45 protein-coding genes and 8 tRNA genes (2 of these 53 running past the window's edge) are annotated in these 57,671 nt (G+C 42.1%); 27 read left to right on the top strand and 26 right to left on the bottom strand.

What is annotated here, in order from left to right; all coding sequences use genetic code 11:
• From SWP_RS10770 to dmeF, 3 genes are all read right to left on the bottom strand, one after another.
• Positions 1-1,538, bottom strand: partial view of a phosphoethanolamine transferase gene (locus SWP_RS10770; protein WP_020912501.1) — the 5' portion only. Its footprint begins 88 nt before the window's first position; 1,538 of the gene's 1,626 nt are visible here — the first part of the coding sequence; it begins with the start codon at positions 1,536-1,538; its stop codon lies beyond the left edge, outside the window.
• An 839-nt stretch (positions 1,539-2,377) separates the two neighbouring features.
• Positions 2,378-2,797, bottom strand: a complete 420-nt coding sequence (locus SWP_RS10765; RefSeq protein ID WP_020912500.1) for a MarR family winged helix-turn-helix transcriptional regulator — start codon at positions 2,795-2,797, stop codon at positions 2,378-2,380.
• Between the two features lie 29 nt (positions 2,798-2,826).
• Positions 2,827-3,795, bottom strand: a complete 969-nt coding sequence (gene dmeF / locus SWP_RS10760; protein ID WP_020912498.1) for a CDF family Co(II)/Ni(II) efflux transporter DmeF — start codon at positions 3,793-3,795, stop codon at positions 2,827-2,829.
• Positions 3,796-4,288: 493 nt separating this feature from the next.
• Here dmeF and eco point away from each other — a divergent pair, with 493 nt between their 5' ends.
• On the top strand, positions 4,289-4,870 hold the full coding sequence (gene eco, locus SWP_RS10755) for a serine protease inhibitor ecotin (protein ID WP_020912497.1): 582 nt from the start codon (positions 4,289-4,291) through the stop codon (positions 4,868-4,870).
• A 91-nt stretch (positions 4,871-4,961) separates the two neighbouring features.
• Here eco and SWP_RS10750 read toward each other — a convergent pair whose 3' ends face one another.
• From SWP_RS10750 to zwf, 4 genes are read right to left on the bottom strand one after another with little or no spacing between them, the layout of a single operon-like run.
• Positions 4,962-5,603 carry a bifunctional 4-hydroxy-2-oxoglutarate aldolase/2-dehydro-3-deoxy-phosphogluconate aldolase gene (locus tag SWP_RS10750; RefSeq protein WP_020912496.1) on the bottom strand — a complete coding sequence of 214 codons (642 nt, stop codon included), beginning with the start codon at positions 5,601-5,603 and terminating at the stop codon, positions 4,962-4,964.
• A gap of 21 nt (positions 5,604-5,624) precedes the next feature.
• Positions 5,625-7,451 carry a phosphogluconate dehydratase gene (edd, locus tag SWP_RS10745; protein WP_020912495.1) on the bottom strand — a complete coding sequence of 609 codons (1,827 nt, stop codon included), beginning with the start codon at positions 7,449-7,451 and terminating at the stop codon, positions 5,625-5,627.
• Positions 7,452-7,460: 9 nt separating this feature from the next.
• Positions 7,461-8,165, bottom strand: coding sequence for a 6-phosphogluconolactonase (gene pgl, locus SWP_RS10740; protein WP_020912494.1), 705 nt, complete (start codon positions 8,163-8,165; stop codon positions 7,461-7,463).
• A 9-nt stretch (positions 8,166-8,174) separates the two neighbouring features.
• Positions 8,175-9,647 carry a glucose-6-phosphate dehydrogenase gene (gene zwf / locus SWP_RS10735; protein ID WP_020912493.1) on the bottom strand — a complete coding sequence of 491 codons (1,473 nt, stop codon included), beginning with the start codon at positions 9,645-9,647 and terminating at the stop codon, positions 8,175-8,177.
• 313 nt (positions 9,648-9,960) lie between these two features.
• Between zwf and SWP_RS10730 the strand changes: the two genes are divergently transcribed.
• Together SWP_RS10730 and pyk are read left to right on the top strand one after the other, a co-directional pair.
• The gene (locus tag SWP_RS10730) at positions 9,961-10,815 is read left to right on the top strand and encodes a MurR/RpiR family transcriptional regulator (protein WP_020912492.1); all 855 of its coding nucleotides are present in this window, start codon (positions 9,961-9,963) and stop codon (positions 10,813-10,815) included.
• A 184-nt stretch (positions 10,816-10,999) separates the two neighbouring features.
• Entirely contained in the window at positions 11,000-12,439 is a 1,440-nt protein-coding gene (gene pyk / locus SWP_RS10725; protein ID WP_020912491.1) for a pyruvate kinase, read from the top strand.
• A gap of 679 nt (positions 12,440-13,118) precedes the next feature.
• On the opposite strand, the gene SWP_RS10720 is transcribed toward pyk, so the two are convergent.
• Positions 13,119-15,401 carry an acyl-CoA dehydrogenase gene (locus tag SWP_RS10720; protein ID WP_020912489.1) on the bottom strand — a complete coding sequence of 761 codons (2,283 nt, stop codon included), beginning with the start codon at positions 15,399-15,401 and terminating at the stop codon, positions 13,119-13,121.
• 5 nt (positions 15,402-15,406) lie between these two features.
• Positions 15,407-16,054: a TetR family transcriptional repressor PsrA gene (gene psrA, locus SWP_RS10715; protein ID WP_020912488.1), complete on the bottom strand. Its 648-nt coding sequence runs from the start codon at positions 16,052-16,054 to the stop codon at positions 15,407-15,409.
• 185 nt (positions 16,055-16,239) lie between these two features.
• Between psrA and SWP_RS10710 the strand changes: the two genes are divergently transcribed.
• Positions 16,240-18,075 carry a M2 family metallopeptidase gene (locus tag SWP_RS10710; RefSeq protein ID WP_020912487.1) on the top strand — a complete coding sequence of 612 codons (1,836 nt, stop codon included), beginning with the start codon at positions 16,240-16,242 and terminating at the stop codon, positions 18,073-18,075.
• 133 nt (positions 18,076-18,208) lie between these two features.
• Here the strand turns inward: SWP_RS10710 and smrA are convergent, their stop codons facing one another.
• Positions 18,209-18,802 (bottom strand): DNA endonuclease SmrA, encoded by a 594-nt coding sequence (smrA, locus tag SWP_RS10705; protein ID WP_020912486.1) that lies wholly within the window; start codon positions 18,800-18,802, stop codon positions 18,209-18,211.
• 301 nt (positions 18,803-19,103) lie between these two features.
• On the opposite strand from smrA, the gene SWP_RS10700 reads away from it, so the two are divergent.
• On the top strand, positions 19,104-19,691 hold the full coding sequence (locus tag SWP_RS10700) for a YybH family protein (RefSeq protein WP_044555848.1): 588 nt from the start codon (positions 19,104-19,106) through the stop codon (positions 19,689-19,691).
• Positions 19,675-20,151, top strand: a complete 477-nt coding sequence (locus SWP_RS10695; RefSeq protein ID WP_044555847.1) for a YchJ family protein — start codon at positions 19,675-19,677, stop codon at positions 20,149-20,151. The genes SWP_RS10700 and SWP_RS10695 overlap by 17 nt, the downstream gene beginning before the upstream one ends.
• Positions 20,152-20,162: 11 nt before the next feature.
• Here SWP_RS10695 and SWP_RS10690 read toward each other — a convergent pair whose 3' ends face one another.
• From SWP_RS10690 to SWP_RS10680, 3 genes are all read right to left on the bottom strand, one after another.
• The gene (locus SWP_RS10690; protein ID WP_020912484.1) at positions 20,163-22,337 is read right to left on the bottom strand and encodes a putative bifunctional diguanylate cyclase/phosphodiesterase; all 2,175 of its coding nucleotides are present in this window, start codon (positions 22,335-22,337) and stop codon (positions 20,163-20,165) included.
• A 134-nt stretch (positions 22,338-22,471) separates the two neighbouring features.
• Positions 22,472-22,759, bottom strand: coding sequence for a DUF406 family protein (locus SWP_RS10685; protein ID WP_020912483.1), 288 nt, complete (start codon positions 22,757-22,759; stop codon positions 22,472-22,474).
• Between the two features lie 74 nt (positions 22,760-22,833).
• Positions 22,834-23,316: a VC2046/SO_2500 family protein gene (locus SWP_RS10680; protein WP_020912482.1), complete on the bottom strand. Its 483-nt coding sequence runs from the start codon at positions 23,314-23,316 to the stop codon at positions 22,834-22,836.
• A 141-nt stretch (positions 23,317-23,457) separates the two neighbouring features.
• Here SWP_RS10680 and SWP_RS10675 point away from each other — a divergent pair.
• The 4 genes from SWP_RS10675 (at position 23,458) to SWP_RS10660 (ending at position 25,112) form a co-directional block, all read left to right on the top strand.
• Positions 23,458-23,542, top strand: a tRNA-Tyr gene (locus SWP_RS10675).
• Between the two features lie 30 nt (positions 23,543-23,572).
• Positions 23,573-23,657: transfer RNA gene (locus tag SWP_RS10670), tRNA-Tyr, on the top strand.
• Positions 23,658-23,727: 70 nt separating this feature from the next.
• Positions 23,728-23,812: transfer RNA gene (locus SWP_RS10665), tRNA-Tyr, on the top strand.
• A 223-nt stretch (positions 23,813-24,035) separates the two neighbouring features.
• Entirely contained in the window at positions 24,036-25,112 is a 1,077-nt protein-coding gene (locus tag SWP_RS10660) for a PLP-dependent cysteine synthase family protein (RefSeq protein ID WP_020912481.1), read from the top strand.
• A 106-nt stretch (positions 25,113-25,218) separates the two neighbouring features.
• Here SWP_RS10660 and queE read toward each other — a convergent pair whose 3' ends face one another.
• Positions 25,219-25,887: a 7-carboxy-7-deazaguanine synthase QueE gene (queE, locus tag SWP_RS10655; RefSeq protein WP_020912480.1), complete on the bottom strand. Its 669-nt coding sequence runs from the start codon at positions 25,885-25,887 to the stop codon at positions 25,219-25,221.
• A 131-nt stretch (positions 25,888-26,018) separates the two neighbouring features.
• On the opposite strand from queE, the gene queC reads away from it, so the two are divergent.
• Together queC and rrtA are read left to right on the top strand one after the other, a co-directional pair.
• Positions 26,019-26,705 carry a 7-cyano-7-deazaguanine synthase QueC gene (gene queC / locus SWP_RS10650; protein WP_020912479.1) on the top strand — a complete coding sequence of 229 codons (687 nt, stop codon included), beginning with the start codon at positions 26,019-26,021 and terminating at the stop codon, positions 26,703-26,705.
• 5 nt (positions 26,706-26,710) lie between these two features.
• Positions 26,711-27,283 (top strand): rhombosortase, encoded by a 573-nt coding sequence (gene rrtA, locus SWP_RS10645; RefSeq protein ID WP_044555845.1) that lies wholly within the window; start codon positions 26,711-26,713, stop codon positions 27,281-27,283.
• A 52-nt stretch (positions 27,284-27,335) separates the two neighbouring features.
• On the opposite strand, the gene uvrB is transcribed toward rrtA, so the two are convergent.
• Positions 27,336-29,339, bottom strand: coding sequence for an excinuclease ABC subunit UvrB (gene uvrB, locus SWP_RS10640; RefSeq protein WP_020912477.1), 2,004 nt, complete (start codon positions 29,337-29,339; stop codon positions 27,336-27,338).
• Positions 29,340-30,254: 915 nt separating this feature from the next.
• Between uvrB and SWP_RS10635 the strand changes: the two genes are divergently transcribed.
• From SWP_RS10635 to gloA, 14 genes are all read left to right on the top strand, one after another.
• Positions 30,255-30,330, top strand: a tRNA-Asn gene (locus tag SWP_RS10635).
• Positions 30,331-30,369: 39 nt separating this feature from the next.
• Positions 30,370-30,445, top strand: a tRNA-Asn gene (locus tag SWP_RS10630).
• Between the two features lie 34 nt (positions 30,446-30,479).
• Positions 30,480-30,555, top strand: a tRNA-Asn gene (locus tag SWP_RS10625).
• A gap of 27 nt (positions 30,556-30,582) precedes the next feature.
• Positions 30,583-30,658, top strand: a tRNA-Asn gene (locus tag SWP_RS10620).
• Between the two features lie 34 nt (positions 30,659-30,692).
• A tRNA-Asn gene (locus SWP_RS10615) sits at positions 30,693-30,768 on the top strand.
• A gap of 226 nt (positions 30,769-30,994) precedes the next feature.
• Positions 30,995-32,920 carry an EAL domain-containing protein gene (locus tag SWP_RS10610; protein ID WP_044555844.1) on the top strand — a complete coding sequence of 642 codons (1,926 nt, stop codon included), beginning with the start codon at positions 30,995-30,997 and terminating at the stop codon, positions 32,918-32,920.
• 106 nt (positions 32,921-33,026) lie between these two features.
• Positions 33,027-33,605 (top strand): electron transport complex subunit RsxA, encoded by a 579-nt coding sequence (rsxA, locus tag SWP_RS10605; RefSeq protein WP_020912475.1) that lies wholly within the window; start codon positions 33,027-33,029, stop codon positions 33,603-33,605.
• Positions 33,606-33,607: 2 nt separating this feature from the next.
• The gene (rsxB, locus tag SWP_RS10600) at positions 33,608-34,177 is read left to right on the top strand and encodes an electron transport complex subunit RsxB (RefSeq protein ID WP_020912474.1); all 570 of its coding nucleotides are present in this window, start codon (positions 33,608-33,610) and stop codon (positions 34,175-34,177) included.
• A complete protein-coding gene (gene rsxC / locus SWP_RS10595; protein WP_020912473.1) occupies positions 34,171-36,924 on the top strand; it encodes an electron transport complex subunit RsxC in 2,754 nt (917 codons plus the stop codon). The genes rsxB and rsxC overlap by 7 nt, the downstream gene beginning before the upstream one ends.
• Positions 36,925-36,927: 3 nt before the next feature.
• The gene (rsxD, locus tag SWP_RS10590; protein WP_020912472.1) at positions 36,928-37,980 is read left to right on the top strand and encodes an electron transport complex subunit RsxD; all 1,053 of its coding nucleotides are present in this window, start codon (positions 36,928-36,930) and stop codon (positions 37,978-37,980) included.
• A 92-nt stretch (positions 37,981-38,072) separates the two neighbouring features.
• A complete protein-coding gene (gene rsxG / locus SWP_RS10585) occupies positions 38,073-38,699 on the top strand; it encodes an electron transport complex subunit RsxG (protein WP_044555843.1) in 627 nt (208 codons plus the stop codon).
• A complete protein-coding gene (locus tag SWP_RS10580; protein ID WP_020912470.1) occupies positions 38,692-39,387 on the top strand; it encodes an electron transport complex subunit E in 696 nt (231 codons plus the stop codon). Before rsxG ends, SWP_RS10580 begins: the two co-directional genes overlap by 8 nt.
• Before the next feature lie 63 nt (positions 39,388-39,450).
• Entirely contained in the window at positions 39,451-40,092 is a 642-nt protein-coding gene (nth, locus tag SWP_RS10575; protein ID WP_020912469.1) for an endonuclease III, read from the top strand.
• A gap of 347 nt (positions 40,093-40,439) precedes the next feature.
• On the top strand, positions 40,440-40,850 hold the full coding sequence (gene gloA / locus SWP_RS10570; protein ID WP_020912468.1) for a lactoylglutathione lyase: 411 nt from the start codon (positions 40,440-40,442) through the stop codon (positions 40,848-40,850).
• A 109-nt stretch (positions 40,851-40,959) separates the two neighbouring features.
• On the opposite strand, the gene SWP_RS10565 is transcribed toward gloA, so the two are convergent.
• The 5 genes from SWP_RS10565 to SWP_RS10545 form a co-directional block, all read right to left on the bottom strand.
• Entirely contained in the window at positions 40,960-43,473 is a 2,514-nt protein-coding gene (locus tag SWP_RS10565) for a TonB-dependent receptor plug domain-containing protein (RefSeq protein ID WP_020912467.1), read from the bottom strand.
• Positions 43,474-44,090: 617 nt separating this feature from the next.
• Complete coding sequence (locus SWP_RS10560; RefSeq protein WP_020912466.1) at positions 44,091-44,507, bottom strand: hypothetical protein; 417 nt, start codon at positions 44,505-44,507, stop codon at positions 44,091-44,093.
• 86 nt (positions 44,508-44,593) lie between these two features.
• On the bottom strand, positions 44,594-47,518 hold the full coding sequence (locus SWP_RS10555; RefSeq protein ID WP_020912465.1) for a hypothetical protein: 2,925 nt from the start codon (positions 47,516-47,518) through the stop codon (positions 44,594-44,596).
• A 62-nt stretch (positions 47,519-47,580) separates the two neighbouring features.
• The gene (locus SWP_RS10550; RefSeq protein ID WP_020912464.1) at positions 47,581-48,363 is read right to left on the bottom strand and encodes a fimbrial biogenesis chaperone; all 783 of its coding nucleotides are present in this window, start codon (positions 48,361-48,363) and stop codon (positions 47,581-47,583) included.
• A gap of 188 nt (positions 48,364-48,551) precedes the next feature.
• Entirely contained in the window at positions 48,552-49,013 is a 462-nt protein-coding gene (locus tag SWP_RS10545) for a VCBS domain-containing protein (RefSeq protein ID WP_020912463.1), read from the bottom strand.
• Between the two features lie 510 nt (positions 49,014-49,523).
• On the opposite strand from SWP_RS10545, the gene SWP_RS10540 reads away from it, so the two are divergent.
• Positions 49,524-50,012, top strand: a complete 489-nt coding sequence (locus SWP_RS10540) for a hypothetical protein (protein ID WP_020912461.1) — start codon at positions 49,524-49,526, stop codon at positions 50,010-50,012.
• Between the two features lie 29 nt (positions 50,013-50,041).
• Here the strand turns inward: SWP_RS10540 and ruvB are convergent, their stop codons facing one another.
• The 6 genes from ruvB to SWP_RS10510 all read right to left on the bottom strand — a co-directional run.
• A complete protein-coding gene (gene ruvB / locus SWP_RS10535; protein ID WP_020912460.1) occupies positions 50,042-51,052 on the bottom strand; it encodes a Holliday junction branch migration DNA helicase RuvB in 1,011 nt (336 codons plus the stop codon).
• Between the two features lie 9 nt (positions 51,053-51,061).
• Complete coding sequence (ruvA, locus tag SWP_RS10530; protein WP_020912459.1) at positions 51,062-51,679, bottom strand: Holliday junction branch migration protein RuvA; 618 nt, start codon at positions 51,677-51,679, stop codon at positions 51,062-51,064.
• On the bottom strand, positions 51,676-52,197 hold the full coding sequence (gene ruvC, locus SWP_RS10525; protein ID WP_020912458.1) for a crossover junction endodeoxyribonuclease RuvC: 522 nt from the start codon (positions 52,195-52,197) through the stop codon (positions 51,676-51,678). Before ruvC ends, ruvA begins: the two co-directional genes overlap by 4 nt.
• A 5-nt stretch (positions 52,198-52,202) precedes the next feature.
• Complete coding sequence (locus tag SWP_RS10520) at positions 52,203-52,946, bottom strand: YebC/PmpR family DNA-binding transcriptional regulator (RefSeq protein ID WP_020912457.1); 744 nt, start codon at positions 52,944-52,946, stop codon at positions 52,203-52,205.
• A gap of 107 nt (positions 52,947-53,053) precedes the next feature.
• Positions 53,054-54,835, bottom strand: coding sequence for an aspartate--tRNA ligase (aspS, locus tag SWP_RS10515; protein ID WP_020912456.1), 1,782 nt, complete (start codon positions 54,833-54,835; stop codon positions 53,054-53,056).
• A gap of 292 nt (positions 54,836-55,127) precedes the next feature.
• Positions 55,128-57,671: the 3' portion of a diguanylate cyclase domain-containing protein gene (locus tag SWP_RS10510; RefSeq protein WP_020912455.1), read on the bottom strand. The gene runs 279 nt beyond the window's last position; the window shows 2,544 of its 2,823 coding nt (coding positions 280-2,823); its start codon lies off the right edge, out of view; it ends in the stop codon at positions 55,128-55,130.

The raw sequence follows: 57,671 nt of genomic DNA, 5'->3' as shown, positions 1-57,671 counted from the left end.
TTATCGTGAGAGTAATCACCTTGCTCTGCTTCCTTGGCTAGACAACTCAGATCAAGTTTATTTTGTTTGGCAAAACCTGCAGAGAACCAACCTAAGAAAGGCACTTTTGTTTGCTCCTCAGGTGCAAACGCATAGGGGGCACCATGCAAATACATACCACTTTCACCTAACGACTCACCATGGTCGCTGATATAGAGCATTGCAGTATCAAACTCTTCACTTTTTGCCTGAAGCTTTTTAACCACCTGCGACACAATGTAATCTGTATATAGAATGGTATTGTCATAGGTGTTCATCAACTCTTCATCACTGCAGTTCTGAATATCACTGCGCTGGCAATCTGGGGTAAAAAAGCGATGTTCATCTGGGTAGCGCAGGTAGTAAGTCGGGCCATGTGAGCCAATAATATGGAGCACAATAAGGCTATCTTTACTGCTTATAGTACTTAGCCGATCATCAAGTGTATTGAGTAGAACCTGATCATAACAGTATTGTCCATTACATAAATCAGGGTCACTGTCGTGTTCAATAAGTATATTATCGATATTACGACAAACACCTTTACAGCCACTGTCATTGTCAAGCCAATCTAGTCCTATTCCTGCATGATTTAGCACATCGATTGCATTGTCTTGTGCCTTTGCCTGCCTAGACTGGTAATCTTCTCTGTCCATTCTGGAGAACATGCAAGGTAATGACACCGCAGTTGCAGTGCCGCATGAATGCGTATCCTTAAACGTTAATAGACCTTGTCCTTTTGTATGTGCATTCGTCGGCTTGCCATAGCCATAGTATTCATAATTCATCTCGCGCGCGGTTTCACCCACAACCAGTACCACTAAGTTGGGCTTATCATTTTGTTTATTAGTGATGTTTTTTGCATCTAAACCGAGCGGCTTGTATTTAATAGGCTCTTGCAGGTAATTGATATTAATATACTTTGCAGTGGACCCTATAAAGTATGTAGGAATAATATGACGTTTAATAATGTCATTATTACGGCCAAACGATACGTAGTTTTGATAATAGAATATTGCAATAATTCCGATACCAATAAGCATTGTTGCCATAAGGGCCAGTTTATACAACAACTCTTTAGCTAATGGCTTAAATTCAATATTAGCCTTATAAATAAGCAACGCAGGAACAACACCGGTCGCAACAAAATTAAGTACAGAAGCCCAATTTAAATAGGTCATAGCCTCTGCAGAGTTTGTTTCAAAGGTGTTTTCAATCATGCCGTAATCGAAAACAACGCCGTACTGCAACGCAGCAAAAAACACACTTGATGACATTAGCGTTAGCAGGATGAAAAACGGTTTCGCAAGGTACTTAAATGAAAAAATGCTAAATATAAAACTGAGAGCAAAGATTAGAAAGAGCGGGATAGTCGCGATGAACACTAGGTTTACATCCGCTTGCTTTTCTACTCCCTGTTTAACGATTTGAAAAAATGGGATATTAAAAACACAGACATAATAAAGCGCTAGTATGACTGTAAACTGATTACTGCTAAGGCTTTTTAAACGAGATAACACAGTGAGGCACTCTCTTATTATTTGACTAGGATAACAACTATTTGTTTCGGTATTTCGTGCGTGCTAATTGATAATGTCATTATTTCCTTTTAGCACTACTGTCACTCACCATTGACGGTGCAACAATAAAGCAAACATATTAACACCAGCTCAATACATGTTGAATTATTTTACGCATTTCTTTACCTAATACCGCTAATTTGCAGACTAATAGCAATCAGTATAAATATTTGCTCGCTCAGCGAGAGTTTAGCGAGGTTGAGGTAAGGCTATTCAATGCTCTTAGGTTACTCTTCCCGCGTTACTCTTGATAACCACTCCTGCATTATTCTAGCTTCGAGCGTACTTGCTCTTGTACCTCCTTTATCAAACATCCAAGAGGGAGCGAATGCCTTAAGCGTTTCAGGAGCATACTTGGCCATGTGGTTTCCAATGAAGGCAATAGTTAAACTAAGTTCAAGTTCACTAAAAGCATCAAAGCCGCTAAAACTCGCCTTTAACGAACGGTTTTGGCTTGTTACTTCTACGTTGAATACCCCACAGGCGAATAACCAGTGTGTTTGAGTAGATCAAGTTCTTCTACAGACTGGTATAGCTAAAAAACCCATAAAAATATCAAAATGGACCCAGTTATAGGCACCAAAAAAACTAAAAGGTTCAAGCGTTTCTTGAAGAATATACGTTCGAAAGGTACTTTACTTAATAACCTATGAATTTGTCTTCGGGAGTATTTGACGTGAATTGAAGACAAAATGAAGCAAAAATTTGATTACGCCGTGGGCGGCCTATTTAGTTAAGTTGCGGCTTATGTCCGGCACTATACGTTTTGTGCTGAACGATTAAAACTCTTTATTGATACGCTTAAAGAAATCTAACATTTGGCTGCGCTCTTCATCGTTAAAATTGACTGTAAGATCTGCGGTAAGTTGCATATGGAGTTTATCATGCTCTTCAAACATCACTTGGCCTGCATCAGTTAATTCTACTAATATCGAACGACGATCAGTTTCATGGGCACGACGCAACACTAAGCCAGCTTTTACCATTTTATCAACTTGAACGGTTAGCGTACCTGTAGTCACGCCAATTTTCTCTGCCAATTCTTTCATTCTCATTGGACCATTCAAACCTAAGATCTCAACAATGTGTACTTGGGGTAAACTAAAGCCGTTGTCTTTAACGACAGCCATTTCCCAAGACGACAACTTTTCATAAAACTCAATGATGGCGTGATTTAAGTGATCGTCTTGGTTTTTCATCTAATTATATTTCCTGGGCGATTGAATCGTTATTGTGCCTGACAGACCTTATGCACTTCAACGGTTACATGACTTAAAGCCTTAATATTCACTAATTTCTGTTTAATATCATCGCAGTTTGCACCACTTTCACTCACAACGATTAAACTTGCTGCATAGTGATCAGCACTGACTTTCCAAACATGCAGATCAACCAAGCTATCTCCCTCTTTCTCTACTAATTGTTTTATTTCTGCTAAAGGTTTTTGCTTCATGCTAGCATCGAGCAAAATAGGCGCGGTTTGATGCATAAGCCCCCAGGCCCAACGAGAAATAATCACAGCGCCTACAATCCCCATGACGGGGTCTAACCAATTGAGACCTACATACTTTCCTAAAAGTAGTGCACCAATTGCCAACAGTGAAGTCAATGCATCAGCAAGTACATGGAAATATGCTGCTTTAAGGTTATGATCTTCATGACCATGTGAGTGATCATGTTCGTGACTATGGCTATGGTCGTGACTATGACTATGACTATGGCCATGGTCGTGACTATGATGATCTTTTAATAGAAAGACACTGACAACATTAACAACCAAACCTATCACAGCAACCATGATGGCTTGGTCGAAATGTATGTCTTGTGGATTAACCAATCTAACAGCAGATTCGACTAACATCACTAATGCTACAAGTCCTAGGGCCACCGCACTGGTAAACCCGCCGAGCACACTTACTTTCCCCGTACCGTAGGAGAATGTTGGCGAATTTGCATGCTTTCGCGCATAGCGATATGCAAATAAGGTGATCAAAAAAGCTGCCGCATGAGTCCCCATGTGCCAACCGTCAGCTAACAGCGCCATAGAGCCGTATACCGTTCCTGCTATAATTTCTGCAAACATAGTGATAACAGTTAATAGCAATACAATGGCAGTATTGCGTTCTCCGCTACTATTGTGCGCAGCAAAGTTGTGCTTGTGCGTCCATTGTTGGCGTAATTGTTCAGCGTTTCCCATAATCCCCGATCCTTTATGCAACGTTTGTTGTCTTATCATTTAATGTTCTATCGTTATACTTTGCTCAATCTAAGGCGACGATATCTGTATGTAACCTTTAACATAAGCATGCTTATGTCGACATCATGCTTATGCGTTTACACAAGGAAAATATGCGACAAGATTAGCTTGATACTCAACTTATTCTAAAATTAGATATTTTGATAATCAAACTAATATTCCAATAATAACCATAAAACTGCAACACGAATTGAAAATGATGTGATCTAGCGCCAAATAAAAACAGGGCTTCTACGACTAACCTTTGGTTAGCGTTTGTTTAACTGAGTCGACTAGCGTTAAGTAAGCTGGTATTTATGATATTGTTTTAATAGGTTTTTAGATAAAGTAAGAAAAAAAATAAATATTTTAGTCATATTTAACCCCTTTTGGTTTTAATGCCGTTAATAGAGGTATCACAAGTTACTAATTCATTTTTTATTTTGGAGCCATTATGATTTTCAACTCAATATCTAACAAAAAAATACGTATTTTTACCCTAGCATCAGGCCTTCTTCTCGGCGCAGCAACTTTTTCAGCTAGCGCTACATCACCAGTAAAACCTAGCGAGGTGATACAAACTATGATTAAAGCTCAAGCCTATTCAGCGGCGAACTACGTCTCACAAGAAACCTCTAAAATGTTTCCTGCTCCAAAAGAGGGGCAGGTACAACACATATTGACGCTAGACTCATTAGATAATGAAGCTGATTACATGCTTGAGATCCAGGTAGGCCAAACTAAAATGGTAGATTGCAATAAACATGGTCTAACTGGTGAGTTAAAGCAATTATCAGTAAAAGGATGGGGCTACAACTATTACCAGGTCGATTCGATTAATGAAGGGCCAAGCACTATGATGGCCTGTTTTGATAAAGCATTAACTGAACAGTTTTTACCCATTCAAGGTAGCTTAAAAATTCCTTATGACAGCCGTTTACCTAAAGTTATTTATTTACCAGAAAACAGCCAGGTACGCTACAGAGTATGGAAAGTAGATGCGCCATTCGCTTATTCAGGCACTAAAGCTAAATAGTATTTATTTGGAATAAAAAAAAGCTACCTCAAGGTAGCTTTTTTTTAATTGGCGACAGCCATATCTAGTTTAAGGCTTGGGTTTGTAGCTTTTACAGTGCGCCGATTGCTTCTTTACATAGCGCTGTAATTCTATCCCAATCACCCTGCTCCATTGCATCTGTTGGCGCAATCCAGCTACCTCCAATGCAATCTACATTTTTAAGGGCTAAATAGTCTTTATAACTGCTAGGCGTGATCCCGCCGGTTGGGCAAAAACGAATATCTGCAAGCGGTCCAGAAAATGCCTTAAGTGCATTCACGCCACCTGAAGCTTCTGCAGGGAAGAACTTAAAGTTGGTATAGCCAAGTGCCATGCCTTCCATCACTTCAGAGATACTCGCCACACCAGGTATTAACGGTGTGGTTCCAGCCATAGCAGCTTTTAGCAGATCTGTGGTTGCACCTGGGGTGATAACAAATTGCGCACCAGCATTTACCGCCTGAGCTAGTTGTGCTTCATTTAAAATAGTACCTGCCCCCACCAATGCTTCAGGCACTTCTTCTGCTATTTTACTAATGGCTTCAAGAGCACAATCAGTGCGTAAAGTCACCTCTAGTACACTAATACCGCCAGCAACAAGTGCTTTTGCCAATGGCACAGCATGTTCAATCTTATTGATCACCATGACTGGAACAATAGGGCTGCGATTAAAAATATCTTGTGGTTGAATTAACCAGTTATTCTCAAGCATTGCGTTACTCTTCCTTAGTCTTTAATAAATTTCATCTATGGCGCTAGTACTGCGCGCACCGGTTTCAGGACTACTTAAGCTAGCTCTTAGTGCTCCGAAAAGTTCTCGCCCCATGCCGTAGCTTGTCTTTTGTAGGTCGACTTTTTCAGGCATTCTTGCCTGCAGTTCAGCTTCATCAACGAGAAGAGTTAACTCCCCAGTGGTAGCATTGACTCTAACTAAATCACCATTATGGATCTTAGCAATCATGCCACCGTCTAGCGCTTCAGGTGTTAAGTGAATAGCTGCAGGCACCTTGCCTGAAGCACCGGACATGCGGCCATCAGTTAACAGTGCAACTTTAAAGCCTCTATCTTGCAAGGTACCTAATATAGGTGTCAGTTTATGCAGTTCTGGCATGCCAATGGCTTTTGGTCCTTGGCCTTTAACAACCACTACACAGTCTTTATCTAACTCGCCCGCCTTAAAGATCGCTTCGAGCTTGTTTTGATCATCAATGACAACAGCTGGGGCTTCAACGATGCGATGCTGCTCTTGTACTGCAGAAACTTTTATCACTGCTCGGCCCAAGTTACCTTTTAGTAACTTTAAACCACCGTTAGCTTGGAAAGGACTGTTTAAGCTGGTTAGCACTTCTGAGTCTAAACTTGTTTTCTGACCATCGACCCAGGTCAATTCACCGTCACGGATCTGCGGCTCTTGGGTGTAACGCTTCAACCCAAAGCCTGCTACAGTCTCAACATCTTCATGTAAAAGCCCACCATCGAGCAGCTCTTTAATCAAGAAAGCCATGCCACCAGCAGCGTGGAAATGGTTAATATCAGCATGGCCGTTTGGATAAACACGAGCTAGCAGTGGTACCGCATCAGATAACTCTGAAAAGTCGTCCCAGTTAATGATGACACCAGCAGCACGAGCTGCTGCAACAATATGCATCGTCAAATTCGTAGAGCCACCAGTTGCCAGTAGTGCAACAATGCCGTTAACAATCGATTTTTCAGACACGATATGGCCAATAGGTGTGTATTGTGTGCCCATTTCAGTCAGGCGGCACACCTGTTTAGCCGCTGTTTTACTTAACACTTCACGTAAAGGATCATCGGGGTTGACGAAAGATGAACCAGGCAGCTGTAGTCCCATCACTTCAAGCATTAACTGATTGCTATTTGCTGTACCGTAAAAAGTACATGTACCTGCGCTATGATATGATTTTGATTCTGCATCTAGCAGCGCTTCTCTATCGACTTCGCCTTGCGCATACTTTTGACGAATTCGCGCTTTCTCTTTATTAGGAATACCTGACTTCATCGGCCCTGCAGGGACAAATAACATTGGCAGATGACCAAAGCTCAATGCGCCAATAAGTAAGCCTGGTACGATTTTATCGCAAATACCGAGCAGTAGCGCACCGTCGAACATATTGTGAGACAAGCCAACCGCGGTGCCCATAGCAATGACTTCACGGCTTAACAAACTCAGCTCCATCCCCGGTTGCCCCTGAGTGACACCATCACACATCGCAGGAACGCCACCTGCAACTTGCGCAACACTGCCCACCTCATTACAAGCCTGTTTAAGCAGATCTGGGTACTCACCATAAGGCTGATGCGCAGATAACATGTCGTTAAAAGAGGTAACGATACCGATGTTAGCTTTGGTTAGCTGCTTAATAGACGATTTATCAGCTGGATTACACGCTGCAAAACCATGGGCTAAGTTACCGCAGCTCAATGCGCTACGATGTACGCCTCTATTTTTCGCATCTTCTAAAGCCGCAAGGTATTTAGCGCGGGAATCTTTGCTTCGTTCAATAATTCTGTCTGTCACAGACTGTACAACGGTGTGCATAATTACTCCTTAGGCGCTCCAGTAAACATCGACGGGGGTTTTGTGCTGATCGAGAACGGCTCTGATCGGCATTTCACTGCTATCGTTATCTGCTAGTGCTTGTCGGTAAACATCAAGTTTCTGCTCACCAACGATATGTAAATAGATTTGACGGCTTGCAAGAATGCCAGCCTTTGAAAGCGATATACGTGCATGCGGCGCATTACCAGGGGTAACCGCTACACATAAGTCATCGCTTGTTAATGCATGCTCGAGTTCTTTTGCATCAGCGCAAGGGAACCAAGAACAGGTATGTCCGTCATTGCCCATACCAAGGACAACGACATCAAATGGCTTTGGAAAATGTGTTAACTGCTCCGTGGTCATTATTTGACCTTCATAGGGAGAGGAGTACATATTTTTCAAGCCACAAAACTTGGCACTAGCAGCTCGATTTTGCAGTAAATTGTTTCTGACTAACCGCTCATTAGAGTCACTGTGATCGTTATCGACCCAGCGCTCATCTGCTAATGTTATGTAAACATCGTTCCAATCGATGGCTTTTTTACTTAGCAACTCAAAAAGTTTTAATGGCGTCGAGCCACCAGAGACAACCAGACTAGCTTTACCCCTAGCATCAACCGCTTCTTGCAGTTGATTGGCGATACGATCTGCAAGTTGAGTTTCAAGCGCAGCTTTATTGTCAAAGGATTTAAAAACACTTTCTTTAATCATCTTGATCCCCTACTCGTCCCAAGAACGACCGTCTTTAGTGATAAGCGCGACTGAAGCAACTGGGCCCCATGTACCTGCTGGGTAAGACTTTGGTTTCTCGTCAGTTTCTTCCCAAGCTTGAATGATGCCGTCGACCCAACTCCATGCTTGTTCAACTTCATCACGACGAACAAATAAAGCTTGATTCCCCAACATGGCTTCTAACAACAAACGCTCATATGCATCTGCTATACGTTCATTTTTAAACGTTTCAGAGAAACTTAAATCAAGCTTAGTTGTTTGCAAACGCTGCTTTTCACCTAGTCCAGGAACCTTGTTCAACATCTGGATCTCAACCCCTTCATGAGGTTGTAGACGAATAGTTAGCTTGTTAGGCGGTAAATTACGGTAGTTAGAGCTGTAAAGATTGTGTGGTGGGTTCTTAAAGTAAACCACAATTTCAGAACTCTTAAACGGCATGCGCTTGCCACTTCTCAAATAGAAGGGAACACCCGCCCAGCGCCAGTTATCGATATCAACTCGAAGCGCTACAAAGGTTTCAGCGTTTGACTGAACGTTAGCGCCCTCTTCTTCTAGGTAGCCTGGTACTGGCGCACCTTTTAGGAACCCACTTGAGTATTGGCCACGAACGGTATTTTCGTAAATATTATCCGAATTGATTGGACGCAGAGATTTAAGCACTTTCACTTTTTCATCACGGATATTATCGGCGTCTAGATTGACTGGAGGATCCATTGCAACCAGCGTCAACACTTGCAGTAAATGGTTTTGGATCATATCTCGCATCTGGCCAGCTTTATCAAAGTAGCCCCAACGCCCTTCAATACCAACCTCTTCAGCAACAGTTAACTGCACATGGTCAATCGTTCGGTTGTCCCACTTTGATGCAAACAGCGAATTTGCAAAACGTAATGCGAGTAGATTTTGAACCGTTTCTTTACCTAAGTAATGGTCAATCCGATAAACTTGGTTTTCGTCGAAGTAGGCAGAAACTTGATCATTGATAATTTTGGAGGTAGCTAGATCAGAACCGATTGGCTTTTCCAGTACAACACGAGAATCAGGGAAGATAAGATTTTGTTCATTTAGGCAACGACAGATATCGCCAAAGATAGAAGGCGGAGTGGCAAAGTAGCTTACCATCACTCTTTTCTCAGGCTCCAACACGTCATGGAATGCTTTATAGCCTTCAGAAACCGTAAAGTTTGTTCCTACATAATGACAACGATCTAAAAAGCGATTTACGGTCTCGTCACATAATTCGTCTTTTACAAATGTCTTCAATGCCGTCATCACAAGTTCACGATACTCTTCTTGAGTAAAGTCATCTTTGGCAACGCCTAGTACTTTCGTTTCTATATTAAGTAAGTTCGCTTTATCAAGCTGATACAGAGACGGCAGCAACTTTCGCTTAGCGAGGTCACCTTTGGTACCAAATAGAACAAAATCACAAGCTTTGGCTTCTGGTGTTGTTATGCCCATAGCTTCAAAATCTCCTTTTGATCCTGTGTCCCATCATTTTTGATGAGATTTCACATGTTTGTTGTAATATAACAACAGAAATTGGTAATTGCATCTAAATTCTATAATAAACTTCAAGTCAGTCTATTAGGCAAGTTGACACAATCTCTGATATGCTTTCGTGATAAAATTACTAAATTTTATCATCTTTGTACCTGTTAACTTTATAATTTTATTCAAGCTTTAATGTTTAGCCAATGTTGTACCTGCTTAGCTTTCGAAAGCACTACAAAAATATAATAAAACTACATTACTATTGAGTGGACGTACGTATATGAATACCCTAGAAAAGGTTCAAAAAAGCCTTACCCATTTTAGTAAATCTGAACGTAAAGTTGCAGAAGTTATCCTTTCTTCACCGCAAACCGCGATTCACTCTAGTATAGCTACACTAGCCAAAATGGCAGATGTCAGCGAGCCGACGGTAAACCGTTTCTGCCGTCGACTTGATACTAAAGGGTTTCCAGACTTTAAGTTACATTTAGCCCAAAGCCTAGCCAATGGTACTCCTTACGTCAGTCGCCATGTTGAAGAGGACGATAGTCCTGATTCATATACCACCAAAATATTCGAATCTTCAATGGCATCGCTCGATACAGCAAGACAAAGCATCGATACCACCGCGATTAATAAGGCTGTTGATGTATTGACTCAAGCAAAGAAAATATCTTTCTTTGGCCTTGGTGCCTCAGCTTCTGTTGCCCATGACGCGCAGAATAAATTTTTCCGCTTTAATGTTCCTGTCATCTCTTTCGACGATGTTCTAATGCAACGTATGAGCTGTATCAACAGTAATGAGGGTGACGTAGTTGTACTAATATCCCATACAGGTAGAACTAAATCACTCATTGATATAGCAAAACTCGCTCGCGAAAACGGTGCAGCAGTAATAGGTATTACCGCACGTAACTCTCCACTTTCTACGGTATGTACACTACCTGTAACGATGGAAGTCCCTGAAGATACCGATATGTACCTACCTATGGCATCACGTCTAGCACAGTTGGTTATAATAGATGTATTAGCAACAGGATTCACATTGAGACGAGGTCCTCGTTTCCGTGAGAATTTAAAGCGAGTTAAAGAAGTATTGAAAGAATCTAGAATAGACAAAGATCCCATTCTGTAAGTGGCTTTCGACATGATTTAGGACAGTTTAGCAGGTGCTCTACTGTCCTTTAGTCTAATAATGTTGCAAGGGTTCACAAAATTAAAAACTTGAGATAGATCATTTTGTTCGTAATTTTACTACATTTAAGGGTATTGTCTGTTAATATAGTGTCAGAATTTTTTAAAACTTAACGGAGTATGTCATGTTCCGCAGAACCAAAATTGTAACAACTTTGGGCCCAGCCACTGACCGTGATGACAACCTACGCCGCATTATTGCTGCCGGCGCTAACGTTGTTCGCTTAAACTTTTCTCACGGTGCACCAGAAGATCACAAAAAACGCGCAGACGATACACGAGCGATTGCAAAAGAGCTTGGTGTTCATGTTGCTGTTCTTGGTGACCTTCAAGGTCCTAAAATTCGTATTTCAACTTTTAAAGACAACAAAAAGGTACAGCTGGCGTTAGGCCAAGCCTATACCTTGGATGGCGATCTTGAAAAAGGCGAAGGCGATGAGAATCAAGTGGGTATTGACTACAAAGAGCTACCAAAAGATGTCAGCCTAGGCGACATTTTGATGCTTGATGATGGCCGAGTTCAGTTGCGTGTTGAAAAAGTAGAAGGTAACAAGGTTCACACTATTGTTACTGTTGCGGGTCCTTTGTCTAATAACAAAGGGATCAACAAGCAAGGCGGCGGACTGTCTGCTGCTGCATTAACTGAAAAAGATAAGCGTGACATTATCACAGCTGCTGCAATTAAAGTTGATTACCTAGCGGTTTCTTTCCCACGTAGCGGCGCAGATCTAAATTATGCGCGTGAATTGGCGCAAGAAGCGGGTAGTAATGCACTCATCGTTTCTAAAGTTGAGCGTGCTGAAGCCGTTGTTTCTGACGAAGCGATGGATGATGTGATCATTGCCTCTGACGCAGTAATGGTTGCTCGTGGTGACCTAGGTGTTGAAATCGGCGATCCAGCTCTTGTTGCTGTGCAAAAGAAATTGATTAGCCGTTCTCGTCAACTAAACAAGCCTGTTATTACGGCGACTCAGATGATGGAGTCTATGATAACAAGCCCAATGCCGACTCGTGCTGAAGTTATGGACGTTGCAAACGCCGTACTTGATGGCACTGATGCAGTGATGCTTTCAGCTGAAACGGCTGCAGGTGACTTCCCTGAAGAAACTGTTAAAGCAATGGCTGAAGTCTGTTTAGGTGCTGAATCTCACCCAAGTGTGCAGGTATCAAAGCATAGACTTGATCAACAGTTCACTACGATTGAAGAGACTATCGCACTTTCTACTATGTATGCTGCTAACCATTTAGATGGTGTTAAAGCAATTATTGCATTAACAGAATCAGGTGCAACACCTCAAATGATGTCTCGCATCAGTTCAGCGCTGCCTATTTTCGCGATGTCTCGTCATGAAGTGACTCTTGCTAAGATGGCGCTTTACCGTGGTGTTCAACCAGTCTATTTTGACTCAACGGCTCATGCTCCAGAAGCTGTTGCACAAAAAGCACTTGAAACATTAGCGGCAGCAGGTTACCTACAAAGTGGTGACATGGCGATGATGACAAAAGGTGATGCAATGGAAACCGTTGGTGGTACTAACACTAGCAAGGTTGTTGTTGTAGCTTAATTTGCTAGCCATTTAAATGGCTTGTAGATACCTTTTAAAAGCATGTCTGTTTATAACAGACATGCTTTTTTATTTTCAGGCCTTCCGAAATAAGTGCTAATGCCAATCAGTATAAAGATTTGATCGCTCAGCGAGAGTTTAGCGGCTTTGAGGTAAGGCAATGAATGAAGAGCATAGTTATTCTACGTTCAAGTTCATTAACGCAGCATCAGAGCCGCTAAAACTCGCCTGTAGGAGTGTTTTTGGCTTGCTACTTCTGCGTTGAATAAACTTATAAGGGAACAACCATTATGTCATTTATCCGCCTTGAATTAGCGTGCCAAAAACGCTCTGAGTAGATCAACTTCTTATACTGATTGGTATAATGCCCATTAATCTTTTATGCAAAAGAGGATCAAAAAGTTATTGCTGACTATTGACGCCTTTTGCACATTTGCAGCTGCTAAGTCCATACGCACATGACATTGACTAGCTGGCCATTCAAAAAATAAACTACGATGAGTTATACCGCTACCTTGCTTCCCTCATTCATAGAGTCCTACATCAGTAATTTATACCTTAGTTTCAAGCGTTTTTGTTTAGTCAGTCTGTTAACAGAAGCCAAAAAAAGCCACTAAAGTTATTCAGTGGCTTTCAAAAAACGAGTTACGCTCATTACAGCACAACTGTATTAATCAAATTAAAGCGCTTCGAAATCATCGACATTTATCGCAGCTAACCTTAATTCATTTGCAACGACAAGTTGTTGATGTTCCTCTTTGCTAATTAAGTCAATTTCTAGTGCTGAGTCAAACAAAACTTGAGGTGCCAATTTCCTTGCTAAGCTGCCCTCTTTCTGAGCCTGCTTCATACGAGCAAATAGCTCCTTACATTCATACTTAGCGACAAATGCACGCTCAACATCGGCGATACCGCTGACATCGTTATCGATATCTGGACATAAGAAAGTCAATCTATCACGCGCAGGCCCAGGACGACTCATCGAATTAACCACTTCAATAGACAGCTTGTCATCAGTTTGGTTAAAGTGATTCCCTAGTGGAAAGATTAATACCCGCAAAAGACCAGCAACAATCCGGTTTGGAAAATTTCTAATCGCTTCATCTAACGCTTTTGCAGCAAGGTGTAATCTGGTTGCCATCACATGTTTAACTGTGGGTAAGTCTTCGAATTGGCGACCATTGTCTTCAAACAACTTTAACGTTGCTGATGCTAAATAAAGCTGACTCAGGACGTCACCCAACCTTGCGCTCAACATCTCTTTACGTTTTAAATCGCCGCCAAGCATTAACATAGACATGTCAGACATTATGGCTAGCGCTGCAGATAAGCGGGTCATGCTTTTGTAATAACGTTTGGTATCACCACTCACAGGCGATGACGCGAAGCAACTACCCGTCAATGCATGACTAAAAGCGCTAAAACCATTACGAGCGGCATAACCGATATGTCCGGTCAGCAGTGAATCAAACCGCTCTAGGCCCGCTGCTTTATCTTCCATTTCCGCAGCTTCCATCTCAGCAAGTACATAGGGATGACAACGCGTAGCGCCTTGGCCAAAAATCATTAAACTCCGGGTAAGGATATTGGCACCTTCTACCGTGATTGAAATTGGCAGTGCAATATAGGCATTTCCTAGATAATTTTTGGGACCGAGTTGTATCCCCTTTCCAGACTGAATATCCATTGCATCATCGATGACATTTCGTCCAAGCTCTGTCATATGGTACTTAGCAATCGCAGTTACTATAGAGGGTTTGACATTAAGATCGATTCCCGTTGTTGTTAAGCGTCTCGCAGCTTCCAACTGGTAAGTATTACTAATGATCCGAGCAAGTGCTTCTTGCACCCCTTCAAACTGTCCGATAGGCATTCCAAACTGCTGTCTAACCGAGCTATAAGCCGTTGTAGTTTTAGTTGCCATGTGGCCCAACGCAGTCGATAGAGCAGGTAAGGAAATTCCACGGCCAGCTGATAAACACTCAACTAGCATTCGCCAACCTCGCCCCGCATATTGCGGTCCACCGATAATCCAATCCAATGGGATAAAGACATCTTTTCCTTGCGTGGTACCATTCATAAAGGCCAAGTGCAGTGGGTCATGTCGACGGCCAATTTCTACGCCTGGATGATCGGTAGGAATGAGTGCGCAGGTAATACCTATCTGCTTCTGCTCTCCTAGTAAGCCGTCAGGATCGTGCATTTGAAACGCCAGACCCAATACATCAGCAACCGGGGCAAGCGTGATATAACGTTTATTCCAATTGAGCCTTAACCCCAAGGTTTGCTCACCATTAAAATCTTGGCGACAAACAATACCCGTATCAGGTATTGCACCAGCATCACTGCCTGCCTCAGGTCCAGTTAGCGCAAAACAAGGGATAGCTTGCCCATCTGCAAGTTTTGGTAACCAATAATCTTTTTGTTCAGTGGTACCATAATGAGTTAAAAGCTCACCAGGACCTAACGAGTTAGGCACCATCACAGTGACTGCAGCGCTGACACTTCTGCTGGCTATTTTGCTAACAATCGTTGAATTAGCGTAGGCAGAAAATCCACGCCCACCGAACTTTTTAGGAATAATAAGCGCAAAGAAACCCTCTTTTTTAAAGAACTCCCACAGTTCAGGCGGTAGATCCTTCCTATTGCTGACAATGTCATAGTCGTCAATCATCGATAAGGCGGTTTGAACTTGATTATTGATAAAATCTTGCTCATCTGAAGTTAACGCTGGTTTTCCATAGCTATGCAGCATCTGCCAATTGGGTTTGCCTTTAAATAGCTCTCCTTCCCACCATACGTCACCGGCTTCCATAGCCTCTTTCTCAGTGTCTGATAACGGTGGTAGCACTTTTTTAAAAAAACTAAATACAGGTCGGGTAATTAGCTGCATTCTGATGTTCTTCACCGCAAAGATCACCACCACAGCGATAATTAACAATATTAATAACGTAATAAACATAATTTCTAGTTTGCATCCTTGTTGACTGGAACTGAAACCCCCGCCGACAAATAAGGGATAACTTTTCGAATAACCGCTTCTATATCATTGTGTTCGCCAAAATCTGCTTCAGCAATTTCGGTTAATGCATCTGCTGACGCCATAGTGAAAACAACTGTACCTAAGGTAAAGTGTAATCGCCAAAACATCTCTGCGGGAGGAATATGTGGCGTACTTTCACCAACAGCCTTTACGAATAGACTTAAATACTTACCATAGTGAGTCGTGATGAACCAGCGTAAATGACCTTGGCTCTCTATATAACCGCGTCCCAACAGCTGCAAAAAGGTCGTCGTACCCTCTGTTCTTAATTTGTTTAGCTCAAGTAAAGGATTTACCAGAGTTGAAAAGATATCATCTAGGGATGCATTGGCATCGGCACTGCGAACCGTGACAATAGCCTCTGCAGCAGCAGGCATGAAAACATCAAGATAACGGGCGAGCACCGCTCTAATCAGCTCTTTCTTCGAGCCAAAGTGATAATTGACTGATGCGAGGTTTACTTCAGCTTTACTTGTTATTAATCTAAGAGATGTTTCTGAAAACCCTCTCTCTGCAAATAGCTTTTCTGCTGCATCCAGTATTCTTGTTTTTGTATCGGAGCGATTTGCCATTCCGTTGCCTTTATTAATTCAATTTAAACACTCGTTTAAATTAAACACTCGCTTGCTTTTTGTCAAACAATAAACCTGTTTACCTTACATATGTGCGCTATTTTGTTCATCTACGCTAGCCTACTATCAATCAATAACAAAATGAGTAAAATAAGCAACACAAAAATAACAAAGGATTTTTAAGGATGAATATGACCTTTACCAAGGTTTCTAAGCTATCAGTATTGATAGCCATTTCGCTCGGCGTAACAGCCTGTAATAAAACAGAAGCGGTAGATACACCAACTGTTGATAAAATCGCTGAGGCGAAACAGTTCATTACAGATGCAGAATCTACGATGGCAGATTTATCCATTGAGATAAATCGTTCAGAGTGGATCTACAGCAATTTTATTACCGAAGACACTGCAGCGTTATCAGCCAGTGTGGCTGAGAAATACACTGGTACCTCTGTACAGCTAGCGACAGAGTCAGCTCAATATGCACACTTAGCATTAGACCCCGCAGACAAAAGAAAGTTAAACATATTACGCAGTTCCATAGTGCTTCCTGCGCCTTTAGATCCCGTTAAAAACGCTGAACTAGCCAATATTAGTGCAGAATTAAACGGACTCTACGGCAAAGGAAAATATTGCTTCCAAGATGGCCGTTGTTTAACCCAACCAGAACTATCAGCAATAATGGGTGAATCTAATAACCCAGATGAGCTACTTGAGGTATGGAAAGGCTGGCGTGAAATATCTAAGCCAATGCGCCCCTTATTTGAAAGGGAAGTTGAACTGGCAAACGAGGGGGCGCAAGATCTTGGTTATGCTAACCTATCTGAGTTGTGGCGCAGCCAGTATGATATGAAACCAGACGAGTTCTCGGATGAACTCGACCGTCTATGGGGACAAGTCAAACCACTCTATGACTCGCTGCATTGCTACGTGCGTGGCGAACTAAATGAGCAGTACGGTGATACCGTTGCGCCAGCAACTGGCGCAATTCCAGCTCACCTACTTGGCAATATGTGGGCTCAAAGCTGGGGCAATGTTTATGATCAAGTTGCACCGCAAGATGCAGATCCAGGCTATGATGTCACCGAACTGCTAGCTAAGCATAACTACGATGAAATCAAGATGGTCAAACAGGCCGAGAGCTTTTTTACTTCACTTGGTTTTGAAGAGTTACCGGATACTTTCTGGGATAGATCATTATTCGTTCAACCAAAAGATCGGGATGTCGTCTGTCACGCCTCTGCATGGGACTTGGATAACGAAGATGATATCCGCATTAAGATGTGTATCCAAAAAACAGCAGAAGATTTTACCGTGATTCACCACGAACTTGGTCACAACTTCTATCAACGTGCCTATAAAGAGCAGCCATTTATCTTTAAAAATAGCGCTAATGACGGCTTCCATGAGGCCATTGGCGACACCGTTGCCCTGTCTATCACACCAAACTATTTGAAACAGATTGGTTTGCTAGACGAAGTGCCTGATGCATCAAAAGATATTGGCTTATTGCTAAAGCAAGCTTTAGACAAGGTCGCCTTTCTACCTTTTGGTTTAATGATAGATCAATGGCGTTGGAAGGTATTTAGCGGCGAAATCACCCCAGCGCAATACAATCAGGCATGGTGGGATCTGCGTGAAAAATACCAAGGTGTAAAAGCGCCAGTTGCACGTAATGAGTCAGACTTTGATCCAGGTGCTAAATACCATGTTCCTGGTAATGTACCTTACACACGCTATTTCTTAGCCCATATACTGCAATTCCAATTCCACAAGTCATTATGTGAAATCGCGGGCGATAACGGACCTGTTCATCGTTGTAGTATTTATGGTAACAAGGAAGCAGGTGCCAAGTTAAACACCATGTTAGAGATGGGCCAAAGTAAACCTTGGCCTGAAGCACTAGCTGCTGTAACTGGCACTAAAGAGATGGATGCAAAAGCTGTACTGGATTACTTCGCACCATTACAAATTTGGCTAGATGAGCAAAATAAAACGGCCAATCGCCAATGTGGTTGGTAAAAGCAAGCTAAAGCATTAACGTTTCACTGATTAAAGGCCATTTAATGTAACTTAAATGGCCTTTTTAATATGTGTTAAATCACGATGTAACGATAAGTCTGGCGATATATAACTCATGGCGAACAAGTTATTTTTATAAACGCGTACTCGCTCCTTTGTGATTAAATTCTTGTGTTTCAATTCGCTTTTGTGCAGATTTCGTCAACATGACATACAGCGCCCCAGCTCCACCGTGGTGAGGTTTTGCGCTATGAAAAGCAAGTACTGAGTCAATTTGGGTCAACCAAGTGACAGTAAAGGACTTCATCAATGCAGCAATCGGTTTACTTTTGGCGCCTTTACCATGAATAACTAATATGCTTCGCTGCCCCAATGCTATAGCCTGCTCAATCGATTGAAATAGTACCTCTCTGGCTAAAGCGAGTTTTAACTGATGTAGATCGACTTCACTAGCGATTCTATAACCACCGCAGCTTAGTCTTTCAAACACAGCGCTTTGAACACCGTCTCGCTTAAAACCAACTATCTTTTCGGGTTCAAGCGCTTTGATTTGATTTACATCTAACGTTAGTTTAAGTAAAGATTCGTTGGCTTCTAGATCTCTACGCCGCTGTAACTGTGGAGCTGTTGCTTTAATACTGTGGACTGAAGCACTAGTTAGATTCTTTTTCATCGGCGTCACGCCTAACATTTCATTCATAAACAGTGCCGTATCGTCTTCCAACATCACTAACCCCTACTCCGTCGCTAAACTAAAATCAGTGTACTCCAGTGCATTGTATTAACCAATACAACCTCTGCGCAATTGAGTACAAATACAGCGCATACTGTATTTCATAGCAATAACACCTCATTGTAGCGACAATTTCAAAACTGCATGAACCTACAATTCGTATAGCCATCTGAAGTTAATTCGTTCAGTTAATCGCCGATGCATTAAATCTACACATTTTGTAAAGAACTAATTCTTTTGTTCGATCAAGTCGTCGCTTATAGTGAAGGTAGGAATTACTGTTTTGAAGCCACACATGTTTAAAAAAGCCACAAACCGTTTAATGCTGGTCATTTGCCTCTATTTCTCGGCAATGGGTATCGCTTTTGCTAATGATAACGAAGCATTGAATGAACTTTATGATCACTTCAACGAAGCATTTAACGAATTAGATGTTAGCAGATTGCAGTCTATTTACTCTGAGGATGCTTGCTATATTCCTGAAAGCCAAGGAGAAGAGATCACCGTTGGCCGTGACAATATTGTCGAACTGTACAAAACTTTTTTTGGCAAGATAAAGCATAAAAATGCCAAAATAGAGGTCGACTTTAGAGTCATAGAAAGAAATATAGAAGGCTCAAGTGCAACAGATATCGGCTACTACCTTATTCGCTTTCATCCATCTATTGATGCAGGTGAACCGGTAAGCGAATTTGCGGGAAAATTTGTGACGGTTTCCAAAAAGAAAGCTGACGGTAAATGGTATTTAACCGTAGATACTAACAATAGAGCTGAAGCCTCTTTTTATTTTAATGCTAAACCCTCATCAAACCTATATTATGGTCGGCAATTTTCTGCCTTAAATAGCTTTGATAAGCCCCAAGTTGATGACAAACCCAAATAATGATCCAGCGACAGAGTGTCCATGCTGCTCAGGAACAAACTACCAAAACTGCTGTGAGCCATTACATTTAAAAAAAGTAATTGCATCAAGCCCCGAACAGTTAATGCGCTCACGCTTTTGTGCTTTCTATTTTGGGCTATTTGATTACTTAATCGAAACGCACCATAAACAATACCTTGGCGGGTTAACTTCTGAGTTACTAAGTGAAGGCCCTCAACCAAATTGGCTCAGTTTGGAAGTCATCTCTTCATCTAAATTAGACTTACAGGGAAAAGTAACTTTTCAAGCGTGGTTTAAAGATAAGAATAAGTTGGACGCCATACACGAGAGTTCTGATTTTATAAAAGAAAATGATTCTTGGTATTACACCGAAGGTGTCCAATACAGCCCTGTATATCCAAAACGAAATGAGTTATGTGTTTGTGGTAGTAAAAAGAAGTTTAAACAGTGCTGCCTATAAATGCTCGTTTATCAATGAACTGGTGTTGACGACTCTTCTAAGAATTCACCAAATTCAGAAACCCTTAACGCAGGGCTATATAAGAAACCTTGAGCTTGGTGGCACAGATGATCAGCCAAGAAGAGCTCCTGCTCTTTGGTTTCAACTCCTTCAGCAGTCAAGGAAATATTGAGTGCCGATGCCATGGCGATAATCGCACTAACAATTTCGCGGCTTTCATGACTAACGCTGAGATCTGAAATAAACGAACGGTCAATTTTAAGCTTACTGATAGGGAACTGTTTTAGATATCGCATTGAGCTATAACCTGTCCCAAAATCATCAATGGCTAGACCGACCCCTAACTCTGCCAGCTCGTTACATAAATTTGTTGCAGAACGAATATCTTCCATCAATTCAGTTTCAGTGATTTCCAATATCAAGCTGTGAGGTTTTAATCGATAGCGGCCTATTAATTCCCAAACTTGCTCAAACAGCGTGCCACTAAAAAACTGCCTAGCTGAAACGTTAACATGCATTGATATATCAATTTGGCGGTGCTGCCATAAATTTAGCTGTTTACATGCAGCTTCAAGCACCCATGAACCGATATCAGTGATAAGCCCCGTTTGCTCGGCAATATCAATAAACGCCCCAGGGTATAACACACCTTTTTTAGGGTGATGCCATCGAATGAGTGCTTCAGCACCGATATAAGCCTGCTTTTTCAAATCTTTTAACGGCTGGTAGTACAGCTCGAATTGACGCCCCTTTATCGCCACAGCTAAGTCACGCTCTATCTGTGCATCATCCTTAAATGCATTCAATAATGCAGAGTTGAACACTTGTATTGCATTCCCTTGCTTATTCTTTGCATATTGCAGGGCAATATCTGCACAGGTTAGCGCAGGAAATAGCTGCTCAATAGAGGCAATATCAACTGCTGCTATGGCCGGTTTAGGTTCTATTTGCTCTGTACCTATGCTAACCGGTAGTTCCAAATTATTATATAAACGCTCGATTAAGGGAGTGATCACATCAACTTCACGAGAGTCACTGATTAAGACCGCAAACTCATCACTACCAATCCGGGCGATCTCTTCGATATGATTAATGTCTGCGAAATGTCTAATCCGCCTAGCAACTTCTACCAGCATCAAATCACCATTAGCATGGCCATAGGTATCGTTGAAGCGTTTAAATCCACGAAGGTCTATGAGAACAAGATGGCCCTCTTTTGCCCTATCTAACACTCGACCAAAGTGAGTTCGATTATATAAACCGGTTAACCCACAGCGCCAAGCCAACCGTTCAAGTTCACTTTGATGTTGATGCTGTTCTGTACAGTTATCAGCATTGATTAACGCAAAATGATTACCTCTTTCAGATATGAAACGTTTAACTGAGAGTCTCACCCAATAATCGGTTCCATCTCGACGGACAAGCTTAACCTCTTCTTCAGAGCTTTCCCCTGCTCTAGCTTTAGCCAGCACTATTTCAGCTTTGTCTGGAAATTGTTTAAAAAACTCTAATTCTTGTACAGGGCGGCCAATAATCTGGTCTTTGGGGATTTGGGTTAATACAAAATGAGCGTTATTAACATACTCTATGGTTAATGATGCAAGGTTTACCACCATCATTATTTGATCTGACTGCTCCGTGGCAGACAAAAACAATTTTAACCGCTCATCTTTATCGTAAGCGTATTTAGTTGCTAACGTTAGCGCTAGTTGATCAGCAACTTGCGATGTTAATTGTATTTCGGCTTCTTGCCAGGGCGATAATTCGCTGTCACGCTCTAAGCTTAATACCCCTTCTAGATGACCATTAATCCTTATCGAAACCTCTAATGCAGCAGTTACCTTCTGATGACGATAATAATGATTAAGTTCAATTAGCAGCGGATCTGATATGCAATTGTCAGATGCTATATGGCGGTTAACCCTAAGTTCTTCAACAAAGGTGGGACAAAGTGATGGCAATGGGCGTGAAACGTCTGCAGGCGCGACTGAAAAGGCTGGCGTGCTGTATACATTTTCAAGGATATTTGATTCTTCGCTCAAACCAGAAATAACAACTCGCGAGACGACGAGCTGTTCTAAAAGCAATTCAGCAGCCAATTTAGCAGTGGCATTAAAGTCGCCACACTGCTTAGCCTTGGAGTTAACAATTTGTTCTAACAATTTCTGGTATCTATGTTTCTTCACTCGATATCCTAAAAGCGGCAAACAAAAGGTTTACCAAATGGTTTGAAGTCTTGGTGCCAAACCGATATTTTATTTTTTATAGTGCATTAAGATACACGAGAAGGCCTTATAGCAGCAACAATTACTACCATAAGTTACAAACTATTCTCTAATTGGAAGATCATTTTTTCTGCACTAAATGAAAATGTTAGCGTTAAAGTGAGCTGATCACCGTTAGTCGCGATTTCGCTACGAACCTCTTCGAAACGATTTATAGCTTTTTCAGCAACTTCATTTGCTAGTTTCGAAGCGTTTTCGCCTGTCAGTGTTAGCTCTAAAACAGTATCGTGCTCATCAATTACCGCACCAACATCAACAAAGCTACCACAATCATTACACGTATCATTAACTAAATCAGACTGTGCATTTTGAATATTTTTCATGTTAAACCGATTCTCATACTAAAAATTAGTGCACTAATTATATATCAGCTTAACGTGTAACAAAGGGATCATTCTCAAGCTTGAGCAATTAATTCACTCATTTGTCGCTGCATGACTAAATGGTCAACAAAATGAGAGTGTTTTACGCGATGTTCAGTGGCAATGTTCTGGTATCGATTACGAGTGTGAATATCACAGTTTGCAATGACTTCCTCCATATCTAATTGATCATTACCACGGATAACAAGTGCCTCTTCATCCACTGCATTATTTAGTCTAAAAGCTGTTATCCCCCCATTTTGGAATGCTGAGCTGTTATTCGTCACCGGAGAATCTATAGTGAGTCGTTTTATTAATGGCTGACTTTCCCCGAGTTCAAATTTAGCGCGTAGATCCTGTTGTTTGAACTCCGGCGTATGAAATTGAGCCATATCACGTGCATCAGCAGACAACAGTGATAGCAATAAAGCAAATTCACCACGCCGATTCGTCTCAACAGCACTGTTGAGACGCGAGCCTAATTGTAATTCGTTAACTAAAGGGCTAACTGCTTGCATAACGCACTATTTGCATAAAAAAAAACCGATAAAACAACCTGTTGGTACTTAATCGACCACTTAGCAGATTACTTTAGTAATTATTTTAAATTTAAGCTTTACATGAGAAAAAATTCTGACTACTATTGCCGCCGCAATTGAGGAGGGGTTCCCGAGTGGCCAAAGGGATCAGATTGTAAATCTGACGGCTCAGCCTTCGAAGGTTCGAATCCTTCTCCCTCCACCATTTGCGCACAATTTGTAGAAAGAGATATGTGGAGGGGTTCCCGAGTGGCCAAAGGGATCAGATTGTAAATCTGACGGCTCAGCCTTCGAAGGTTCGAATCCTTCTCCCTCCACCACTTCTATCAACAAATTGAAAAGTAAAAAACACAATAGGCCAATATTGTGTGCGGTAAAGTAAGAAAATGTGGAGGGGTTCCCGAGTGGCCAAAGGGACCAGATTGTAAATCTGATGGCTCAGCCTTCGAAGGTTCGAATCCTTCTCCCTCCACCACTTCTTAGCTCTCTTGCTATATCTATTCGATAAAATCCTTATTCAACATCTTTCTCTCCTGATTTAAAACATTTAGAAGTTTTCATTTGTAACTTAAAAGTTAATCAAGTTATTAGCTATTGTAACGGTTATGAATTTCTGATTATTATCCGTTATTATCTCTACCATTGTGCCATTTATTTCACTATGATTTAGCTTTCTGATCAACATCAAAGGCCTAATTTTGACTAGTTCTTGGGTAAATCAAGCCATCGAAAAAATCGATGCAGACTTTCAACGAAGTGCAGACACTCACCTAATTAAACTTGATACCCCCGGTTTGAGTGGCATTGATATTTACCTTAAAGATGAAAGTACCCACCCTACTGGTAGTTTAAAACATAGACTTGCTCGTTCGCTTTTTCTTTACGCTCTATGTAACGGCTGGATCAAAGAGAACACAACAGTTATCGAATCATCTTCAGGCAGCACTGCGGTATCCGAAGCCTACTTTGCCCGACTACTTGGATTGCCTTTTATTGCCGTCATGCCAAGCAGTACCGCGAAGAAAAAAATACAGCAAATAGAGTTCTACGGCGGCCAATGCCACTTTGTCGATCATTCAAGTAAAATCTACGCTGAATCAGAGCGTTTAGCCAAAGAGTTAGACGGCCATTATATGGATCAGTTTACTTACGCTGAGCGTGCTACCGATTGGCGTGGCAACAATAACATTGCCAACTCTATTTTTAATCAAATGGAGAGAGAACAACATGCTATCCCATCATGGATTGTCATGAGTCCTGGCACCGGCGGCACATCAGCAACAATTGGACGCTATATTCGCTATCAACGATTAGCGACTAAGCTGTGCGTTGTTGACCCTGAAAATTCAGTATTTTTTGATTACTTCAATACAGGTAATACTGATATCACGTGTACTAATGGCAGTAAAATTGAAGGTATTGGTCGGCCAAGAGTTGAGCCTTCTTTTATACCCGGGGTTGTCGATGAAATGCGAAAAATTCCAGATCCTGCATCTGTGGCAACCATAAACTGGTTAGAGAACATCATCGGACGTAAAACTGGCGCTTCGACAGGAACAAATCTTTACGGCGCCTTACAGCTCGCATCAGAGATGGCCGAGAGAGGAGAGACCGGATCAATTGTGACCTTAATTTGTGACTCTGGTGAGCGTTACCTTGACACCTATTACGATGCTCAATGGGTTAAGGACAATATAGGCGACTTAACACCTTACAATAATGCACTCGCTCACTTTAGTGAAACCAGTGTGCTTAATTGTCCGGCTGCTAAATAGTAATTAGCATAAAAAAGCCCTTGCTGAGTGTGACTCACAAGGGCTTTTTTATATTTAGTAGCAAACAAACTCTGCTCACAAAAACCGAGTCTATATCGGTCAGCGACTAATCGATATCTAAATACTTATGTGTTTGAATGGAAAGGCGCCAGTTGCGTTCAATACAAGTTTTCATCGCCAGTTCAGTCGCCCTTGCCTTTTGGCTAATAGGTTGTAAGCAGACGGTTTTATCATTGATATCGATATCAGCTAACAGTTCATCCAATTCATCAATATGATTACGAGTTGCAATAGGGTGCTTAATTTCATTTGCACGCTCAAGAGCCTGTGCGAGTACCTTATAGCCACCTTTCATATTAATTTTAGGCGAGACGGTAACCCAAGTTCCACTGTCACACGCCACTTCAAAGGTACCACTCGTTTCTATCTGTGTCTGATAGCCCATTTGATGTAAGTAGTGGGTAAACTCAGTGAGGTCGTACATGCACGGCTCACCGCCAGTTATCACTATATGTTTAGCCGTAAACCCTTTGCTTTTGAAAGCAGCAACCAATTGCTCGCTGGATAACTCTGACCAACGCCCTATCGTCCCGTCAACTTGGATCACTAACTCAGGTGCGACTCGATTCTCCTCAATAACGTCCCAGGTGTGTTTGGTATCACACCAGGCGCAGCCAACAGGACAACCTTGAAGCCTAACAAAAATGGCCGGTACTCCGGTAAAATAGCCCTCACCTTGTATGGTTTCAAACACTTCATTGACTGGGTAATTCATTTTCTTTTCCTCGAGTTCAGCAGGGCGGCATTTATAGAGGATTTTTAACCGTGTAGCAAGTAGTTTAAATGCAAACCCCGCTGCGTTAAACTATCGCATCTCATCTCTATATAAATTGAAGTTCTATTATTATGTCAAAAGCAATTGTCGTATTTTCTGGTGGCCAAGATTCCACGACCTGTCTAATTCAAGCACTCACCCAATATGATGAAGTTCACTGTGTGACTTTCGATTATGGCCAAAGGCATAGACAAGAGATTGAGATAGCCAAAGAATTATCTTCAAAGTTGGGCGCTAGCAGTCATCAGGTGCTAGATGTTGGGATCTTAAATGATCTAACGGTTTCAGCCCTCACCCGCGATATCCCTATCGAAGAGAACAAAGACGGTAACGCGATCCCCAATACATTTGTCCCAGGTCGAAACATTTTGTTTCTCACGCTAGCTGGGATTTATGCTTATCAAATCAATGCCGATGTTATCATTACGGGAGTATGCGAAACAGACTTCTCAGGCTATCCTGATTGTCGCAATGAGTTCATTAAGTCAATGCAAACTGCACTGATGCAAGGAATGGATAAGCAGCTAACCATTAGCACCCCATTAATGTGGCTCGATAAAGCTGAAACCTGGGCGCTTGCAGACAAATACAATAGCCTTGAGTTAGTTCGCCATCAGACTCTTACCTGTTATAACGGACTAAAGGGCGATGGTTGTGGTACATGTCCGGCCTGTATATTAAGACAACGTGGGCTCGATGAATATTTAGCTAATTCAACAATGTACCAAGCCCAGTTAGCCGCTAAATGTACAGAATAACGCCAATGGTCAAAAGTCCCTACTTTGTCGTCATATTAGTAAGTTTACTGTGCATTCTTCTATTCTCTTTAGGCTTAGATGATGCTTTAGCCTATAGACGAGACAACATTTTTGAGGGGCAATGGTGGCGGTTAATAAGCGGTAATTTCCTGCATACCAACATTTGGCACTTAGCCATGAACTTGGCTGGTTTATGGGTGATAGTGTTACTGTTTGAGCAACATTACAGCGCCAAAATGCTCACTATTCTGATTTTAACTTTAGGTTTACTGCAAGGGCTAGCATTACTGATGTTCTTTCCAAATACCCTAGGTTACGTTGGCCTGAGTGGACTATTACATGGACTTTTTGTTTTTGGCGCTGTGCTAGATATAAGCAAAGGTCTCAAAACAGGATATTTATTAACTCTGGGAGTTATTTTGAAAGTGCTCTATGAGCAAACCTTTGGTGCCAGCCATGAAGTAACATCACTCATAGGTGCTCGTGTTGCCACTGAGGCGCATTTAATAGGCGTAGTGAGTGGCTTTATCTGCTTAGCGTATCTTTATGGCGTTAATCATGTGAAGAGTAACAGATAAAAAATAGGAGACTTCAGTCTCCTATTTTCTTAAATTCGCAATTGGGTTTCTGTCACGCCTTTATAAATTTCTCACGTAATCTGCCGACTCTATCCCTAAGCGCTGCAGCCTCTTCAAACTCTAAATTCTTGGCATGTTCATGCATCTGTTTTTCAAGCTTATCGATCTCATGACTGATATCAGCAGGTTTGGCGTGATAATCAGCGTCACTCTCTGCCACTTTGGCAAACTCGCTCGACACATTATCACTATCACCCACATCCATAACATCTGTGATACGCTTGATGACACCCTTAGGTGTAATGCCATTATCAAGATTGTACTGATGCTGCATCTCCCGACGACGATTCGTTTCCGTAATCGCTTTATCCATAGACTTAGTGATACGGTCGCCATACAGAATAACTTTGCCATTAACATTACGCGCTGCGCGCCCAATAGTTTGAATTAGAGAACGCTCAGAACGTAAGAAGCCCTCTTTGTCTGCATCAAGAATACAGACTAAAGAAACCTCAGGCATGTCTAACCCTTCACGCAGTAAGTTAATGCCAATAAGCACATCGAAAACACCCAGCCTAAGGTCGCGAATGATCTCTACACGCTCAACAGTATCAATATCTGAATGCAAATATCTTACTTTAACGCCATGTTCATCCAAATACTCAGACAGATCCTCCGACATCCTCTTCGTTAATGTCGTGACAAGCACCCGTTCGTTAACTGCGACACGCTTACCTATCTCAGAGAGTAGGTCATCAACCTGTATGCCAACAGGCCTAACTTCGATCTCGGGGTCGAGAAGCCCTGTAGGCCTTACAACCTGCTCAGCGACCTCTCCCTCTGATCTGTTAATCTCGTATTCACTTGGCGTTGCTGAAACAAAAATGCTTTGTGGCATTAGCGCTTCAAATTCTTCAAATTTTAATGGACGATTGTCGAGTGCCGAAGGTAAACGAAATCCATACTCAACCAAATTCATCTTTCTTGAGCGATCGCCTTTATACATAGCGCCAATTTGAGGAACCGTGACGTGTGATTCATCAATAATCAACAGACCATCTTCAGGCAGATAATCGAGTAATGTTGGCGGTCCATCACCAGAAGCACGCCCTGAAAGATAACGAGAGTAGTTCTCGATACCAGAGCAATAACCAAGTTCAGTCATCATTTCAACGTCATATTGTACCCGCTCAGTAATACGCTGTTCTTCTATGAGTTTATTTAGGTCTAATAACTGCTTCTTACGTTCACGCAGCTCCTCTTTAATATGTTCAGTCGCCGCCAAAATCGATTCTCGCGGTGTCACGTAATGACTCTTAGGATAAACAGTAATACGGGCGATACGCTTCATGATGTGACCAGTTAGCGGATCGAATAAGCTTAAACGCTCAATTTCATCATCAAAAAGCTCTACTCTAATTGCATGCTTGTCAGAATCAGCGGGAAACACATCGATCACTTCACCACGAACACGGTACGTGCCTCGCTGCAGTTCTATATCATTGCGCGTATATTGCAGCTCACTGAGTCGTTTGAGCATGTCGCGCTGATCCATTATTGCGCCTTCCCTAAGATGCAATAACATTTTCATATAGGACTTGGGATCACCCAAGCCATAAATCGCCGATACAGATGCAATCAACACCACATCTTTACGCTCTAGCAATGCTTTAGTTGCGGACAAACGCATCTGCTCAATATGCGCATTGACAGAGGCATCCTTTTCAATAAAAGTCCCTGTTGAAGGCACATAGGCTTCAGGTTGGTAATAATCGTAATAAGAAACAAAATACTCTACGGCATTGTGAGGAAAAAACTCTTTCATTTCGCCATAAAGCTGTGCTGCTAGCGTTTTATTTGGTGCCATTATTATGGTGGGGCGCGCCATTTTTTCTATGACATTCGCAATAGTAAAGGTTTTTCCAGAGCCAGTTACCCCTAATAAGGTTTGGCTAGCCAAACCTGACTCTAAACCATCAACGAGTTGATTAATGGCTGTCGGCTGGTCGCCAGCAGGTTTATATTGGGATTCCAATTGAAATACGGATTCAGACACTAGATTAAGCTTCCTCATTTTTCTTGGGCGTATTTTACCCTATTTGAACATTCAGATGGGGCTATACGCTAAAATTATGTTGAGTCTCCCTATCGATTTCATATTAAAACAGTATAAATAGCCAATAAGTCAGCCACTAATCTCACCCCTTAAGGCTACCCGATGCAATCTGGTACTTCTAATTTGTAACCCCACCGGACAATCGGTTTTATCCAATCACGGTAAAGTTGATCGATTAACAGATGATTCCATAGCGAATTAATATGACGGTTTCTGTATTTTAAGATGAAAGTTTGTGACAGGCTAATAATCAGTAACTTAGGACTCCTCCTTGCCCTGTACTTGCCTAAACATGGCACTTTAATTCACAATCCAGCTACATTAGACAGTTACAAATTAGCAACAATTTAAGAGAAGGTCGAAATTATCTGTTGATTTTTGCATCAACATGTTTTTAAACAATAAAAAAAAATCCTGGCAAAATTGTGCATTTTAACCTCAAGCCCCTATACATAAGCGTTTGCAACAGATTTTTTCACTTAACCCACAGGCTTATCCACAGATTTAGTGGATAACTCATCTAAGCCTTGCTATAACGGGACTTTTAACCAAGCCTGCTACTTTAGTATGACAGGAAAAGATTTTGTAATTTTATTACATATGAAATTATTGTACCTTCCAAAACCATCCCCCTTTCACTCGATATTGCTCATAACTAATCGAAAACTACGATTAACTCATATACTTGCATTCTAACTGCTCACTTAATGTAAAATATGGTGCATTCATCACCATGATGCGCATTTGATGAACACTTAACTCTATAAATCCACTTTTTTTCCATTGGCGAGTTGACTCAGTTGTAAGAGCGATTTAATATGCGCTCCGTCTTCAACGAGACGTAACTTATTCGATTCCCCTGTAGTTCAGTTGGTAGAACGGCGGACTGTTAATCCGTATGTCACTGGTTCGAGTCCAGTCTGGGGAGCCACTTTTATATAAACAGCTAAATATTGATAAAAAATGTAATTCCCCTGTAGTTCAGTTGGTAGAACGGCGGACTGTTAATCCGTATGTCACTGGTTCGAGTCCAGTCTGGGGAGCCAATTTTTTATCAACCTTTAATAAATAAAATGCAATTCCCCTGTAGTTCAGTTGGTAGAACGGCGGACTGTTAATCCGTATGTCACTGGTTCGAGTCCAGTCTGGGGAGCCACTTTATTTATAATTAGATTTATGCGATTCCCCTGTAGTTCAGTTGGTAGAACGGCGGACTGTTAATCCGTATGTCACTGGTTCGAGTCCAGTCTGGGGAGCCAATCTAATTAACGCGTATTATAGGTAACAAACGATTCCCCTGTAGTTCAGTTGGTAGAACGGCGGACTGTTAATCCGTATGTCACTGGTTCGAGTCCAGTCTGGGGAGCCAACCTAATTCAATCTCAGCATCTCAGCATCTCAGCATCTCAGCATCTCAGCATCTCAGCATCTCAGCATCTCAGCATCTCAGCATCTCAGCATCTCAGCATGTTTCAATCAAAATAAAAATTCCTCAAGTAAAGCAACTGATAATAAATTAAAAACCTGTTTATAATGGCCATTGATAGAAATTTTTAGATTTATCACTCTCTTCTATGAATGTGAATGGACTCAATATGACTAGTTTCCGATATTTTCAGTTTTTTTTAGTGTCTATATTCTGTGGGCTAACATTTGTTACATACACTGTTAACCGAGCCGACATATTAACATACAGCGAAAATACACTCGCGCAGTACGCCGCTACTATTAATGCTGCGACTAGTTGGCAAGGTGATGGTAAGGCTTTATTCCTAAACCTAGATAAGCAATTCTCTTTTCAGTTTTTTCAATATATAGACAGTAATGACAGTGATAATAGCTACACCCATGGCCGATTACTCCCCCAGCATGAAGATGTAATTAGCGAACTGTTTCAAATAGATATTCCATACACACAATCTTTAGAAAATGGTCGATTACAAGTAAGACTCTCCATTGGTAACGCCTTTTCTGAAACCGTTATAAAGTTTAAACAACAACTGATGCTCATATGGGCGACATTTTTACTTATCAGTATTTTCAGTTTTGCACTTACTTTGCGTCAAACCAAAAAGTTACGCTATAGCGCTAAACTGATAGAGGAACTACCGAGTTTTGCTTTCCACTCAATACAAAAGTCTAAGTTGAAAGGCGAATTCAAACTGCTAGCAACCGCTATAGAATCATGTCAGTACAATTTGAAAGCTGAAATAGATAAACTCACTGACGCCAATGAAAAACTATCAAGAGCCGCATTTCAAGATCCAATCACCGGCTTTGGAACCCGCGCAAAATTCACTGAAAAACTCAATGAGATTTGCTCTCCCAATAGCCAGCAGTTCGGTGTACTTGCGATAGTAAAAGCCACTGAGCTTGGTTCCATAAACCAGTTACATGGTCGTGAAGCTGGAGATGATTACTTAACCCGCATCTCAAATCACATTAGAAAATCCTTAGTTAAGTCTCCTAATGCTTATTGTTATCGAATCTCAACAGCAGATTTTGCGCTCATATTACCCGACGTTACGCTCAAAGATGGTACAAGTATTATTGAGCAGGTAAAGAATGCATTCGATGAGTACCAGCAAAACTTGGGAACCGATTCTGTCGCCTATATTGGATTATGCCCCTACCTCCAAAATAGCGATCCCGTTTCTTTAATGACTCTAGCCGATACCGCTGTGAGTATCGCTCAAACATTGGGTCCTAATAGTGTACATGTGCTTCAAAGACTCAATGGCGATGAGTTATTTGGAGACAGTCGATGGAAAGTCGCTATCGATGACATAGTAAAACGTCAGGCAATCAAATTTTATGCCCAGCCTATTCGCCCTTGTAGAAATGATGTGGAGTCTTACCGAGAACTACTATCTCGATTTTATAATGTTCAAGGTAAATTTCTCCCAACAACAACTGTTATAGCCATGGCTGAACGCCACGGAATGAGCGAGGAACTCGATAGGCTTGTCATCTTAAAAACCCTCAGTATGCTCAATGAAACACCATCAATGTCAGGTTTATTTGGCATAAATATATCGGCATCATCTGCAAACCAGGAAAGCTTTGTAGCCTGGCTTAAAAATGTGCTGGTTCGCCAGCGCCACATCGCAGCAAGATTAGTTTTTGAAGTCAATGAGTCAGGGATGCAAACTAATTTGTCTGCAACTTATCATTTTATTAATGAAATCCACAGTGTTGGAGCACGTGTATCCATTGAACGATTTGGCCTAGGTTTCACCTCTTTTAAGTTTTTCAAAGATGTTCGGCCAGACTTTATTAAATTGGACAGTAGCTATACCCAAGGGATAAATTCTGACGCCCACAATCAGTTCTTTGTCAAAATGATAATTGATATAGCTAGAAAACTAACTATCCGAGTGATTGCCACTGGTGTCGAAAATCAAGAGGAAAAGCTGGCAATGGAACACCTGTTAATGGATGGGCTTCAAGGGTACTACATCGCAAAGCCAACTCCTTTATTAACAGTAAGTAACAGTGAAAAAGCTGAAATAGTGCTTTAAAATTACTCACTAGAAACCAAATTCATTTGTCCTTGCTTTCTTTGTGTTGTTTATGGCGGCGGAAAAGCCGATAATAGCGCTAAGATTGTCTAAAAAATGAATTGAGATGAGTGAATATCTCCTGTTATTGGTCGGCACAGTGCTGGTCAACAACTTTGTATTAGTTAAATTTCTAGGTTTATGCCCTTTTATGGGGGTATCGAGCAAGCTTGAGTCAGCTATTGGCATGTCAATGGCGACCACTTTTGTGCTGACCTTAGCGTCTATTCTTAGCTACCTCGTGAACCAGTATCTGTTGTTGCCATTTGATCTTGGCTACCTCAGAACAATGAGCTTTATTCTAGTCATTGCCGTCGTCGTTCAATTTACCGAAATGCTAGTACAGAAAACCAGTGCATCATTGCATCGCGCATTGGGCATTTACTTGCCACTGATTACGACAAACTGTGCAGTACTCGGTGTTGCTCTACTCAATATTAACGAAGACCATAACTTTTTCGAGTCTGCGATATTTGGTTTTGGTGCTGCAGTTGGTTTCTCCTTAGTCTTGATCCTATTTTCAGCTATGCGTGAACGGCTTGCGGCTGCAGATGTTCCTGCGCCGTTTAAGGGCGGCGCCATCGCCATGGTTACCGCAGGTCTGATGTCTCTAGCATTTATGGGCTTTACAGGGTTGGTTAAATAAACATGTCAGGTATTGTTATCGCAATTGTTGTCCTCACGATACTCGCCCTTGTCTTTGGTGTATTACTGGGTTTCGCCGCAGAAAAATTCAAAGTAGAAGGTAATCCACTCGTTGACCAAGTCGAGGCACTGCTGCCGCAAACTCAGTGCGGCCAATGTGGTTACCCCGGCTGCAGACCCTATGCAGAAGCTATTGCCAACGGCGACAAAATAAATAAATGCCCACCTGGCGGCACTGCGACCATGGAAAAGATTGCTGACTTGGTTGGCGTCGATCCCGAGCCCTTAAATGCGACAGAAGCAGTACAAGAGAAAAAAGTCGCCTTCATACGTGAAGATGAATGCATTGGTTGTACTAAATGCATTCAGGCTTGCCCTGTAGACGCCATATTAGGTTCAGGTAAGCTGATGCATACCGTTATCACGGACTATTGCACCGGATGCGATTTGTGCGTTGCTCCCTGCCCCGTCGATTGTATTGACATGCTACCGATAGAACAAACGACTAAAACATGGGATTGGCAGCTAAATGCCATCCCGGTGAAACAAGTGCAAGAGGAACCGCAGTGCTAACTTTATTAGAACAAATTGATAAAGGAACCATTTGGCGCTCCCACGGCGGTATCCATCCGCCAGAGTTAAAAGCCTTATCCAATAGAACGGCTATCCGGAAATTGCCCTTAGCTAGGCAATTTATTTTGCCGATCCCGCAAGTTGGCGACAGTGCACTGCTAACTATCAAGGCTGGCGAACGCGTACTAAAAGGGCAAGCTCTAACAGTTGGGACAAGCTTTGCTCATTGTCCTGTGCATGCGCCAACATCCGGCACAGTCACGGCGATAAAACCTATGCCTAGTAACCATGCGTCAGGTCTACCAGTGTTAAGCTGTATTCTAATCGCCGATGGCAAGGATGAAGCAATTGAAACTCATACGAGTGAGATTTCGAAATTAGATAATCAGCAGATCTTACAAAAGATCCAAGACGCTGGCATTGCTGGCCTTGGTGGAGCGGCGTTTCCTACTCATATAAAACTGCGACCCGCTAGCGATATAGAACTTGTAATCATCAATGGCATAGAGTGTGAGCCCTATATCACCTCTGACGATAGACTGATGCAAGAGTACAGCGATGAAATTATTTCAGGCATTGGGATTATTGAGCGTTTATTGACGCCAAAGCGTATAATTATCGCCATCGAAGATAATAAACCTGAAGCATTCGAAGCGATGCAACATTCACTAAATCGAAGTGAGCTTTCTAGCGAGAAAACACGAATTACCAGCGTACCAACCAAATATCCTTCTGGCGGAGAAAAGCAATTAATTCAGATACTAACAGGCCAAGAGGTGCCCTCAGGTGCCATTCCTGCACAATTGGGAATGTTAGTGCAAAATGTGGGAACTGCATACGCAATTCAAGATGCTGTCATTAACGGCCAGCCACTGATCTCAAGAGTAGTGACCGTTACTGGACAAAATAGTGAATCTCCTGGTAACTATTGGGTTCCTGTTGGAACTCAAATTGACCATGTACTGCAAGTTAATGGCTTTAAGGGCAAGCTTGAACAGGACAAAGTCATTATCGGTGGGCCCATGATGGGGCATACATTGCCTGATATAGCGGCACCAGTACTCAAAGGCACTAACTGCATTCTACTGCCAAGTAGCGACGAAGTCGCTCCTGAGCAACCTGAAATGCCATGCATCCGTTGTGGTGAGTGCGCTGTGGCCTGCCCTGCACAGCTCTTACCGCAGCAATTATTTTGGCATGCCCAAGCACAAGAATATGATAAAGCAGCTAGCTTCAACCTTAATGATTGTATTGAGTGTGGTTGTTGTAGCTATGTTTGTCCTAGTGATATTCCATTAGTTGAATATTACCGCGTCGCGAAATCGGCACTTCGCTCACAGTCAGAAGAAAAGAAACAAGCTGATTTGGCTAAACAACGCTTTGATGCAAGACAGCAGCGCTTGCAAGATGAAAAAACAGCCCGTGAAAACAAAGCTAAAGAAGCCGCCGAGCGCCGTAAAAATAATATGACTGGCACCGATAAGAATGCGGTAGCTGAAGCGATGGCACGGATCAAAGCCAAGAAGGCTGCGGATGCATCCGCTGAAAATGCCTCTACTGAAGCAGTTCAAGATAAAAAAGCACAAGTTGCAGCAGCTATTGCACGCGCAAAAGCTAAAAAGTCATTATCGTCAGCAACAACTACCACATCGGATGAAACAACCGATGTAGTCGATGACAAGAAGGCTAAAATAAACGCAGCGATCGCAAGAGCTAAAGCTAAAAAGGCAAAACAGGCCGCCTCTGCAGACTCAGGACTGACCAGTGAACCGAGTAACACTGTAGCAGTCGATGATAAAAAGGCTAAAGTAGCCGCAGCTATCGCACGCGCAAAAGCTAAAAAGTCATTATCGTCAGCAACAACTACCACATCGGCTGAAACAACCGATGTAGTCGATGACAAGAAGGCTAAAATAAACGCAGCGATCGCAAGAGCTAAAGCTAAAAAGGCAAAACAGGCCGCCTCTGCAGACTCAGGACTGACCAGTGAACCGAGTAACACTGTAGCAGTCGATGATAAAAAGGCTAAAGTAGCCGCAGCTATCGCACGCGCCAAAGCTAAAAAGCAAGCTCAGGCAGAAAATGGTGTACACAATCAACACGCAAGTTCAGTTGAACCTGATGAAGCAACTGCTAGCAAATTGAACTCGCAAACTGATGCTCCTCAGTCTTCAGAAGAGATGAAGAAAGCGCGTATTGCAGCAGCGGTTGCCAAAGCTAAGGCCAAAAAAGCGCAAACAGCAGATAGTGCTAAATCTACGGGAACAACACAAGTTGATGCAGTAGAGAGTAATCAACAGAACTCTCAAGCTGAAGTTACCCAGTCTGCTGAAGAGATAAAGAAAGCGCGTATTGCCGCAGCGGTTGCCAAAGCTAAAGCCAAAAAAGCGCAAACAGCAGGCAGTGCAGAATCAACTGAATCAGCACAAGTTGATGCAGTAGAGAGCAACCAGCTGAACTCACAAACCGACGTTCCGCAGTCGCCTGAAGAGATGAAGAAAGCGCGTATCGCGGCAGCAGTCGCAAAAGCTAAGGCCAAAAAAGCGCAAACAACAGACAGTGCTGAATCAACAGAATCAACTGAATCAACTGAATCAGCACTAGTTGATACAGTAGAGAGCAACCAGCTGAACTCACAAACCGACGTTCCGCAGTCGCCTGAAGAGATAAAGAAAGCGCGTATCGCGGCAGCAGTCGCAAAAGCGAAGGCAAAAAAAGCAAAAGCTAAACTGGAAGAGAAGGAATAATTCATGGCATTTAAGTTAGCGTCATCGCCACACTTAAAAGTGCAATTGCAGACGCAGAGCGTAATGCGCAGAGTCACTTTATGCGCATTACCCGGTGTTGCAGCCCAGTTTTACTTCTTCGGCTGGGGCGTATTAGTACAAGTCATGCTAGCAATAACCATTGCGCTTCTTAGTGAAGCTGCAGTGCTAAAACTGCGTAAACGCCCAATAATATCGACATTAAGTGACAACAGTGCAGTACTTACAGCTCTACTCATTGGCGTTTCTATCCCCTCTATCGCACCTTGGTGGGTGGTTGTGGTTGGTACTATTTTTGCCATTGTAATCGTTAAACATCTATATGGAGGCCTTGGACAGAACATATTTAACCCTGCAATGGCAGCATATGTGATGTTACTCATTTCTTTTCCAGTTCAAATGACAAGTTGGTCTGTACCGTTATCATTAGCGCAAACGCCGATGGATCTAAGCCTCACCCTTAACGCTATTTTTGGCGCTATGACGCCTGAAAAACTCTCAATCTACAAGTACGGCATTGATGGCATCGCTATGGCGACACCACTCGATACAGTAAAAACCGATCTATCACTTGGACTCACTATTACTGAAAGCCTATCAAAAACCATTTTCTCAGACGGATTCGGTGTTGGCTGGTTCTGGGTCAACGTCGCGTATTTAGTGGGTGGTTTAGCCATGCTTAAATTAAAGGTTATCCGTTGGCAGATCAGTGTTGGTATACTCGCTGCACTTTTCGTTTGCAGTAGCTTTGGTTATCTTTTAAGCCCAGACACTCACATTGGTCCGCTGTTCCAGCTGTTTTCTGGTGCCACTATGCTAGCAGTATTTTTTATTGCTACTGACCCGGTTACAGCAGCAACCAGTGTCCGTGGACGCTTATTGTTCGGTGGTTTAATTGGCGTATTGGTTTATGTTATCCGCACTTATGGTGGTTATCCCGATGCCTTTGCATTCGCCATTTTGCTAGCCAATTTGTGTGCACCATTTATCGACTATTATATTAAACCAAGAAGTTACGGTCACCGTGCTGGTAGTTAATCACATAGCAATTACGGTTGTAGCAGCAAAATCTGCGACTCAGAATAGACGTTATAGACGATTAGGTTAAAGACAAAATTTTGAAAAAATCAATGTTGAAAAATGGCTTGTTACTCGGTTTATTTGCCTTGCTCTGTACAGGGCTTGTAGCAATAGTGAATCAACTTACCTATGCAAAAATCAAGCAACAAGAGCAGATTGAGCTTTCGCGAGTGCTGCATCAGATCATTCCTGATGAGATCCATGACAATGAGCTTACAGAGCACTGTATCACGATTCAAGACAGCGACTTTTTAGGCACAACTCAGCCTTTGCCCGCTTATATCGCGACGCGTAATGGAGATGGAGTTGCGATCGCAATTGAAACCGTAGCGCCTGACGGATATAACGGCAATATAAAGATAATCATTGGTTTAAACAAAGCTGGCGAAGTACTTGGCGTCAGAACTTTATCGCACCAAGAAACGCCTGGGCTGGGTGATAAAATAGAACTGCGCAAGTCTGACTGGGTCACTAAGTTCAATGGACTGACAGTGTCTTCTGAAAAAGACAAACGCTGGCATGTAAAAAAAGATGGTGGCCAAATTGATCAGTTTACTGGTGCAACCATCACACCGCGTGCCTACGTTAATGCAGTAAAATTGGCGACACTGTATTTCAATGAACATAAGCAAAAGTTATTAAGTGCACCTGCGAGTTGTGAGGTAGATAATGAGTGATTACAAAGAGCTAGCCTGGCAAGGCCTATGGAAAAACAATCCAGGATTGGTTCAACTGTTAGGCTTGTGTCCCCTACTCGCAGTAACAGCGACGTTAACCAATGCATTGGGGCTAGGTTTAGCGACCATGCTGGTGTTAATTGGATCGAATATTTTAGTTTCACTCGTTAGAGACTATGTACCAAAAGAGATCCGCATTCCTGTATTTGTTATGATTATCGCCGCGTTAGTCACCAGTGTTCAGCTATTTATTAACGCTTATGCCTACGGCCTTTATCTTTCGCTTGGCATATTTTTGCCGCTAATTGTGACTAACTGCGTCATTATAGGCAGAGCTGAAGCATTCGCCTCTCGCAATAGCGTTGTTAAGTCAACATTTGACGGACTAATGATGGGATTAGGTTTTACCCTAGTGCTTTGTGTACTCGGTGCAAGTCGTGAGATCTTAGGCCAAGGCACGCTATTTTACGGTGCTGACCAGTTATTAGGTGAATGGGCTAAAGGACTAACAATTCAAATTTGGCAGGTCGACACAACTTTCCTACTGGCTATGCTTCCACCCGGTGCTTTTATCGGTATGGGTCTGCTTATTGCGCTTAAGAATGTTATCGATAACTATATTGAAGCTAGACAGCCTAAAGTCGAGCTAGAAGCACCTGCAAGGGTTAGGATCACCAAGGTTAACTAGTACAGAGTCAATAACCAAGTAAAGTTGCATCCTTAAATAATAACAACAGATGGATAGTGGCATATGAACGCAGACAAGCGCCGCCTTATTTTAGAGCGGTTAAGAGAGAACAACCCAACGCCAGAGACTGAGCTTAACTTCTCTAGCCCTTTTGAACTGCTAGTCGCAGTAACACTCTCGGCGCAGGCAACTGATGTCAGTGTCAACAAAGCAACAGATAAACTGTTCCCCGTTGCTAATAGCGCTCAGTCTATCGCCGCACTCGGTGTGGAAGGTCTTAAAAGTTATATTAAAACCATTGGTCTCTATAACAACAAAGCAATCAATGTAATAAAAGCCTGTGAAATATTGGTTGAGAAGTATGACGGTGAAGTTCCTGAAAACCGAGAAGCTTTAGAGGCCCTGCCAGGCGTCGGTAGGAAAACAGCAAACGTTGTACTCAACACCGCGTTCGGTTGGCCAACCATAGCCGTAGATACTCACATTGATAGGGTTTCAAACCGAACTAAGTTCGCTATGGGCAAAAATGTTGTAGAGGTAGAGAAGAAACTTTTAAAGGTTGTCCCTGCAGAGTTTAAGGTTGATGTGCATCACTGGTTGATATTACATGGGCGCTATACCTGTATCGCTAGAAAGCCTCGTTGCGGTAGCTGTATTATTGAAGATTTATGTGAGTACAAAGATAAGGTTTATCCAGAAGACTAGGGACTATTTCTGTGCGCCATCGCACACAAGGGTCCCAATAAAAAAGCCGCTAACGCGGCTTTTTTTCTAAAACATGCAGATAAAGAAAATTGACAGAACAACCGCAATAATAGCGCTAAGACCTAGCGACATTTTTAGTTCAGTTTGCATCGATAACTCCTTAATGTAGTCACTTAATACTATAAGAAACTTTATACTTTCTCAGGCTATTCTCAGCGTTTTGTGATCTGGGTACAGACTTTTTCTGGCAAGTATGCGAGGCAAGCACAAATAGTTCCCATGTCGTATAAATTAGATATACTTCTGCTATAAATCATTGAGAAAAACCAACAAATTGAGAGGTTCAAATGGCACAGTTACTACATACCATGTTGCGAGTAGGTAATTTGGAGCGAAGTATCGCATTTTATACCGAAGTTATGGGCATGACACTACTCCGTAAAAGCGAGAACAGTGAATATAAGTATACGCTCGCATTCGTCGGCTATAACGAAGAATCAACGGGTAGCGCAGTGATCGAACTTACTTATAATTGGGGCACAGAATCCTATGATATGGGTAACGCTTTTGGTCATATCGCCATTGGCGAAGAAGACATTTATGCTCGTTGTGATGCTATTGCAAATGCTGGCGGTAAGGTTATTCGCCCAGCGGGTCCTGTTGCAGGCGGCTCGACTGAAATAGCATTCGTTGAAGATCCAGATGGCTACAAAATTGAGTTGATCCAAATGAGCTCGTCACAAAAAGGGCTGGGCTAAATTCTTGATTGGTATAAGTTTAAGATCTTTTAATCGTCACATTTAAATACAAGAATGAACGATATAAAAAAAGCGCCTTACGGCGCTTTTTCAGTTTTAGATTTTAAGATTAGAACTTAACAGTTACACCCGCAAAGTACTGACGACCAATGGTGTCATAGACTTCAGGAACTGTACCGCCATCACTACCATTAGAAACGGTTGAAGGCTCTTCGTCAGTCAAGTTCTTAACACCAGCGCTCAACATCCAAGTATCGTTGATGTAGTAGCTAGCAGAAATATTGTGGTAAAGAACAGCATCAACTTTAGTGCCAGCACCTAGGTCATCCATCTCACCGATGTAACGGTTGAAGTACATAACATTCCAATCGTCTTGGCCGGCTTTGATGCTAAAGTTGTTACGAACTTGAGCGTATGCACCGAAGTTACCATCGATAGTGTTAGTGTAATCAACGCCATCTTGCTCAAAGTTGAGTAAGTAGGTTGTATCGTTAGCTACGGTCCAATCTAAGTTTAACGCTTCAAAGCTATAAGCTAAGTTGAAATCGATACCGCTTGTATCTTGGTAACCAACGTTAGTTAGCGAGTTTGTTAGGTTAGATAAGTCACCATCAGGGCCAATATTAAACGCTTCACATGCTGCTTGGTCACCCGCATAACAGTTGTTTAGACCATTTTGAGTGTCCATACGCGCAATTGCGTTCTGAACCTTGAAGCGCCAGTAATCAACCGTTAGCGACATACCATCAACATAGCTAGGCGAGTAAACTAAACCAGCAGTGTAAGACTCTGACTCTTCAGGCTGAAGGTCTTCATCAGATGTACGGATAACTAGGATTTGTGGATCTTGCTCATTGCCCCATGGATCATCTAGGTAATCGTATGAACCTGAGTTTCCGCCGTATAGCTCACTAACACTTGGTGCACGGAAACCTGTTGCCGCTACAGTACGGATCATTAGGTCATCAGTTGCTTCGTATGTTAGACCAATCTTCCAAGTTGATGCATTACCGAATGTAGAGTAGTCATCGAAACGTAGCGCGAATTCACCGGTTAATTTATCTGTAAATGGTACGCTAACTTCTTGGAATACAGAAATAACGTTGTAGTTACCGTCTGTTGGATCTTGCTGTGCAGCAGTACTTTCACCAGCAACAACAATTGGGTCCGGATTGTAGTAACCGCTTTCGTAACGGTACTCTGCGCCCATTGCGAATGCGACTGCGCCAGCATCAAGGTCAAATAGCTCACCGCTAATACCTGCAGAAATAACATGTTGCTCGTTACCGCCGTCAGCTTCTTCAGTGTAAGCAACGCTGTTTAGCAGATCTTGGTCAGTCATCGGTTGACCAGTAAACCATGGATCTTGATCCGCATAGATAGCTTCTGTCATTAAAGTAGCGTTAATTGAGTTTTCTACTTTGGTATCAGCTTTGTTCTTACCGTATGTGTATGAAAGATCCCAATCCATACCAGTGTTAACATCAATTGAACCGGCAAGACCTGCAGACACACGTAAGGTGTCTGTATCTTGGCTGTAGATACGAGGACCTACATCATTCATACGTTTTCTGTAGTTAACATTGCCTTTATCGTCTGGCGTAATACCAGCTGCAATCATGTCATCATCAAGTTCAATACATGAGTCAGAAACAACGCCAGCTTCACAAACAGCGAGATCTAAGTTTGCTGGTTGAGGAGCTAACTGCTGGTTAGACTTACGTTTGGTGTAAAGAATGTCACCTGTTAGTACTAAATCATCGCCTAGCTCTTGAGTCATATTGGCGAACAAGCTATAACGCTTGCTTGGTGTTTGATAGAAACTATCTTGGGTGTAGTCGTAGCTTTCTTCACGATCTACCCAGTTGCCGCTGTCATCTTTAACCATTCCGCCCAAAGAGCCATTTGGAATGAACGAGCTTGCACCTGGATCAGTCCAGTCGCGGTCTGATTGAACCACCCCACGGCGTTCTGAATATGCGGCACCGAAAGTATAGTTACCAGTATCAGTATTAAAGCCATATAATGCACTGATTTCGCCGTTTTCACCGTCGCTCTTATCAGTCATGCCACCAGTAACGTCAATCTGGAAGCCTTCAAAATCTTTCTTAGTAATGATGTTAACAACACCAGCAATTGCATCTGAACCATAAACAGCGGATGCGCCGTCTTTTAGGATTTCAACGCGAGCAATCATTGCTACAGGGATAGAGTTTAGATCCACAGCACTATCTGCGCCAGAACCAGAGTTAACCATGCGACGGCCGTTAAGCAGTACCAATGTACGTTGTGAACCCATACCACGTAGGTCAACTTGAGCTACACCGTCAGAACCGTTGTTGGTGCTTGAACCAACTGCTGCGCCAGCCATAGATGTTTGTGCTTGTAGCATTTGATCTACTGAGGTGAAACCTTCTGCTTTAATAGTGGCAGCATCAATAACGGTCACTGGCGAAGCCGTTTCCATATCTTGACGTTGAATGCGGGAGCCGGTAACAGCAATACGTTCTACTTTAGCTTCCTCTTCTGCGTATGCGGCGGTTGAAACTGTAATTGCAGATGTTGAGACGGATGCGATTAATCCGAACTTTATTGCTGAGGCCAATTTAGATGGTCTGTTCATTTATGTCGTACTCCCTAACTTAATTATTTTTATATGCACGTCATTTGTTATCACTGACGTTGATAGGGATACTGCAATTTCACGTTTAAAGCGTCAATCCACCAACTCGTTAACTATTCACTTTACAATGTTAATAAAGGTGATAAAAAAAGTAACTACAAATATCAACCAACGTTTAAAGCAAATCTAAAACTAGAGAGTTACGACATATATCACCAACACAAACACAATAAGCAGCGTTTTAACCTACAAACAAGTTAACATGCACGCAACCAACCAAAATAAAGAAAGTGTGACACAGGTCACGCTTTTAAGGGTGTTTTTTTAGTAAGCGAGCCATATAAATAGCCATTTATTAGAGCTAGCTCCTATTTTTTTGATATTAAATGAACTAGCCGTAAAGAATTTGTTCAGAAATGGACCGTTCAGCAAAAGGTGTTATGTAGCAGTTGCGTAACAATCAACGGTGATACAACAACAAAGCTTTAGCAACTGTTATCCAGCAACACCGTAAATGTTACATATATAAATAGTCGTTTTTATCGCATAAAACAAAATCACTACGGAAAGGTGTTTTATCAATGATTGCATTAGGAGGCATTAAAAATCACAGCGATTTACTGATAATTGACTTCGATTGTATAGCTAATACTGTCCATACCTAGGTTACCATCAGAAATTACTTTTATCTCACCACCTATATAGATCGAGGCATTGGTCGCAAGCGAGAATAACTGCTGTTGGGTACCATTAGGTAATAAGGGTGTAAACTCTACCTGGCTACTATTGCTACCAGACACCTTTATCAATACAGACTGCTCTTCATTTCCTAGCAGCTGAATCTCCCCGAGGGAAAAATCAGATGTGGCACAAGCACTACCTGTACGGCTAATAGTCGTTAAGGTACAAATATTGTTTTTGGTATTGTATATATCGCCTAGCTCAATTTCACTTACCTCGGCAATGCTAACAGGTAAAACAAGGTTAAATTGAGCTTGTCCAATGACAGATACTAAGACTATAACTGAAAGCATACTTGCTACTGATTGAAGTAAAGTGTTTGACACTATTATAGATGCTGTCACTACTCATCGCGAACGACACAATACATAATTGCGTACTAAAGCACTATCTCATCTAACTGCTGGAAATCACCAGGCTTAAGTGAAACTAATTGAATAAGACGCTCCCTAACCCACAGCTCGTACTCCCCAGGTGTCACTTGTTCGAAAATAAATACACCATCGTACTCAACACGAGAAAAATATTCCTTGTCGCTGGCCGTGGATTTAAGCCTAACTTTCACCCCTTTTGCGGCTTGTTGCTTTTCATTGCTCAATTGGTAAACGTAACCTTCAACTTCGGCGGTAAACATCACAGGAAAAGCAATGGGTTGGATAAAGCCTGGATGGGCATTCACTTTAATAATACTCGCAACGGGTACTAAAAATGGGTCAGGCAAGCTGCGTTCATTAAGTGCTAGCTTATGGCCACGACTAGTGTGAAGTTGGGTAATGAGTAGTTCACCATTATTGTCTGTCATGTTATTAGGACTGCTATGACCTGAAAACTGTAATCCTGAAAGAGGGGCTTCATTGGCATCAAATAAGCCATTAGCATTGTCATCTTGAAACGCGATGATTTTAACACTGCCAGTATTGATAAAGCTGTTTCGATCGATCAACCAGCGATTATCTGTCGTTTCCCACAGAAATGAACTGTTCCATCTTAATTGTGCTAGCCAGTCACCTGTCGCATAATTGTCGACTGCTAACCTCAATGTGCCATAGTCAAACAAATAAGAAAGTGAATTTCGGCTGCTAAAATCACCTTCAGAATTGGGCTGATAACGTAATTCCAACTGATAGTTGGCGGCGTCACTAATCGCAGAATTGATATTAGTGACCCATTGTTTAAACTCTATTGCTGGTGCAAGCTCAAGTTCGACATAACTTCTCAGTGACCAGTTCCCCAATCTACCTGAAATGGCGATTCTGTCGACCCACTTTTGGGTTTCGATTAACGAGGACCAACGCAGTTCATTACTTAAATTAATAAGTGAAAGTTGCCCTGAAAGATTAAAGTTCACCTGTGTGTTTTCTACACCACTTTGATAAGCTTGCCAATCCCCTCCTAGCCCCCAATTGACTCCCGAGCTTTTAAAAAATCCACTAAGTTGAACATTTGCATCGTGAGTAATACGTCCATCAACATTATCCCAAGAGCTAAAGTTATTATAATTCTGCCACTGCGCCTGCCAATCAACATCCTTTAAACGCCCTTGCATAGCGATACTAGCGGCATGCCCGTCGTCAGTATGGACATAATTGAGTTGCAGTAGTTCTGATTCACCCACGATATTAACCGACAAAGTAGGCAAGAATTGCCATTGTTTGTCACTGTCTTGTTGTTGAATAAGGGAAATGCCCGCGGTTAAGTTATCCAACATCGCCCAGTTGAAATCAGCGTAATATTGTTTAAGATCATCCTGTTCACGTTTCATCGCACCTGCGCTAACACCAATGCTCCCCTGCTCCATCACAGAGTTATCTAATAACTTACTGAAAGACTCTGTTTTTAACTCCCCACTCGGACCATAGAATCTCAGTTGATATTGATTTAATCCGATATAATACGGAACCTCAAAAAAGCGGTAAACACCATCTGCTTGTACTCGTTGTACATCTATTAGACCATTATTTCGATAAAGCTCAACATCCCAACCTGGCTCTGTTACACCTTCAACAACAATATGTCTGATGTCGTTAGTAAATGTTGCACCAGCATCAAAATAGGCCCCAACTCCGGTATTAGCGTCTGATACTAATGCTAAACTGTGTGACGAAATACTACCTATACGATAACTATTAACCCAACTTTCAGTAAGTTCTTTATGGATATAACCTGTTATCGTTTCTCCAAGTTCTGAAGATGATGAGTAAGATAAATAGCTTTCGTGGTTCAAGATATCCATTTTTGCTTGGATATAACCGTCAATAGTCGTATCAGATTGCCCTATAAGTGACTGACTCCTTGCTCCCAAGTCTGCATTGATCGCTAAATCTCCTATATGTGCATATTCTGAATTGAATTCTTTAAATTCCTCAGAACCTGCAAGCGCTTTTACTTTACTAAATTGTTCAAAACGTTTTTGACGCGCTAGTAATTGACTCAAAGGGATATTGTCTGACTCTGCAATAGAAAAAATCTGTCTCGCAGAGTCAAACGTAATGTTAAAACCGAACATCTGCGCTAACACTTTTACATCTATATATATGTCCCAATCATCGTGAAATAATTCTGTGCTATCACTGCCGCAATCAGAGTTGTTTGCCCAGTACTGCATGAGTAATTGGCTAATATTAACTTCTCTGTTTTGCTCGATAAACCAACCTTGTGCACTTTTATTATCGATATCGACTTGTATTGGTAGCAGTAAAAGCTCTGACAAGAATTCCAGCGGTAGGTAATATTTTCCCTCTTGATGGTAGACAAACATCTCATCGCTTAGCAACATATCTGCGTAGGATAATTGGTTAATCAAAAAAAGCTCTTCATTCACACCTTGTATTCTATATGGCCTTGCGATATTCCTATTACATACTTTCTCATCGACTCCCGCCTCAACAATCAATTTAATAGGATGCACAGTTAACGTTGAATTAGCCTCCGGTAACCCGATATCGTTACTCTCGACAGTTGCAGGTATAGGAGTAAACTTGAGTTTTGAAGACCGACTAGCGGTGCTTATTGAAATCGTTTGATCGGAAATTATATTGTGTTCTTCAGTGTAAAGATCTTTATCTAGACGACTAGAGTTTACTCGAGGAATGACGGATGAGGCGCTAACAAGATTCAACTCTTCTAATGGGTTTTCTTTATTTACTATCACCTCTCTCAGCGCTTCTTTATCGACCTTAGGTAGAATGAAAGCCTCATCCTCTATTTGTGAATTAGCCAATGGCAAATAAACTAAGGATCGTTTTACTATGCCGGTCTTTTCGCCGACATTAGAGGGAGTCGAATAAGTGAGCGTTGTAGCCAAAATCGCTGCTAATGTCAGCCAGCGAATAAATTGCAATAAATGAAGAAGCTGCTCCACAAAGATTATAGCGCTAGATTCACCGTGACAGTCTTTGGCTTATTAAGCTTGTTATTTTCTGTGTAGCGAACCTGTAACTTCGCATCTGCGGCAACACTCTGAGTGAGCGGTATTGAAAAGATGCGCTCAGTAAGTTCAGTATAAATGGCTACATTTTTAGATACGCCAACTATCTGGTTAGTTGCGGCATCAAAAACCTCTAAATCACCATAAGTACTTCTCTCGCCGTTTCTTTGCAGCGTAACTTGGACGGTATGACGACCAGCATCGATGGCACTATTAGCAATTGTCAGTTCACTATCTAATTCTCCGACTCTTAATATTACAGGCACAGAGATTTTCAAAAATGCAGAAATACTTAGGCTAAACACATCAGATTGTTGTGCGTCGATTTCACTTTTAACAGGTGCTAGCGGAATCTGGTGGAACACCATATAACTACGGTATTCACCTGTTTTAATTGATTTAGGTAACCTAGCCGCTAAACGAATCTTAACCGCTTGTTCTGGTTCAATATTAACTCTACGAGGTGAGTAACGAACGTATTTAGCTAATGAAAAGTCAGCGGAATCTTTCTCTAGAGTGACAAACTCACCAGAGTCTAACATCTGCTTATCTTCAAAATAAACATTATACCGTGATGGCTGTTCGCTACGGTTGATAAGAGAAAATACCGCGCTACGATTTTTGAGGTTATCGAGCTCTACTCGGGTTGGATTGACTAATAGGTTGGCTGAAACTTGAAATGACAGTAATGCTGCAACGCAGCCTAAATATAATTTTTTCATAATACGCCCAGCTAATGTAAGAGGCTTTGCCTCATTATTATTTTTTGATTTAGCTTACTTCGAGCTTAAATAACGATTATTTGTGTTCGATTGTACTGATATTTACTCTATTTGTATCTATGTACTATTTGGAAGAGATAAGAGATTAATCTCTTATCTCTTCCCAACAGAGTATTAATTAATAAGACTTAATAAACAACATTTACCGTGTAACTCAATGCGTGCGTACCTTCCGATGCTGAACTTGCAACAACATCAACCTTACCACCGACAGTCATTGTTGCAACGTTGCCCGAAATATTGACTGTTGAAGCCGTAGGAGTAAAAGTCACACCCGCTACACTCGTATCAGCGCCAGAAAGTGTTACAGTCACACCACCATCTTTACCCGTAATATCAAAAGAACCTGCAGCCTGAGTCGCACCAGTGGCTAAACAGTTACTACCCGATTGCGTAGCATCAAAAGTAAATTCACATGAACCATCACTTGAAATGTCGATATCACCTAGCTCAAGCGGAACGGATTCAGAAACTGTGATTGGGTAAACCAAATTAAAGTTGGCTGTGCCTGTAGTATCAGCTGCACTAGCTTGTGTTGATAGCAAAAGAGAAGAGGCGATTAAAGGTGAAAGGAGTATTTTTTTATTCATTATGTTGTTCCCATTGTAGCGCAAGAAATTATCATTAATTTTAGGTAGAGTCTAAGCGCTTGTTTAGCCGCACTTTAATTAGCTCAGAAACAAAAGATAACAATTTCGTTACATTTAGCAACATGTTTTAAACCTGCAAAACGCCAGTCATTCTCAAAATGATTTTTACGTATCTATTACCCCTAAATAAACTAAGGTTTAGCGGTAGCGCTTTCAGACACTAAACACCACGATTACTGTTATAAATAGTGATAAGCACCACCAAGAGAGGCAGCGACAGGATTAAAAATTACCACAAATTCAATTACCTCGCGCTCCCAAATAGCTATATGTAATATCTAATAACCAATAGCACTAAGCCTTTAGTCTTACGAAACGAGATATTTCACTGAAACAACCACTAAATGCAACGAGCAATAACACTTAACTACTACAAAGCTAACCCTTATAGATAATTCTATTGTTGTTAAAAACGGTTCAGGTTAACCTAGATCAAAAAAGGGGAATATAATGTTGAGCCTCAAAAAAATTAAAGTCCTGCTAAATATAAATTTGCTGCTAATAGCAACCACCTCCGTAAGCACTGAAGCAGCAATTACGATTACTGAGTTACAGCCAATAAAATACCCTTCTACCGTCAAAAACCAGAGTAAGTCGACAGTTGTGCTCGTCAATTGGAAAGGGAACCTTGGAAATGCAACAAACGCCACACTGCTTGATAATGATTACTATGAAGGCAAATACCTCGTCAGCTCAGATTCCAACCTCCCTATCACAATTGAATTTTTTCAATTAGGTAATGAGAGTAAGGTGAATTTGAAAACACTGCGGGTAAGATATAAGAACAAAACCTATAAGAGTTTTCCAACCATCGCCCTTGATAACCCAGGCTTAGATGGCGAAATCATTGCGATTGGAGCGAAAGTCGTAGCGGGAAAAAATGCTACTGCGGGGGATAAAAACCCACAATATGTTCTGAGGATAGAGGAGCAACAGTAACACTATTGCTCCTCTATTGAGACATGGGCTTACTTGGCTTCAGGCTGAATCAGATTAAAGTGATTATAAGCACGTTGTGTCGCGATACGACCGCGAGGTGTTCTTTGCACAAATCCCTGCTGAATTAAGAACGGTTCTAACACATCTTCAATGGTTTCGCGCTCTTCACCAATAGCGGCTGCTAGGTTATCTAATCCGACCGGGCCGCCCATAAATTTATCAATAATGGCCAATAGTAGTTTTCGGTCCATATAATCAAACCCTTCAGCATCGACATCTAACATATCCAATGCTAATTCAGCGACGACTTTAGTCACCGCACCACTATGCTTGACTTCGGCAAAATCCCGTACTCTGCGCAATAAGCGATTCGCAATTCTTGGGGTACCACGGGAACGCCTTGCAATCTCAATAGCGCCCTCTTCATCTATCTCAAGTTCCATCACCTTTGCAGACCGAATAACAATCGTCGACAGATCTTTAATGTTGTAGAACTCTAGTCGCAGCGGAATACCAAATCGTGCTCGCAGTGGTGACGTTAATGAACCTGCCTGGGTTGTGGCACCCACCAGTGTAAAAGGCGGCAAGTCTAACTTAATTGAGCGAGCTGCAGGTCCTTCACCGATCATTATGTCAAGCTGATAATCCTCCATTGCTGGATAGAGGATCTCTTCAACTACGGGGCTTAGACGATGGATTTCATCAATAAACAACACGTCATTCTCTTCAAGGTTGGTTAATAACGCAGCCAAATCACCCGCTTTTTCTAAAACAGGCCCTGAGGTCGACTTGATATTAACGCCCATCTCATTAGCAACAATCATTGCCAGTGTTGTCTTACCCAGACCAGGGGGACCATATATAAGCATATGATCTAACGCTTCACCGCGTTTTTGCGCAGCTTCAATAAAAATCTTTAACTGTGCGCGAGTGTCGTCCTGCCCCGTATATTCATCCAACAATTTTGGACGCATAGCTCTATCGACAACTTCGTCAGGCTCGATAACTTGTGGTTGTATTAGGCGATCAGCTTCAATCATTGGTTATCCTTAAAGCATCGACTTAAGCGCTGATTTGATCAGCGATTCTGAATCGATTCCATCGACATAAACAGCAGATACAGCTTTACTGGCCTGCGCGGGTTTGTAACCAAGCGACAATAAAGCAGCAATAGCATCTTCTTCGGCAGTATTAGCGACAACGGGAGCGGTATAATTGGATTGCAACATAAACTCTCTTTCTGAGCCAACGGATGCTTCCATTAAACTTTTGAGCTTATCTCGCATTTCTACCAGTAAACGCTCTGCTGTTTTCTTACCAACACCAGGAAGTTTAACCAAAGTGGCAATATCGTCCCTTTCAACACAAGCAACAAATTCCCCAGCTGTCATACCGGACAGTATCGTTAACGCCAACTTGGGCCCTACGCCATTGGTTTTAATCAATAAACGAAACAGTGCACGCTCTTGCTTTGAGATAAAGCCATATAAAAGCTGTGCGTCTTCTCTCACAACAAAGTGAGTAAAAACTACTGCCTCAAGACCGATTTCAGGTAACTCATAAAAGCTAGTCAGTGGCATCTGGATTTCGTAGCCAACACCAGAAACATCAATAAGCACTTCAGGTGCTTGCTTCTCAACAAGTAAACCTCGTATCCGACCAATCATTTATATCTTCCGTATGTTCTAGAATTTGCTCTGCCGCCCATGGCCGCTAAGCTTTGATTTGTATGATAATGACACACCGCCACCCCTAATGCGTCAGCGGCATCAGCCTGCGGTGCACTGGGTAACTTTAAGAGTTGCTGGATCATATGCTGCACTTGCGACTTCTGTGCCCGCCCGGTGCCCACAACCGCACTTTTTATTTGAGTTGCACTGTATTCTGCAACCGGCAAGTTTGCAGCGGTTGCTGCAACAATAGCAGCTCCGCGAGCTTGGCCTAACTTCAATGCCGAATCAGCATTTTTAGCCATGAAAACTCGCTCAATAGCAAATTCATCAGGCTGGTACTGCCTGATAATTTCAGATAGACCGTCAAAGATTTGTTTTAAGCGCAACGGTAGTTCATCAGAGCTGGTTCTTATACAACCGCTGCCAACATAAACTTGTTGCCTGCCAACACAGTTGATGACTCCATATCCGGTTATCCTAGAACCTGGATCGACGCCTAAAATAATGGCCATAAAATCTATTCCAAGCCTGCCATCACTTCATCAGAAATATCAGCATTATGGTAAACCTCTTGCACATCATCGTGATCTTCAAGGTTATCGATTAATCGCAAAAATTTAGGGGCAGTACTAGCATCTAATTCAGCTTTAGTTGAAGGTAACATTGTCACTTCAGCATTAACAGCTTCAAGCCCTGCCGCATCTAATGCATCTTTAACTGCGCCAAAGTCTTCTGGAGTAGTAAACACATCGATAGAGCAATCTTCATGTGCCACAACGTCATCCGCGCCAGCCTCTAACGCCGCGTCCATCACTGTATCTTCATCTGCGTTTTGATAAGAAATAATACCCTTTTTGTCAAAAAGGTAGGCAACAGAGCCATCAGTACCTAGATTGCCACCTGATTTGCTAAATGCATTTCTAACGCCTGACACGGTGCGGTTTTTATTATCAGTCATGGTTTCGACTAAAACAGCCGTGCCACCAGGTCCGTAACCTTCATAGATAATGGTCTCTAGTACTTGGCCATCTAGTTCACCCGCACCTCGTTTAATCGCACGCTCTACAGTGTCACGCGTCATATTGTTTGACAGTGATTTATCGATGGCGGCACGTAGTCTTGGGTTGGAGTCAGGATCTGAACCACCTTCTCGAGCAGCAACTGTAAGCTCACGAATAAACTTAGTAAAAAGCTTACCTCGCTTAGCATCTTGTGCGGCTTTACGGTGCTTAATATTATCCCACTTACTATGACCAGCCATGTTTATCTCCTACATTCGATGCTTAGGTAAACCACTTTGTACTTTTGTGGCCTGCCAAAATTATCCGAAAAAAAGCCGAGTCTTAACTCGGCTATTGTTACGCGTTGTTATTCGCCGTCTTTGACCTCAGGCTCTATAACACTGACCCCAAGCTCAACTAACTGCACAGGGTTAGCGAACCCTGGTGCATTGGTGAGCGGACAAGCCGCTGTAGTTGTTTTAGGGAAAGCCATCACATCACGAATAGAGCTTGCACCCGTCATCAGCATGATAATACGGTCTAAACCAAACGCTAGCCCCGCATGAGGCGGCGTACCGTAACGGAGCGCTTCTAATAAGAAGCCAAACTTTTCGTTTGCTTCTTCATCGTTGATCCCTAGTATTCTAAACACAGCTGATTGCATTTCGCTATTATGGATACGTACCGAACCACCGCCTAGCTCACAACCGTTCAGTACCATATCGTATGCGTCTGAAATAGCAGCTGTTGGGTTAGCTTCGAGTTCAGCTGGTGTCATATTACTAGGCGCAGTAAAGGGGTGATGCATAGCATGTAAACCACCATCAGAAGTGCGCTCGAACATTGGGAAGTCAACGACCCAAAGTGGCTTCCAGTCACCTTTAAGCAAGTCGAAATCTTCACCTGCTTTAAGACGCAATGCGCCCATCGCTTCTGCAACAACATTAGCTTTATCGGCACCAAATAGAATGACATCGCCAGTTTGTGCACCAGTACGTTCAAGTAACGCTTTTACGACATCTTCAGTTAAGAACTTAAGCACTGGAGATTGGATCCCTTCCATGCCTTTATCAAGATCATTAACTTTCATCCATGCTAAGCCCTTCGCACCATAAATGGTCACGTACTTAGCATATTCATCGAGTTGCTTACGAGAAAGCTTAGCGCCGCCCGGTATACTCAACACTGCAACACGCCCCTCTGGATCGTTAGCCGGACCGTTGAATACAGCGAATTCGACCTCTTTCACTAGATCAGCAATATCAATCAGTTCAAGTGGGTTACGTAGATCTGGCTTATCAGAGCCATATCTACGCATCGCTTCAGCAAATGTCATTCTAGGGAACTCGCCTAGATCAACATCTAGTAGTTCTTTAAATAAACCACGAGTCATCTCTTCTGTCTTAGCCATAACCTGCTCAGAGGTCATGAAAGAGGTTTCGATATCTATTTGGGTAAATTCTGGTTGGCGATCAGCACGTAAATCTTCGTCTCGGAAACACTTTACGATTTGGTAGTACCGGTCAAAACCAGACATCATCAACAGTTGCTTAAATAACTGTGGAGATTGCGGTAGCGCAAAAAACTGGCCTTTATAAGTGCGGCTTGGCACTAAGTAATCGCGAGCACCTTCTGGAGTTGCTTTGGTCAAAATAGGCGTTTCAATGTCTAGGAAGCCATTGCCATCAAGAAAGCGTCTTACGGCACTGGTGACTTTAGAACGGAAAACAATACGGTCAGCCATTTCTGGACGACGCAGATCCAAATAGCGATATTTCAGACGCTGCTCTTCAGTGTTGTGCTGATTCTTGTCCATGTTGATTGGAAGAGGCGCTGAACTATTTAATACCGTCAGTTCAAGACCAAGAATTTCAATCTCGCCAGTACGCATATCAGCATTGACTTGGCTATCAGGTCTAGCTCTTACAAGACCTTTAATTTGAACACAGAATTCACTACGCAAGCTGCTTGCAACTTCAAACACTTCAGGAAGGTCTGGATCATAGACAACTTGTACAATACCTTCTCTATCACGCATATCGAGAAAAACTACGCCGCCTAAATCTCGGCTACGATTAACCCAACCCACTAGGGTTACTTCTTGACCAACGTGAGACTTATTGACGTCTCCACAATAATGACTGCGCATTTAGCTCTTTCCTTTATTCCGCAAAACGATGTTTGAGGTTCTGGTTCTAAACAAGACAAAAGCGGCATTATAGAGGTATATTGCCGTTTTCGAAATAACTTCTCGACTAGACGGTTAAGTATCAATCAATTTTATATGAAAATGAATAGATTTAGCTTAGGGCAGCTGATCTTTCGAGCTTAGTTTTTGTTCGAGTTCAATTATTTTAGTACAAGGCTGAAGCGATGCTCCTTAGCTGGCTAAGCAAAAAGCTCGTAACGCAGTAATAAAAGCATTGAAACGAACCCTAATATTACTGTTGAAGCGAGTTTCTTGATGATTTTCCGCCCGTATTTTTAGCACGGTACATATGAGTATCAGCCGTCTTAAGCAATGTATCAACACTATCACCATCAGCAGGGTATATAGCGATCCCCATACTAGCAGAAGCAGATAAGCTTAGATCCCCAATAACGAACGATTTAGCTAAACATTGCAGTAGCAACTCAGCGACGTTATCTACCGCTGCAATCGACTCTACTTGATTAAGAATAACAATGAATTCATCACCGCCTAATCGACCTACGGTGTCGGAGCGTCTGATTGAAGTCGCTAATGCTGCGCTTACAGCAATAAGATACTCATCGCCAATATGATGGCCATGTGCATCATTAATCGCCTTAAAACCATCGAGATCAATAAAAATAACCGCAAACTGTGACATTTCACGACTATGGATTAAAATCGCTTGCTCTAGCCTTTCTTCAATCATAGAGCGATTGGGTAGCTTGGTTAAACTGTCATGCTTGGCAAAAAGTGCCATTTTGTTTTCAGCTTCAATCCTTAACGCAACCTCTCTACGTAAACGTCTATTTGCCAAAAGCGCCATGATGACAAAAATAGCCAAGGCACAAAATACCAGTATACTCACTCGTAACCTATTCTCGAAGTCTTCCCGACCAAACTCAATGGTTTGCGATACCCATTTATGGTGGATCTCTTGTTGTTGCTCACGATCAATAGTAGAAATGACACCATTTATATAAGGCAGTAAAGATTGCTTACTTTTATTAATGCCTATGTGGCTACGCTGCTCAGCGAAATCGACTAACATCGACATTTTTAAGTTTGAGAAATGGCCTTTTTTCAAACCTGAGCTCAAATTCATTACTTTATCAATAAAGACATCGGCTTTGCCCTCTTCGACAGAGTTAAGTCCAGCATGACTATTGGGCACCAGCACTAACTTTACAGTCGGGTACTCTCGCATAAGATCAGCAACGATGTGATAGCCTTCAACAACGGCGAGTCTTAGCCCGTTAAGTTCCGATAAACTAAATATATTCACACTGTCTAACGAGGTCACAACTCCCCAAGGAGAGGGCCAATATGGCAATGAAAAAACCAAATCATTTTTACGTTCAGCAGTTGCAGCAATGCTGCCTGACATATCAATATCACCCTTTAACAAGGCATCAAGCAGTGCTTGCCAGTCGCTAAATTCAACGTATTCAAGTTGCAGATCCAGCTCACGGCCCAGAATGCCAAATACTTCGCTATTTATACCTGCGTAATGACCCTCTGCATTTTTATATTCCATTGGCGCCCAGTTATTAACAAAGCCTACTTTTATCTTCCCAAGGTTTTTTATCATGGCGCGTTGCTTGGCATTCAACAGTAATAGCTCTTTGGTTGGTGAATAGATCCGATCCCTTGGGTTCAAAATCCACTTGGCTTCAATTGCCGCCAACTCTGCCGATGTCATCAAGTCAAACCCTGTCGCTATACGTTCAGAAAAACCTAGGTCATTGCCTCTGTTTAGTGCGTAAAGATCAGTTTTAAAATGCAATGTTGGAAATTGATAAAAATCCTCCCATTGCTGTTTCAGCAATAAGTAATGTTGTGTCCAAGCCGATGCAGCAACAAAACCATCAGTTTCGCCTGATTCTGTTGCTTTAATCATCTCCTCTACATTAGATAAATAGCGAAAATCCGACTCAGGTAGAGCTTCAATTAATTCGCTCAAATAAGGCGAAGTAGGCGCAACAGCAAATACCTTGCCCTTCATGTCTGCAAGCGTTTTGTACTGTTTTTTATAGGTGAATAATCTGCTGCTTACTTGGTAAATGAGGTGTGCACGATTAAGTCCAGATTTCATTGATTCGCTTTCAGGGTAACCAAGTTGAACATCAGCAGAACCTTTTTTAACATTATCAATAGCTTCCTTCATATCGCCAGCGATAAACCTTACTGGCAAACCCGTTTTATCCGACCACAACTTCCAAATGTCAACCAATAGACCATGGGGTAAGCCATTCGGCCCGACATCTGCATACGGTTCCACGCCGACTTGCATCGCAATGATTACTTCATTTTGACCACGCTGGATCCCCAACCACTTACGTTTAATCCCACTGAGCTCTGCTTGTTCTATTTGGGTAAACCCGTGCATTATATTGTGCAATTTAGCAGCATCCCCCTTCTTGACCACAGGGTAGAAAGATAACTCATCAAGCGCTATTCGACGCTTAAACGGGAATGACATCAGCATCTCTTGGCTAACTTCACTCTCTCGTAAATAACCTTCTAGGCCAGCAAAAACATAGATCTCATTGGCTTTTACCGCATCAATGAGCTGCTTGCGGTTGTCATAATAGGCAAATGATACGTTTGGTAGTTTTTGCTGCAATAGTTCAATATGTGCAGATCCCTTAACAACCCCAACTCTATAAGGGGTCATCTGTCCGAGTTCTTTGCTGCTAGCGAGGATTTTATTAATATAGAGGTAACTTTGTACTTTGCTAATAGATTGGTCGAACTCAAAAGCTCTACGCCGAGATAAGGTATTAGCCATCCC

Source organism: Shewanella piezotolerans WP3 (genome assembly GCF_000014885.1).
Taxonomy (GTDB): domain Bacteria; phylum Pseudomonadota; class Gammaproteobacteria; order Enterobacterales; family Shewanellaceae; genus Shewanella; species Shewanella piezotolerans.
This window is presented reverse-complemented; position numbering and strand designations above follow the sequence as displayed.

Excerpts from the sequence above, each read along its gene's own strand:
- SWP_RS10765 (WP_020912500.1), bottom strand. The coding sequence starts at position 2,797 with ATGAAAAACCAAGACGATCACTTAAATCACGCCATCATTGAGTTTTAT.
- dmeF (WP_020912498.1), bottom strand. The coding sequence starts at position 3,795 with ATGGGAAACGCTGAACAATTACGCCAACAATGGACGCACAAGCACAAC.
- eco (WP_020912497.1), top strand. The coding sequence starts at position 4,289 with ATGATTTTCAACTCAATATCTAACAAAAAAATACGTATTTTTACCCTA.
- SWP_RS10750 (WP_020912496.1), bottom strand. The coding sequence starts at position 5,603 with ATGCTTGAGAATAACTGGTTAATTCAACCACAAGATATTTTTAATCGC.
- edd (WP_020912495.1), bottom strand. The coding sequence starts at position 7,451 with ATGCACACCGTTGTACAGTCTGTGACAGACAGAATTATTGAACGAAGC.
- pgl (WP_020912494.1), bottom strand. The coding sequence starts at position 8,165 with ATGATTAAAGAAAGTGTTTTTAAATCCTTTGACAATAAAGCTGCGCTT.
- zwf (WP_020912493.1), bottom strand. The coding sequence starts at position 9,647 with ATGGGCATAACAACACCAGAAGCCAAAGCTTGTGATTTTGTTCTATTT.
- SWP_RS10730 (WP_020912492.1), top strand. The coding sequence starts at position 9,961 with ATGAATACCCTAGAAAAGGTTCAAAAAAGCCTTACCCATTTTAGTAAA.
- pyk (WP_020912491.1), top strand. The coding sequence starts at position 11,000 with ATGTTCCGCAGAACCAAAATTGTAACAACTTTGGGCCCAGCCACTGAC.
- SWP_RS10720 (WP_020912489.1), bottom strand. The coding sequence starts at position 15,401 with ATGTTTATTACGTTATTAATATTGTTAATTATCGCTGTGGTGGTGATC.
- psrA (WP_020912488.1), bottom strand. The coding sequence starts at position 16,054 with ATGGCAAATCGCTCCGATACAAAAACAAGAATACTGGATGCAGCAGAA.
- SWP_RS10710 (WP_020912487.1), top strand. The coding sequence starts at position 16,240 with ATGAATATGACCTTTACCAAGGTTTCTAAGCTATCAGTATTGATAGCC.
- smrA (WP_020912486.1), bottom strand. The coding sequence starts at position 18,802 with ATGTTGGAAGACGATACGGCACTGTTTATGAATGAAATGTTAGGCGTG.
- SWP_RS10700 (WP_044555848.1), top strand. The coding sequence starts at position 19,104 with ATGTTTAAAAAAGCCACAAACCGTTTAATGCTGGTCATTTGCCTCTAT.
- SWP_RS10695 (WP_044555847.1), top strand. The coding sequence starts at position 19,675 with ATGACAAACCCAAATAATGATCCAGCGACAGAGTGTCCATGCTGCTCA.
- SWP_RS10685 (WP_020912483.1), bottom strand. The coding sequence starts at position 22,759 with ATGAAAAATATTCAAAATGCACAGTCTGATTTAGTTAATGATACGTGT.
- SWP_RS10680 (WP_020912482.1), bottom strand. The coding sequence starts at position 23,316 with ATGCAAGCAGTTAGCCCTTTAGTTAACGAATTACAATTAGGCTCGCGT.
- queE (WP_020912480.1), bottom strand. The coding sequence starts at position 25,887 with ATGAATTACCCAGTCAATGAAGTGTTTGAAACCATACAAGGTGAGGGC.
- queC (WP_020912479.1), top strand. The coding sequence starts at position 26,019 with ATGTCAAAAGCAATTGTCGTATTTTCTGGTGGCCAAGATTCCACGACC.
- rrtA (WP_044555845.1), top strand. The coding sequence starts at position 26,711 with ATGGTCAAAAGTCCCTACTTTGTCGTCATATTAGTAAGTTTACTGTGC.
- SWP_RS10610 (WP_044555844.1), top strand. The coding sequence starts at position 30,995 with ATGACTAGTTTCCGATATTTTCAGTTTTTTTTAGTGTCTATATTCTGT.
- rsxA (WP_020912475.1), top strand. The coding sequence starts at position 33,027 with ATGAGTGAATATCTCCTGTTATTGGTCGGCACAGTGCTGGTCAACAAC.
- rsxB (WP_020912474.1), top strand. The coding sequence starts at position 33,608 with ATGTCAGGTATTGTTATCGCAATTGTTGTCCTCACGATACTCGCCCTT.
- rsxD (WP_020912472.1), top strand. The coding sequence starts at position 36,928 with ATGGCATTTAAGTTAGCGTCATCGCCACACTTAAAAGTGCAATTGCAG.
- rsxG (WP_044555843.1), top strand. The coding sequence starts at position 38,073 with ATGTTGAAAAATGGCTTGTTACTCGGTTTATTTGCCTTGCTCTGTACA.
- SWP_RS10580 (WP_020912470.1), top strand. The coding sequence starts at position 38,692 with ATGAGTGATTACAAAGAGCTAGCCTGGCAAGGCCTATGGAAAAACAAT.
- nth (WP_020912469.1), top strand. The coding sequence starts at position 39,451 with ATGAACGCAGACAAGCGCCGCCTTATTTTAGAGCGGTTAAGAGAGAAC.
- gloA (WP_020912468.1), top strand. The coding sequence starts at position 40,440 with ATGGCACAGTTACTACATACCATGTTGCGAGTAGGTAATTTGGAGCGA.
- SWP_RS10565 (WP_020912467.1), bottom strand. The coding sequence starts at position 43,473 with ATGAACAGACCATCTAAATTGGCCTCAGCAATAAAGTTCGGATTAATC.
- SWP_RS10560 (WP_020912466.1), bottom strand. The coding sequence starts at position 44,507 with ATGCTTTCAGTTATAGTCTTAGTATCTGTCATTGGACAAGCTCAATTT.
- SWP_RS10550 (WP_020912464.1), bottom strand. The coding sequence starts at position 48,363 with ATGAAAAAATTATATTTAGGCTGCGTTGCAGCATTACTGTCATTTCAA.
- SWP_RS10545 (WP_020912463.1), bottom strand. The coding sequence starts at position 49,013 with ATGAATAAAAAAATACTCCTTTCACCTTTAATCGCCTCTTCTCTTTTG.
- SWP_RS10540 (WP_020912461.1), top strand. The coding sequence starts at position 49,524 with ATGTTGAGCCTCAAAAAAATTAAAGTCCTGCTAAATATAAATTTGCTG.
- ruvB (WP_020912460.1), bottom strand. The coding sequence starts at position 51,052 with ATGATTGAAGCTGATCGCCTAATACAACCACAAGTTATCGAGCCTGAC.
- ruvA (WP_020912459.1), bottom strand. The coding sequence starts at position 51,679 with ATGATTGGTCGGATACGAGGTTTACTTGTTGAGAAGCAAGCACCTGAA.
- ruvC (WP_020912458.1), bottom strand. The coding sequence starts at position 52,197 with ATGGCCATTATTTTAGGCGTCGATCCAGGTTCTAGGATAACCGGATAT.
- SWP_RS10520 (WP_020912457.1), bottom strand. The coding sequence starts at position 52,946 with ATGGCTGGTCATAGTAAGTGGGATAATATTAAGCACCGTAAAGCCGCA.
- aspS (WP_020912456.1), bottom strand. The coding sequence starts at position 54,835 with ATGCGCAGTCATTATTGTGGAGACGTCAATAAGTCTCACGTTGGTCAA.